We start from the raw sequence: 57671 nt of genomic DNA, 5'->3' as shown, positions 1-57671 counted from the left end.
GCCTGCGACCACTACCACCGCTACCCCGAGGACGTCGCCCTGCTCCGCGAACTCGGCGTCGAAGGCTACCGCTTCTCGATCTCCTGGCCGCGCCTGCTGCCCGACGGTACCGGAGCGGTCAACCCGAAGGGCCTGGACTTCTACGACCGGCTGATCGACGAACTGCTCGCCGCCGGAATCGCGCCCGCCGTCACCCTCTACCACTGGGACCTGCCCCAGGCCCTGGAAGAGCGCGGTGGCTGGCGCGTCCGGGAGACCGCCGAGGCGTTCGCGGACTATGCGGCCCTCGCCGCCGAGCGCTACGGCGACCGGGTGGAGCGCTGGATCACCCTCAACGAGCCGTTCTGCTCCGCCTTCGTCGGCTACGCCGAGGGCCGGCACGCGCCCGGCGCGCGGGAGGGCCGCGGGGCCCTGGCGGCCGCGCACCACCTGCTGGTCGCCCACGGCCTGGCCGTGCGGGAGCTGCGCGCCGCCGGCGCCCGTGAGGTCGGCATCACGCTCAACCTCGACCGGCTGCACGCCGCCTCCGACCGGAGCGAGGACCTCGCCGCCCTGCGCCGGGCCGAGGTGCTTCACAACGAGGTCTGGACGGAGCCGCTGTTCGCCGGGCGCTACCCCGAGCACGAGGCCGAGACCTGGGAGGGTCTGGCCGACGGCCCCTGGCGCCGACCGGGGGACCTGCAACTGATCGGCGCACCAATGGACTTCGTCGGCATCAACTTCTACCGGCCGATCACCGTCGAGGCCGTCCCGCACCGCGAGGACGACCCCGAACCGCGCACCGCCATGGACATCGGCGTCGCCGAGCCGAACCCGTACGGCACCCGACTCACCACCATGGGCTGGCCCGTCGTCCCGTCCGCGCTCACCGGACTCCTCCGCGGACTCCACTCCCGCTACCCGCAGCTCCCGCCGGTCTGGATCACGGAGAACGGCTCGGCGGAGGCCGACACCGTCGCCCCCGACGGCCGGGTGCACGACGAGGAACGGATCGACTACCTGGCCGGTCACCTCGCCGCCGTCGTCGACGCCATCGCGGCCGGCGTCGACGTGCGCGGCTACTACGTCTGGTCCCTGCTGGACAACTTCGAGTGGGCCCGCGGCTACGAGCAGCGCTTCGGCCTGGTCCGCGTCGACTACGACACCCTGACCCGCATCCCCAAGGACAGCTACCACTGGTACCGGGGCCTGATCACCGCGCACCGTGCGCGGACGGAGGAACCTGCCCGATGAAGTTCACCGACGGCTACTGGCTGATGCGCCCGGGCGTCACTGCGCGCTACTCCACCGAGGTCGCCGATGTCCGCACCAGCGAGGACCGGATGACCCTCTGGGCGCCGGTCAAGCACGTGCGCGGCCGCGGTGACACGCTCAACAGCCCGCTGCTGACCGTCGAGTGCTGGTCGCCGGCCGAGGGCGTGATCGGGGTGCGCACCACGCACCACGCCGGCTCGGTCCGCCGAGGGCCGCAGTTCGACCTTCCGGGTGCGGAGCAGGGGGTCGGCAAGGTGCACCGCGAGGGCGAGATGGTGCAGCTCAGCTCCGGTGACCTCACGCTGCGGGTGGACACCTCCCAGCCGTGGCGGCTGGAGTTCACCGCCCAGGGACGGGTGTTGACCTCCGTGGGCGAGCGCGGCACGGGCTTCGTCACCGACGCCGAAGGCCGCCACCACATGCTGGGCCAGCTCTCGCTGGGTGTCGGCGAGTCGGTGTACGGGCTCGGGGAGCGGTTCACACCGTTCGTCCGCAACGGGCAGACGGTGGACATCTGGCAGGCCGACGGCGGCACCAGCAGCGAACAGGCCTACAAGAACGTCCCGTTCCACCTGACCAACCGGGGTTACGGAGTCTTCGTCAACCACCCCGGCAAGGTCAGCTACGAGGTCGGATCGGAGTCGGTCGGGCAGGTGCAGTTCAGCGTCGAGGACCAGTCGCTGGAGTACTTCGTCATCCACGGCCCGACCCCGAAGCAGATCCTGGCCCGCTACACCGCGCTCACCGGCCGCCCCGCACTGCCCCCCGCCTGGGCCCTGGGCCTGTGGCTGACCACCTCGTTCACCACCGACTACGACGAGGCCACGGTCAACCGCTTCGTCGGCGGCATGGCCGAACGCGGCATCCCGCTGAGCGTCTTCCACCTCGACTGCTTCTGGATGCGCGAGTACCAGTGGTGCGACTTCGACTGGGACTCCGACACCTTCCCCGACCCGGCGGGCATGCTGGCCCGACTCAAGCGGCAGGGTCTGCGCATCTCCGCCTGGATCAACCCCTACATCGCCCAGAAGTCCGCGTTGTTCGCCGAGGGCATGCGCGAGGGCTACCTGGTGCGCCGCCCGGACGGCAGCGTCTGGCAGTGGGACCTGTGGCAGCCCGGAATGGCCCTGGTGGACTTCACCGACCCCGCCGCCCGCGACTGGTACACCGGCAAGCTGCGCACCCTGCTGGACGTCGGTGTGGACTGCTTCAAGACCGACTTCGGCGAGCGCATCCCCACAGACGTCGTCTGGCACGACCGCTCCGACCCGGAGCTGATGCACAACTACTACACCCACCTCTACAACCAGGCCGTCTTCGAGCTGCTGCGCGAGGAGCGCGGTGAGGGCGAGGCTCTGCTCTTCGCCCGGTCCGCCACCGCGGGCGGCCAGCAGTACCCGGTGCACTGGGGCGGCGACTGCGCATCGCACTTCAGCGCCATGGCGGAGTCGCTGCGCGGGGGCCTGTCCCTGGGCCTGTCCGGCTTCGGCTTCTGGAGCCACGACATCGGCGGCTTCGAGGGCACCCCTACCCCCACCGTTTTCAAGCGCTGGACGCAGTTCGGCCTGCTCTCCTCACACAGCCGCCTGCACGGCAGCAGGTCCTACCGCGTGCCGTGGGACTACGGTGAGGAGGCCGTCGAGGTCACCCGCGAGTTCACCCTCCTCAAGCACCGCCTCGCGCCCTACCTCCAGTACGCCGCCCAGCAGGCGCACGCCACCGGCGTGCCGGTGATGCGCGCCATGGTGCTGGAGTTCCCCGACGACCCCGCCGCCGCCGCGCTCGACCGGCAGTACCTGCTCGGCGACGACCTGCTCGTCGCCCCGGTCTTCACCGACGACGGCACGGTCGAGTACTACGTCCCCGAGGGCACCTGGACGAACTTCCTGACCGGCGACCAGGTCACCGGCCCGCGCTGGGTACGCGAACGGCACGGCTTCCACACCCTGCCGCTGCTCGCCCGCCCCGACTCCGTCATCCCCCTCGCCGCCGACGACCAGCACCCGGTCTCCGCCTGGGCCGAGGGTGTGGAACTGCGGGTGCACGCCTTCACCGACGGCGCCGAGCGCACCGTGGTGATCCCGAACACCGACGGCCCCGGCCGGACCGCCGTCTTCCACCTGCGCCGCGAGGGCGGCCTGCTGCGGGTGACCACCGACAGCCCGCACCCCTGGCAGCTGCGCATCGGCGGCCCGGACGGCGTCCTGCACGTCAGCCCGCCCCGCACCGCGGAGGCCGAACTGCCCTACCCGGGCTGAGGCCGGTCCCAGGACGCCCGAGGCCCCGCGCCCCCGCAAGGGCGTGCGAGGGCCCCGCCCCCTCCCATCCCGGCACCGGAGGTGTCCGTGCAGAGCCGCACCAAACGTCATCTCACGCCCGCCGCGCTCGACGCCCTGCTGCGCGGCTCCATCGGCCTGGGGTGCCGTCTGGAGCACGAGCTGACCGACGGCTGGTTCAACAGCGCCTACCGCGTGCTGCTGGATGACGGCCGGCCCGCCGTCGTCAAGCTCGCGCCACCGGCCGACGCACCGGTACTGCGGTACGAACGGGGCATCCTCGGGACGGAGACGATGGTCTACCGGCGGCTCGCAGCCCTGCCGGAAGGCACAGTTCCGGTGCCCGAACTGCTCCACGCGGACGAGGAGTTCATCGTCCTGTCGCTCCTGGAGGGAACTCCGTGGGACAAGGCGGGCGAGCAGCTCTCCGCCGACGCGTGGGCTCTGCTCCGCCGGGAACTGGGCGCGATCACCGCCCGACTGCACACCCTGGCCCCGACTGACGGCCTCTTCGGCTACCCGGCCGCTGAGTCCGGTCTGTCCGCCGCAGCCTGGCGCACGGCCTTCAGCGCCATGGTCGAGGCCCTGCTCGACGACGCCGACCGCCGGCGCTCGCCGTCGGCCGTATCGTCATCGGACATCCGCACGCTGGTGTCCGAAGGCGGGTACGCCCTGGACGAGGTCACGGAGCCCCGGTTGGTTCACTTCGACCTCTGGCCGGGCAACATCTTCATCCGGCCGGGTGACGCAGGGCAGGCCGGGATCACCGGGCTCATCGACCACGAGCGGGCCTTCTGGGGCGACCCGGCCGCCGAGCTGGTCTCCCTGGCCTTCGGCGGCGACACCGGCCCGGACAGCGACCTCGCCACCGGTTACACCGCAGCAGGCGGCAACCTCGACTTCAGCCCCGCCCTCCGGCACCGAGTGGCGCTTTACCAGCTCTACCTGGCCCTTCTGCTGGTCGTGGAGTGCGCCCCGCGCGGCTACGGGGAGGACCACCTCGCATTCTGCCGCCGAATGCTCGCCGACTCCGTCGCCCGGCTCCGGGCGCTGGGATAGACAGCCGTGGATCCGGGTCGTTGCTCCTGCTGTGAAGAACGCGGACGGCGTCGGTGATCGGCGACCGGCCGTACTCACCCGCCACTTGAGAAGAACAGGGGAAACACCTTGTCCTACAGCATTGTCGCGGGCGGCCTGGAGCGGCACACCGCCGCAGAGATCCTCCGCATCGAGCCCTGGGGACCGGACGCCGTCCGGGTGCGGGCCTCGTCCGGGACCATCGACCCCGCCGCCCCCGGTGCGCTGGAGAACCCCGCGCCCTGCCCGCACGCCGAACTGTCGGTATCGGACGACGGCTGTGCCCGCCTGGTCAACGGCCTCGTCGCTGTCGAGGCCTCGGCGGACGGCCGGCTGAGGTTCCGCCACGCCGTCTCGGGCCGCGAACTCCTCGCCGAGAGGAGCCCGTACGCGCATCACACCTGCTCTCGCGTCCACACGGCGGGCGGCCGGACAGAACAGTCCTTCGAGGCCTACGACGGTGAACGGCTGCACGGCCTGGGGCAGCATCTGCACGGGCGCCTGGACCAGAAGGGCTGTGTGATCGACCTCGTCCAGGCCAACACCGTGGCGGCCGTCCCCTTTCTGCACTCCTCGCGCGGCTACGGACTGCTGTGGAACAACCCCGCCACGGGCCGTGTCGAACTGGGTGCCGACACCACCCGGTGGACCGCCGACGCCGGCGGGCGCGTCGACTACTGGATCACCGTCGGCGACACCCCGGCCCAGATCCTGGACTCCTACACCCGGGCCACCGGACGCCCGCCCCTCCTGCCCGAGTGGGCGTCCGGATTCTGGCAGTCGAAGCTGCGCTACCGCACCCAGGACGAACTCCTGGCGGTGGCACGGGAGTACAAGCAGCGGGGACTACCGCTGTCCGTCATCGTCTGCGACTTCTTCCACTGGTCCAGGATGGGCGACTGGCGATTCGAGGAGAGCGAGTGGCCCGACCCCGCGGCCATGGTCGACGAGCTGACGGACCTCGGGGTGAAACTCGCCGTCTCGGTGTGGCCCACCGTCGAGCCCGGCAGTGACACGTACGACGAACTGCGCTTCGCCGGACACCTCGTACGGGACACCGACGGCGGCCTGCTCACCTTCCCGTGGCCGTCCCGGTACGGCGGAGACGCGCTGATACGCCCGATGGCGTACTACGACGCCACCCACCCCGGAGCACGCGCCGCGCTGTGGCAGCGGCTGAACGACAACTACCGTTCGCTGGGCGTGGCGTGCTTCTGGCTGGACGCCTGCGAGCCCGACCTGCCGCGCGATCACTCCGACCGTGCCGTCTACGCCGCCGGGCCGGCCGCCGCGGCCGCGAACCTCTACCCTCTGCTGCACGCCCGCGCGGTCGCCGACGGCCTGCGCACGGCGGGCGAGGACCGGCCGCTGTCGCTGATCCGCTCCGCGTGGGCGGGCAGCCAGCGGTACGGGGCCCTGCTGTGGTCCGGCGACATCCCCACCACCTTCGACTCCCTCGCGCGCCAGATCAGGGCCGGGCTGAACGTCGCGATGAGCGGCATCCCCTGGTGGAACACCGACATCGGCGGCTTCTTCGGCGGCAACCCGGACGACCCCGCGTACCGCGAACTGCTGATCCGGTGGTTCCAGTACGGCACCTTCAGCCCCGTTATGCGGCTGCACGGGGACAGGAAGCCCAACCACCCCACCTTCTCCACGGACATGACCGGCGGGCCGAACGAGGTCTGGTCGTACGGGGAGGAGGCGTACGGCATCCTCCGCGACCACCTGTTGCTGCGCGAGCGCCTGCGCCCGTACCTGCGGCGGCTGTCCGAGGACGCCCACCGCACCGGCGCCCCGCCGATGCGCCCGCTGTTCTTCGACTTCCCCGAGGACGAGCACGCCTGGGAGGTGGACGACCAGTTCCTGCTCGGCCCCGACGTGCTGGTGGCACCCGTCTATGAGGCGGGCGCCCGGGCCCGCCGGGTGTATCTGCCGTCCGGCGCCCGCTGGCTCGACCCGGTCACCGGAGACGTCGTGGAGGGCGGAACGACGCTCGACGCACAGGCCCCACTGGAACGCATCCCCGTCTTCGTACGGCAAGGGACCGACGTCGCAGCCCGGCTCGGCTGACCTCCCGCCCGACGTGGTCTACAACGGCGAGCACCTGGTGTGCGCGTCGAACGTGTCGGGGTCGAGGTACGGCTCGATGGCGTTCGCGCCCTTCACGAACTGGTCGGACACGGCGTCGGCCGGCCAGATCGGGATGAGCCGGTCCGCGGTGGCGCCCACGCTGTTCCACTTCGCGCCCAGGAACATCTGGGCGCCGGCGTCCCAGTGGGGCGCCTCGCCCAGACGGCAGGCGGGAGAGGTCCAGTGGGCCGTGATGGTGTCTGCCGGCACCCTCACGGTCCTGGGCCGTCCAGCCCCGCAGGTGCAGCCGCACGTACCTCACGCGGGCTCGCGCCGAGTTCACGGCGGCAGGCCTTGTTGAAGGCCTGGAGATCGGCGATGCCCACGGACGCTGCGATGGCGGTGATGGACAGGGTGGAGGACAACAGGAGGTGGCGGGCGCGCTGAAGGCGGCGATGCCGGATGTACGAAACGACTGTGAGGCCGGTTTCGGCACGGAACACGCGCGTCAGGTGGGTGTGGGAGATTCCGACGGCGCGAGCGACGTGCGGCACGGACAACGGGCCGGCCAGGTGTTCCTCGACGTAGGCCTGGGCGGCTGCCACGAAGGGGTGGCGGCGCCCGGCTCCGTCGGCTCTTGGCAACTCGGCGATGCGCCACAGAGCGGTCCAGACCTCGGCCGAGGCTCGCGGGGGAGAAGTCGGCATGGCCGTCACGGCGTGTCGGAGCAGATCGGCCAGGCGTGTGCTCTCGGCCGCGGCGTCCTGCATCACCGGCACCACCCGCGCGGTTCCGCCGTCGTGCAGCCGCAGATGGACGTAGAAGTGCTCCGACCTGCCCCGGTAGTGAAAGTGCACCTCCGTGTTCGGTGGCACCAGGCTGACGTGGCCGGGGCGTATGGGGTGGACCGACTGCCCGAGGGACAGAGCACCCTCGTAGTTGTAGAGGTGCAGCTGCCACAGGTCGGGCAGCCGGAAGACGTCGTGGGCGGCGGAGACGCCGTGCACCCCGATGCCGGCATCGACCACGGTGGGCGCCTCGTCGAGCCGCAGTGTTGCGTGTTTCACGAGGACGGAAAATTACCAGCACTGGACGATTTCAGCCCACGACCGATCCCGACAGGGCACGTACGTTCGTCGCATGCCAACCAGCAAGCAACTCCTGACATCGGTTCAGGTGGCGCGCTTCGTCGCGCAGGGATTCCTGCGCCTGGACGGGGTGGTGCCGCAGGAGATCAATGAACGGGCCATCGCGGCCTTGACCGAGGGCCTGCCGGAAGTGGCTTACGGCACTCCGCTGGGCGGGGCGTTCGCGCCGGACACCTTCATCGACGCGCTGCTCGCCCTGCCGGTCGTCGCAGGCGCCGTCGAAAGCCTGGTCGGCCCCGGCCCGACCGTTGACCACCATGCGGTGCATGTGCGCGAGCCGCACGAGGGACAGGCGCAGCCGCTCCACGGAGACGCGATCATCGATGTGCGGCCGGATGCGTTCGACATCCAGCTCATGTACTACCCGCACGAGGTGACCGCCGAGATGGGCGGCACCCTCAGCGTGCCCGGAAGCCATCTGCGCAGGATCAACGAGACGGACGTCGGCCGTGTCCAGAACCTCAGAGGGCAGACCCGTCTGACCTGCCCGGCAGGCACGGTCGTTCTCGTGCACCACGGCATCTGGCACAGTGGCCGCCGCAACGACACCGCGGGCCGCCGCTACATGTACAAACTCCGCCTCAACCCGACCGTGCCGCAGGTGCGCCTGTGGGACGTCTGCGACCTGCACGACCCTGCGGTGGCCGCGGAACTCAATACGTACTTCCCCTGGTTCGAGCAGGCCACGGCTCGACTGGAGATCTACAACCGGGTCCTCCTGTGGCGGGCCCTTACCGGTGACGACTCGTTCGATGTCGAGTACTGGGTCACGCGCGTGAGCAATCGGCCGACCTTGAGGAGTCCCGCATGAGGCAGCAGGTTCTGGTCCTCTATCTCGCGACGTCGGCGCTGGACTCCGATGTCGTGGGCTGGTCCCGATACGACGGGACCGGCCGGACCCGTCCGACGACCGGCGACAGCGACGAGCCGCCCTATCCCACAGGGCTTGCCGCGCTGCACGACGGGTGGCGCCTGTTCCAGGCCTCCCAACTGCTGCCGCCTCAGTCCGGTCATGAGTACGACGTCTCCTTCCTCAAACACGAGTTCTTCTTCGAGAAGGTGGAGGACAGCCCTCACTCTTGACCCGGTGCTGGGACTGGTGCTCCTGTCCGGTGGGTGGCGTAGCCGTAGCGGGCGTTGAGGTGGCGGACCCATGTGCTGGGGGCGGATGGAACGCTCGTGCGTCGGGGTGTCTGGCCACCAGGGCGCGGGCCTGTGCCAGGTCGGCGGTGGTGGGGGAAGCGTGGGGAGGGGCAGGCCGGCGGCGGCCTTCGCGTAGACCGCCTTGGCCGCGTGATCCCAGCCGTTCGCCGACAGCACGGTGGTGCCGGGGGCGGCGGCGCCTCGGTAGACGGTGCCCGCCACCTGTGTACGGTCGACGGCCAGGGACAGCGCGCGGCGGATGTCCGATTCCGCGGCGATCGCCGTGCTGTGGAGCGGGGCCACCTGCACGGACTTGAGACTCGGGCCACAGTAGAGCTGGCCGGCGACGCTCCTCATGAGGGTGGGCAGCGCCGCGTTGGGGACAGCAACGGCCGGACGGCTGCCCAGTCTGCGTCCGTCATGCCCGAGGGATGCCGGCGCGCCCGGTCGGCTGCGCTGCCGTACGCATGCGCGAGGCAATCACCGGATGATGCAGCCGAGTTGATGTGGGCGGACTCGGCGGCACATCACAACGACATCAGGGCCTCCCGGCGTTGCTCGGTGGATTCTCATCCCCGAGCTACCGAGAGGCCCTGTCTTCAGGCATGCGCATCGGGATGATCACCCGGCGGGAAGACCGGTTCGATCAGCATGTTCCGTGCAGCTCCTGTTGGAGTGTCAGAGCTGGTAGAAGTCGGTGTAGTGGTTGGGGGAGTACCAGACCGTGCCGGTGTTGGAGTCGACGACGATCCGGACCGCGTCGCGGTGGGCGCCGCAGGCGCGGGGGTAGACGTCGTACTCGTAGAAGGTGTCACCGGAGGGCAGCTGCCCGTCGTTGTTGTAGAACTCGCCGCCCGCGTAGCTGCACTGGCCGTCCGGCCAGTCGACCCAGCCCCGGGTGGTCGGGTAGCCGAGGCTGGACCAGGTCGAGTTGGCTGAGGCTGCGTCGGAGCATCCGGCGATGTTGCAGGAGCTGTAGACCGCTGCGTTCGCGGCGGGGCTGTTGATCGCGGACACGCTGAGCACTGACGCGATGGCGGCGAGCAGCACCGCGAACCGCTTGGCCCAGGACAGCTGGGGACGTCGCAGAGTCATCAAGGAATCCTCCCGTTTGTGGTTCATGGACATGACATTCGGAGAGTTGCGTAGCAACGGGTGTATGGCCGGTTGCGAGGGCGATTCAATTGCCGTGTGGTGCAGGCGCATTGTGCTTCAGCCACGGTGGCGGACCACCAGCCGTCGGCCGCGGCCTGACGGAGTTCGGCACGGTGGCGGTGCAGGCCCTCCGACACCGGCTGGACACCTTCTGCCCCGCTGCCGCCGAAGTGGCCGCCCTGCACAAGGGGGATCCGGGCCCGGCGCCGTCTCTCTGCCGCCGCGCGGACGCTTCGCCGGCCCGTGCTGGTGGGGGTATCAGCAGGTGCGGTCGACGAGGCTGAAGGTCTTGTAGTGGTCGGCGGTGTAATAGTCCTCCTGGGACTGCTCGCCGGTCACGATGCGCCGTGCGCCGCGGGTCGGCGCGCCGGGTGTGACCACGGTGTACTCGTGGTAGTAGTCGGCGGCGCTCTGGGGCGGCAGGACGCCTTCGGTGTTGGTGAAGACGGTCCCGTCCTTGGGGTAGGGGAAGGGGCCGCCCTGGTCGATCAGGCTGAGGGTGTCGTGCGCCTGGGAGGGGAGCTGGGAGTAGCAGATGTTCCCGATATCGCTGACGTGGACGACGTTGGTGTGCGTCGTGGTGGCGTGGGCGCTGGCCGCGACGGCGGGCGCCGCGGCCACGGTGGTCCCGCCGAAGAGCAGGGCCGAGGCGAGGGCGCCCGCGGCACCGATCCTGGTGAGTTGTGGGGGGAAGTTCATGACGCACAGAATGACGCGCGTAGACATGCCCCTGTCAATACCGAGCGGGTGAAGTTTCCCAGGAGTTCACAGAGGCATCTCGAGGGTCGCCCTGATCCTCTCGCTGTCACCGGTCGACCCCTGGGCTCTGCAGCGCAGTTGCAGGGTTGTCGCCCAGCCCGCTTCCGAGCGGCGGGTTCGACGTCAGGGCCTGTCGGCGTCGGCGGTTTCGGCTCCGTCCCGTTCCGCCTCCGGTGTGCAGGGGCGTTCGATGTGGAGGGGATTCAGGGCTGCGTGCCGGACTCGCCAGTCGCCCTCCGGTGTCCGGACCCCGGATCCGGATGGCCGGACAACGGAGTGAATGAAGTGTGTTGTAAGCGTGAACGTCTGTGCGTGTGGCGGGGGTTCGGACTTGTGCGCGAGCGAGGCGGGTGCGAATACTGAGGGCTCTTGGCATGGACGTGACACCCGTTGTTGCGGGTCGACTCATCCGTGCCAGGCATGTCACACCTTCCTCCCGGGCCCCCGTGACTCCCCACAGTCAGGGCCCATCCCCCCACGAGAGGCAGTCAGTTGAAGCATCACCGCATACGTCACCGCCGTACGATGCTGGCCGGCGCGGGCGCACTCGCGCTCGCCGCCACGGCGACCCTCACTCTCGCCAACGCTCAGGCCGCCCCCGCGTCCTCGGCGGCCAGGCTCTCCCCGGCTGCCGCGACCACCCTGGCGTCCCAGCTCAAGAGCGGTACGGCCGGCGCGTTCTACGACGCCAAGGCGCAGAAACTGGTCGTCAACGTGGTGGACGAGACGTCCGCGGCGGCCGTCCGGGCCAAGGGGGCCCAGGCCAGGATCGTCCGGCATTCGATGGCGCAGCTCGACGCGGCCCGGCAGACCCTGAAGGCCAAGGCGACCATCCCCGGCACCGCCTGGGCCATGGACCCCAGGGCCAACAAGGTCGTCGTGACCGCCGACCGCACGGTCACCGGCGCCAAGCTGGAACGGCTCACCAAGGTCGCCAAGAGCCTCGGCGACACCGTCGAAATCCACTACACCAAGAGTGAGTTCAAGCCCTTCATCGCCGGCGGCGACGCGATCTGGGGCAGTAGCGCCCGATGCTCGCTCGGCTTCAACGTGGTCAAGGACGGCCAGCCGTACTTCCTGACCGCCGGCCACTGCGGCAACGACGTCAAGGACTGGTCCGACCAGCAGGGCGGCCAGACGATCGCGACCACCGAGCAGTCCACGTTCCCGGGCAACGACTACGCGATCGCCAAGTACACGGGCAACACCGACCATCCCAGCGAGGTCGACCTCTACAACGGCAGCACCCAGAAGATCACCAAGGCCGCGGACGCCGTCGTCGGCGAGAAGGTGCAGCGCAGCGGCAGCACCACCCAGGTCCACGGCGGCACCGTCACCGCACTGAACGCCAGCGTCAACTACCAGGAAGGCACGGTCAGCGGACTGATCCAGACCGACGTCTGCGCCGAGCCCGGCGACAGCGGCGGCGCCCTCTTCGACGGAGACAGCGCCGTTGGCCTCACCTCCGGCGGCAGCGGCGACTGCACAAACGGCGGCCAGACCTTCTTCCAGCCCGTCCCCGCCGCCCTCCAGGCGTACGGCGCACAGATCGGCTGACACCCGGGCCGAACCGCCCTGCCCAATGCCATGAACCGGCCCCGGATCGTCCGGGGGCCGGCGCGCCGCACCCTCGCAGTCACACAGACCGACCGATCCCGCGTTCGGAGTCTTTCCATGCCTGGCCAGTCGGGCCTTTCGTGGCCGGCAGCGGCACTGCCACGTGGAATCCGATGTGCTTCGCGGTTGCACTGCCGATGTAGCCCCAGGCGTCGGCCGGGAGGTGGGACGTAAGTCTCCGTGTCCGGAGGAGTTCAGGAAGGACGCCGTCGCGCTCTACCGCGCCGCGGACGGGAAGCGGACGTACGCGGCGGTGGCCACAGATCTCGGGATCACCGCGGCGTCGCTGCGGACGTGGGTCCGCAAGGACGACTCACAGGCCGTGCCCGGAGGCCCTGACGAGGGCGGGAGCGAGGCGGAGGAGCCGGCCCGGCTGCGGGCGGAGAATGCCCGACTCCTGAAGGCGGAGAAGGAATGGCAGCTGGAGCGCGAGATCCTGCGCCGGGCAGCCGCCTGTTTCACCCGGGAGGTGAAGTGAGCCCTCGCCGCTAGGACTTCATCTCCGAAAACCGCGCCGGTTTCGGCGTCAAGCTGATCTGCCGTGTGTTCGGAGTCTCCCGCTCGGGCTACTACCGGCACCTGGCCACCGCTCAGGCCCGTACCGAGCGCCAGGCCGGGGAGAAGCGGGCCGTGAGCGAGATCCGCGTCATGCCCCGCACACGAATGAGCGGTATGCATCGTAAAAGCTGCTGGTCGCGGGTCCGGTGTGCGTGGGCTTCAGAGTGCCCGGGCCGGTTGCGGACGCGTAGCGCCCGTCAAGATCGTCGGTCAGCGGGCGACTGCGCGGTTCGTCAGGACCATCAGGGCCCTCACCAGCGTGGTCGCCCGCTTCGGGCCGGTGCGCCCCCATGCTGCCTGCGGACTCAGGCTGTGGTCGTGCGGAGGTTTCCTGCCGTCCGGGGGCCGATGAGGACGCGGGACAGCAGGCGTGGATCGGCGAGTGCCAGGGGTCCCGCGACCATGTGGAAGAGGCCGGAGAAGGCGGTGTAGACCTGCGGGTCGTGGGGGACGGTGTCGATCAGGCGGTTCATGAACCAGTTGCCTGCCTTGACAGGCCATGCGGACCGTTCCCAGGCACGGTCGGGGATGGTCGCCATCAGCCACGAGAAGGTCGTGACCCGGGCCAGCCGCTTCTGGAAGTCCTGCCCGTCCAGGCGAGTACGGGCGGTGCGTTGGCTGCGGAGCAGCTGCTCCAGGAGGCGGGCCTCCAGGGCGGCCACGGTCATGCCCTGACCGTAGGCGGGATTGAAGGTGCACACCGAGTCCCCCAGGGCGATCAGTCCCTCGGGCCAGCGGGGCAAGCGGTGGTAGGCGGTCTTCTGGTTGAGCGTACGGGCGTAGCGGCGCACGTCGGAGACGGGGGTGAGGCAGGCGATGGTGTCGGCGATGGGGCCGCGCAGGGTCTTCGCGAAGGCGACGAAGTCGTCCTCGCTGCGGGGCAGTTGGGTTCCGCCGGCTGCGTGGAGGGTGACGTGGAGTGTGTTGTTCTCGATCTGGATCGCGTAGGAGCCCTTGCGGAAGTCGGGGGCCCGCAGGGGTTCCAGCACGCCCATCCACGGGGGCGCGGAGTGTCCGTCGGGGTAGGAGTAGGTACGCGAGGCGTAGCCGATCTGTGCGTCGACTGTCGTAGTGGAGGGGCTGGGCAGGCCGAGGGCGGCCAGCCATCGCGGGAGGTGGGTGGAACGGCCCGAGGCGTCGACCACGAGGTCCGCGGCGATCTCGTCCTCGCTGTCGCCGTTCTTCACGCGCACCCCGGTGACCTTGCCGGGAGCGGCGGTCCGCAGGCCGGTGACGGTCAGCGTGTCCCGTAGGGTGACGCGCTCCAACGCCGCCACCCGTCGGCGCAGGACGTGTTCCAGGAGAGGCCGGGAGAAGGTCTGGATCGGCATGTGCATCGGAACGGGCGGCGGGGTGCCGTTGGGCAGTACGGCACACAGTCCTTCGCCCCAGTCCCACACCGGCGCGCCGGCCTGTTCCAGCTCGGCCCGCAGCCCGGGGAAGTACCCCTCGAACACCTTGGCGCCCAGGGCCAGAAGACCATGGACATGGTGCCCCTGCGGCACCCCGGCCCTGGGCGCGGACGTGCTGGGAAGCGTGTCGCGTTCGATCACGGTGACGGCCTCGAAGCTGTCGGCCAGAACGCGGGCGGCCGCGAGACCCGCCATGCCCGCCCCGATCACCACCGCGTGCCGGGCGTCAGAACCCACAGACATGCTGCTCCCTCCCTCATGCGGGCAGAACCCGCTCTCCCCAGGCCCTTCCATGCCCCGATCAACCCGGATGCACGCACGAAATCTAACGCAGAGAAACCATTTGATGACAAGTTGTAGTTCTCGCGTGGGTGGAGCGGGAGCATCCGGCGTGCCGGACTGCGTGGTGCAGGTGCGCCAGTGGTGCCGGGGGCTTGTCAGCTTCTGGATGCGCATGCGCAGGCCGTCGACGCGACGGGGAGTGAATGCCTTGGCGACGAGTCGGCGCAGGCGAGTGTGGTCGGGTGGATCCATGTTGAGCAGGTGAGCGTCGAGCTCGCGGGGCATGGAGGATCTGTACTCGGCGTCGGTCTCGGCGTTTGCCTTGTTCAGGGAGACCCGAGGGTCTGCCGGATCCGCGCGGGCCTCGGCGTACCGAGTGATCAGCCACACAGGTTCGCCGTCGGGAGTGGTGGTGTGGTGGACCGGGGCGGTTTCGCGGAGCTGGGCGTAGGCGCCAACGGATGACGCTGCCCGGGGATCCTTCATGCAGCGCGATGACGCCCGGCGGTTCGTCACTGCTCGCCGAGAGTCGTCCGTCGTTCGGGGTGCGAGCACTGGCTGTCACGCTTGGGTAACCATTGGTGCGGCCAGTGGTGATGAGCCCCTCATGCTGAGGCCATGAACACGCTATGAGGCGGTCAAAAATCAAAGGCTAAAGCGATGTAAATCACCCTTTTCGGGATCGAAGAATGACCGAATAGCGACTTGCTGGCGCACTCGGGATGGCGTTTTCAGGCAAGGCTTACCTAAGTAAGGTGGGCCTGCTTTGTTGATGGCGGGCGTGTGTCGTGGGGGCGGCGTCGGCGGCCCGTATGTGTCACTTCGGAGGTCTCATGTCTCGTGTCGTCCTGCGGTCCGCGCGCCGGTGCGCCGTGCTGGCGACGGCGGTGTCACTGTCGGCCCTGGCGCTGGCGGGGTGCAGCGGTTCGAACGACTCCGCGAACACGTCGTCGGACAAGGCGTCGGGTGGTTCGCTGAAGGGGCAGGCGATCACCGTCTACAGCGGTCAGCATGAGCAGACGGTCAGCGCGCTGGTGAAGGACTTCCAGGCACGGACCGGCATCAAGGCCAACGTCCGCTCCGGTGACGAGGCGGAGCTGGCCAACCAGATCCTTACCGAGGGACCGGCCTCCCCGGCGGATGTGTTCTTCGCCGAGAACCCGCCCGCGCTGACCACCCTGGAGAACAAGGGCCTCCTGGCGAAGGTGAACTCCTCCACTCTGGCGGCGGTTCCGTCGACCGACAGCTCGGCCGAGAGCGACTGGGTGGGCGTCTCCGCCCGCGAGGCGGCGTTCGTCTACGACACCGGCAGGCTCAAGGCGGCCCAAGCGCCCGCCGGCGTCAAGGACCTGGCCGGCACGGCATGGAGGGGGAAGCTGGGCATCGCGCCGAGCGAAACGGACTTCACCCCGATCGTCACCAGGATGATCAAGACGGAGGGCCAGGCGGGCGCGAAGAGCTGGCTGGAGGGGCTGAAGGCGAACAGCAAGGTCTACGGCAGCAACGAGGACCTGGTCGCCGCGGTGAACCGGGGCGAGGTCGAGGCGGGTGTCATCGACCACTACTACTGGTACCGGCTGCGCGACGAACAGGGCGCCTCGCACATGCAGAGCGCCCTCGGTTACTTCAAGCAGGGCGACCCCGGCGCGCTGGTGGACGTCTCCGGAGCCGCCGTCCTCTCCCATGGCAGGCACCAGGCGGCCGCCCAGGCGTTCCTCGCCTATCTGACGAGCAAGCCCGCCCAGCAGATCATCGCCACCTCCGAGAGCTATGAGTACCCGCTCGCCGCCGGGGTGAAGAACACGAAGGTGAGCCGGCCGCTGACTGCCTCCGGGCCGGTCGCGCAGGCCGGTGACCTCGGCGACGGCAAGGACGCCCTGCAGCTCCTGCAGTCCGTCGGTCTGCTGTGAGGACACTTCGTACGGCGCCGGGCCCGCTGCCGCTGGTGGCGGGTCTGGTCGCGCTGCTCGTCGCCTCTCCGCTGGTGTTCGTCGGGCTGCAGGCCGCACAGGCGGGCAGCGACACCGCGCACCGTCTGCTGGCCCGCCCCGTGATCGGCACGCTGCTGTGGCACACCGTCGCCCTCACCACGGTCGTCACCGCCGGCACACTCGTGCTCGGCTTCGCCGCCGCCTACCTGGTGGAGCGCACCGACCTGCCCGGACGCCGGGCGTGGACCGTGGCGCTGGCGATGCCGCTCGCGGTGCCGGAGTTCGTCCACGGCTACTCCTGGGTCTCGCTCTTCCCCGAGGTCCAGGGGTACTGGGGCGCGGTCCTGGTGATGACGTCGTCGCTGTATCCGCTGGTGTTCCTGCCGGTGGCCGCCACACTGCGGCACACCGACGCCTCGGCCGAGGAGGTCGCGCGCAGCCTGGGCCGTGGCCGGCTCGCCACCCTGTGGCGGGTCACACTGCCGCTCACCCGCCCCGCCCTCGCGGGCGGCGCACTGCTCGTCTCGCTCTACCTCCTGGGCGAGTACGGGGCGTTCGCGATGCTGCGCTACACCACGTTCGCCACCGCGATCTACAACGAGTTCCAGACCAGCTTCGACATGGCCTCCGCCAGCCTGCTCACCCTCGCCCTGGTCGGCCTCGCCCTGCTCCTCGTGGCTCTCGACGCGCGTGCGGCGCGGCGCGGCCGGGTGGTGCGCGAGGGCACCACCGGGCGGGGCTGCGCCCCGATGTCCCTGGGCCACTGGAAGCCGGTCGCCGCGGGCGCGTTGGCGGCGGTGGTGGGGGTGACGCTCGGGGTGCCGGTCTTCGCACTCGTCCACTGGCTGGTGCGCGGCAGCTCCACCACCCTGCCGTCCGCCTCCATCGTCACCGAGACGGCGACGACCCTGGGGTACGCCCTGTCGTCGGCTGCCGTCGCCACCGCCGCCGCGGTGCCGGTGGCGCTCTACTCCTGGCGCCGCCCCACCCGTCTGGCCCGCACCGTGGAACGCGCCGCCTACCTGACCAGGGCGCTGCCCGGTATCGCCGTCGCGCTGTCGGTGGTGTTCTTCGCGATCCGTTACGCCCAGCCCCTCTACCAGCAGCCGTCGCTGCTGGTGGCCGGGTATGTGGTGCTGTTCTTCCCGCTCGCCCTGACCTCCGTGCGCGCCTCGCTGGCCCATGTCCCGCACGGCGTCGAGGACGTGGCGCGCTCGCTGGGCGTCCGCAGGATCTTCGTCCTGGGCCGGGTCACCCTGCCGCTGATCCTGCCCGGACTCGGCGCGGCGTTCGCGATGGTCACTCTCACCGCGAGCACCGAACTCACTGCCACGCTGCTGCTGCGCCCGACCGGCACCGAGACCCTCGCCACCCAGTTCTGGATCTACACCACCGGCCTCGCCTACGGGGCAGCGGCACCGTACGCCGCCGTGATGGTCGCCCTGTCCGTGCCCGCCGTCCTGATGCTCACCCGCCGCACCTTCGGCACTCGCACCACCGCCCCGAGGGAGAACTGAGATGACCGGCCAGCCGGGCCTGTTGATCGAACAATTGGAGGCGGCACACGGCCGCAGCCCGGTACTCACCGGACTCGACCTCACCGTCGATGACGGGGCGCTCGCCTGTGTCCTGGGTCCCTCCGGTTGCGGCAAGAGCACCCTGCTCCGCATCGTCGCCGGCTTCCACCACGCTGCCCGGGGACGGGTCACCCTGCATGGCCGTCTCCTCGACGACGGCCGCACCAGGGTTCCTGCCGAGCGCCGGCGAATCGGCTATGTACCGCAGGACGGGGCGCTCTTCCCGCACCTGACCGTCGCCGCCAACATCGGCTTCGGCCTGCCCCGCGCCGACCGCCGTGAGCGGGTGGGTGAGATGCTCGACCTCGTGGGGCTCGAGGGTCTCGCCGACCGCCACCCGCACCAGCTCTCCGGCGGCCAGCAGCAACGCGTGGCCCTCGCCCGTGCCCTGGCACCCCGTCCCCAGCTACTCCTGCTGGACGAGCCGTTCGCCGCCCTCGATGCCGCGCTGCGCACCGAACTGCGCACGGAGGTCGCCGCCACCCTGCGCCGGGCGGGTGCCACCGCGATCCTGGTCACCCACGACGTGGACGAGGCACTCACCTTCGCCGACACCATCGCCGTGATGCGGGACGGCCGCATCGTGCAGGCCGACAGCCCCAACACCCTCTACCATCGGCCCGCCGACGCGGGCATCGCCAGAGCCCTGGGCGAAGCCAACCTGCTGCGGTCCAAGCCCGCCGACAGGCACGCCATCACCGCATTCGGACCCCTGCCCCTCACCACCGGTACCGAGCAGGACGGTGTCGTCATGCTCCGTCCCCACCAGCTCCGGATGACCGACGAGCCGAGCCCGCACTGCGTCCGGGCCCGCGTCACCGCCTGCCTCTTCCGGGGCCATGACCACCGCGTCGAATGCGCCCCGGAAGAGGTTGGCCCGGACCTGCCCGAGCGCCTGGTCTTCTACACGCCCGTCCCGCCACCGCCGGTCGGCAGCCAGATCCACCTCCGCGCCGAGGGCCCCGCTCACCCCCTCCATACCGAGATCGCGTCGGCGGAGGCAGAGGCCGTCGGGTCGTAGGTTCGACGGCGGAGCAATCGCGGCGAACGTCATTCCCGTAGGTATTCACAGGAGGTAAAACCTTCTCCGCGGCAAGATCACCGAGAAATTCTGTAAATATTTATGGTCGATATGCCGAATGCGTGGAAACGCACGAGGAGACCGCAGTACTCGCCCCGCGGCCCGGTTCATGCTGTGTCGAACTGCGCGGGAACGGCACGACGGGCGGCAGGCCGGAGTGGGGTGGCGCCTGCGAGCGGTGAGCCATGCTGGGCTGGGGCGACTGAGTGTCAGCAGAGGCGATCGCAGCCCATGACAGCGAAGAGCGGATCCGGGTGCTCGATCCCTCAGGCACCCGGATTCGTATGACAAGCCTCGTCCTGTGCGTGCGCCGAACAGGGAGATAAGATAAACCTGAATCTGCGGAAACGTGGACCTTTGACAGTCGTAAGCGAGATCGAGAACGTCCGTTCCGACGTGTCGACGCTGCTGCGGGGACTCGTGGGTCGGGCGGACTGATCACGGCGCATCAAAGCCGTGCGCAAGGCGGATGCGCAGGGCGCGGTCGCCCCGGGCCCGAGATCTGGTATTCCACCCCCGAAAGGGGGAATCGTCATGCGCGCAAGCACTGTCAGGCGCGTGGCTGCCGCTGTCTGCACCGCCCCCCTCATCGCCATAGCGGCGGGCGCGGGAGCCATCAGTGCGGCTGCGGCCAGCCATCACGCACCGAACAGCACCGTCGCGGTGTCCCCCAAGCCCTGTCCTCCCAAGCAGACCTGCCCACCAGGCTGGGGTCCCGGATGGGGCTGACGGCCCACGAACTGTAGGACCGCAACGCGGTCCTACAGTTGGTTTCCCGCCTCACGACCCGAGTGCTGGAGGGTAGTGCTCCTCGTCGTCGGCACAAGAGGCATCTGATGCAACTGGCCTGCGAGGGCGGGTTGACTGCGGTCCTGTGGAACCTGGGCGGTGCGGGCGGTCCCCGGGGCGGTGGGCGGTGCCCTGGCCGCCACCCGCCTGCAGGAGCAGGCCAGCGAGCGGATGGCCCGGCGCTGCTTCGCCGGCCTGTTCCTGCTGATCGGCATCACGTCCCTGCTCGGGTCCACCGTCTTCGCCGGGCCTTCGGACACCAGCGGCGGATCGATGCCACGGCGAACGCGGCGGTGTCGTGATCGGTGCCCACGTCGACCCAGCCGGTGTTCGCCGCGAGATCGTAGATTCCGTACGGGACGGCCTTGCCCAGCTGGGGGTCTTCGGTGACGAACACCGCGGTCAGGGCCGGTCCGATTCCGCCGATCTTCTGGATCGCGTGGTAGCCCACGTCGTCTGTGAGGCGGGGGACCATCTCCCTGTTGAGCAGGGTCAGTTGCTGGTCGAGGGTGTCCGTCACGGCCCGCAGTGCCCGCACCCGGGCTGCATGGTCGGCGGGCAGTGGTAGCCCGTCGAGTAACGCGGCACCACCGGCGCCGAACAGGTCGCTCATCGGGACGACGACGCCCTGCTCGGCCATCACGCCGTGAGCCTGGTTGCGGCAGCTGGTGCGCAGGTTCACCTGCTTGTGTCTGCCCCGTACCGGTTCCCGGAGCTCCCGTGTCCGAGGCGATGCCAGCCAGGCTTCCGGCAGTCGACCCATCCGCAGCAGGTCGGCCAGATCGGCGGCGTCTGGCTCATCGTTCTTGACCCGGCGGCAAGCAAACGCCTTCACCCCCAAGGGCTGGGCCAGGTGAGCCTCGGCCCCGGCCTCGGTGAGGACGTCAGCGGCCCAGTACCAGCCAAGAGTTGCCTCCAGCACCACCTTCGCGTGCGGACCGGCCTTGACGGTCTCCCGCTTGAGCCGGGCTGGCTCGTTGTCGAAGCGGTCCGTCCTCCCCAGCTGCCGCCCGTCCGCCCCATGCGAACCAAGCCTGAGCGCCGCCGGTGCAGGTCCAGTCCCACCCACTGCACGCCGTCGTACGGTGAAGTCATTGAGGGCCTCCTTGAGTTCGGACTTCTGCCCGAGCCGGGCATCCTGCGCACCCGGCAGGAGCGGGAGGCCCCGCTCCTTTCATCGCATCAGAGAAGAACCATCGTCTGCCGTTACCTGGCTGACCTGAGGGTTTCCCGAGAGCTCCCAGGTGTTGACGCATCGGATGTGCAGGACGTGGGGCCCGCTCCGGTCACCGTCCAGTGACCGGAGCGGGCCCGCGCCCACAGGGTGAGCATGCGGACCGTCATCATCAGGGCCGTCGACAGCCACACCCCGGTCAGCCCGCCGCCCCATACGCGAACCAGCAGGGCCACCGGCGCGAAGACGGCGAGAGTCGCGAGCATGGCCCAGGCCAGGTACCGTCCGTCGCCCGCTCCCATCAGAACGCCGTCCAGGACGAAGACGACTCCGCAGACGGGCTGGCAGAGGGCTATCACCAGGAGAACGGGCACGAAGACGTGCCGTACGGCGGGGTCCGAGGTGAACAGCGGGGCCAGGAGCGGTCGGGCAGCCGTCACCAGCGCCCCGAGAGCCACTCCGGAGGCGATGCCCCACCGCACCATGCGGCGGCACGCCTCACGGGCGCCCTGCACGTCTCCGGCTCCCAGGTGCCGGCCGGTGATCGCCTGGCCCGCAATGGCGATCGCGTCGAGTGCGAAGGCCAGCAGGCTCCACAACGACAGCAGGAGCTGGTGCGCGGCGAGGTCCACGTCCCCGAGGCGCGCCGCGACGGCGGTTGCGATGACGGAGATCGCGCGCAACGACAGCGTCCTGATCAGGAGCGGGACTCCGGCCCGGGCGCAGGCCCGGATGCCCGCGGCGTCGGGACGCAGGCAGGCCCCGTGCCTGCGCGCACCTCGTACGACAACTCCGAGACAGACCGCGGCCATACCCCACTGCGCGACGACGGTGCCCCAGGCGGAGCCCGCGATGCCGAGGCCCGCGCCGTAGACCAGTACTGCATGGAGACCCGCGTTGGCTGAGAACCCGGCGACGGCGACGACGAGGGGGGTCCTGGTGTCCTGCAGTCCGCGCAGGACCCCGGTGGCGGCCATCACCACGAGCATCGCGGGCACCCCGAGGACGGCGGTGCGCAGATACGCCGTCGCGAAGGGTGCGGCGGTGTCCGAGGCGGTGAAGACGCCGACGAGCGCGGGTGCCGTCGGCATCACCGCGGTGACCACCGCGCTGCCGAGCAGCAGTGCCAGCCAGATGCCGTCCATTCCGTGACGGATGGCCGTCTGCGGATCGCCGGCGCCGACCTGGCGGGCGACGGCCGCCGTTGTCGCATACGCGAGAAAGACGAAGACGCTGACGCCGGTCATCAGGAGCGCGGAGGCCACGCCGAGGCCCGCGAGCTGAGCGGTGCCGAGATGACCGACGATGGCGCTGTCCGTCATGACGAACAGCGGCTCCGCCAGGAGAGCCCCGAAGGCCGGGACGGCCAGCGCCAGGATGTCCCTGTCGTGCCGCCGACGGGATGGGACAGCCGTGGGCGCCTTGGTCATGGTGTCGGCACGGTTTCCTGACGCGGGCTCAGAAGTACGTGTCGCAGCAGCGGGTGGAGCGCTGCGGCGACGACGAGGAGAACGCCGCACAGGACGAGCCAGCCGCGGCAGCCGGGCATCGTGATGACGCTCGTGAGCAGCAGCGGGCCGAGGAGGTTGCGGGAGGCGGTGCGGCCGAGGCCGAAGGCCGAGAGGTACTGGCTGCGCAGTGCGTCCGGCGCGATGGCGTAGGAGATCGTCCAGGAAGCGCCCACTTGCAGGACCTCAGCGACGGAGGTGGCGGCCAGGGCCAGGACGAGGAGCGCGAGCGTCGCCCAGCCTCCGGTCGAACCGGCCGCCCCGAAGAGCCCGCAGGACAGGACCAGGAGAACCGCGCACGTGACGTACGAGCGGGCCGCGGACCGCGTCGTGCTGCTGGCCTTCCCTGCGGGGACCTGGAGGAGGATGCAGAACACCGTGTTGACGGCGAAGAGGACGCCGACCATGAACTTCGGCGCGTCGGTGTGGTCGACGACCCACAGCGGCATGGCAATGGCGAGCAGCGGCTGCCACAGCGCCAGGAGGCAGTCGGCGACGGTGAGGACGAGCAGCCTGCCGTCCCGGAAGGTCTTCGCGCTGAGGCTGGACGCCGCACGCTTCGCAGGGCGGTCGGACGGGATGTGCCACAGGACGGCCGCGGTGGCGAGGAAGAGCACTGCGTTGCAGACGAGTAGCGTGGCGAAGGCCCGGAACGTGCCGACACCGATGGCGAGGCCTGCGAGCGACGTACTGACGGTGAGGGCGACATTGGCGACGACCCGGTACAGGGACATCAGCCGTACACGTGTCGAGCCCTCGGCGATCTCGGCCGCGAGGGACTGCACCAGAGGCCCGGTCGCCTGGTCGCCGAGGATGCGGAACGTCGCGACGACGACCAGGCCCCACCACTGGCCCACGAAGAGGTAGCCGACGGTGGCCGCGGAGCGCATCAGGTAGACGGCGATGAGGACCCGCTTCGTGCCGAAGCGGTCGGCGAGCGCACCGACCGGGACCGCGGCGAACATCACCACGACGCCCGCAAGCGCCAGGCCGGTTCCGACGCTCCTGGTGGACAGCCCCACGATCTTGGTGAAGTAGACGGCGGAGGCCGCGAGCATGAGCCCGGTTCCCAGCCAGTCCACCCCGCCCACCACGAGCAGTCTGCGCATGGGCCCCGTCAGCCAGGCGAGCCAGGGCGTGCGCGGGGATTCCGCTTCGAACGGTCGGTTCTTCAGGAGCATGTCCGTTTCTCTCCGTGCTTGGTTTCGCTCCGCGTCTCTCTGGCGCGCGCGTGTGTTCCGCTGATCAGCCGATTTCTTCCTGCGGGCCTTCGACGAACCGGATCTCGTCGCCCGGCTTGAGGTCGATGTCGCCCGCGGTCCAGAGACGGTCGGAGTCGATCAGGACGTTGTAGTGGTTCGGGTAGTGGCACTCGTCGAATCCGGCGAGCGTGCCGATCCTGCGGTCAGGCCTGCCGGCCTGGCGGACCCAGACCTCGTCTCCCCGGCAGAGCATCGCGGGGTCCTGGAACTCGACGAATCCGACAAAGCCCGCCCGGTTCACCTTGTCGCCCTCGGCTCGCGGCCGGTCGGTGGTGGTGACCAGTTCGTGGATCTCGCCCACGGACACGGCGCGCGATCCCCACGGGGACAGGGTCATGCCACGGTCCTCGGTGATGTGGAAGAGGAGCCGGACGACCTTGGTGGACACCGGGTTCTTGGACGGCATGCGCAGCCGGGTGTGCTTCGTGCGGCCGATCCGGTAGGCCTCCTCGACCAGGGCGACGAGGTCGGGGCCGGGGTCGCGGTAGGAGGCGCCCGTTTCGACGGCCCTGCGGAAGTCGGCCAGGATGCCGTCGTACTCGTGACTCAACGACGCTTTGAAGCCCTCGTAGCTGGCGAGCATGTCGGCGTGCAGGGTCTCGCCGTTCCTGAGCCGCACGGTGACGTCCTTGACCTCACCGGTCGGCAGGGCCCAGTCCAGCTCTACACGTACGGGGACGCCGTCCGCGCTGTTCAGGTCCAACTCGGCGCAGAACTCCGCGCCCGAGCGGATGTCGCCGATGCTTGCGTCGGTCAGGGTGAGGTCGCCGAGCAGGAAGCGTGCCTCGTCGAGTGCGTTCGGGCCGTTGTCGATGACGCAGCCGCCGCCGCACTGATCGGGGTTGAGGTACCAGTGCTCGCCCCCCATGTGCTCGGTGATGTTCTCGTGGTACCGGACCCGTACGTGTTCGATCTGCCCTGGATCGGCGGGGAGCTGCTGCTGCAGCGCCACCAGGTTGGTGTTGTAGCGGCGGTGGAACGCGGTGAAGAGGACGCCGTCGTTGCGCTGCGCGGCCTCGGTCATGCGGGCCGCGTCCGCGGTGGTGACGGCGAGCGGCTTCTCGCAGCAGACGGAGAGCCCGGCGTCCAGGGCGGCTTCGGCCACCTCGGCGTGCAGGTTGTTGGGCAGCGTGATGACGACGGCGTCACAGAGTCCGGCGTCCAGCAGGTCCTGGTAGCGGGTGAAGGCCGGGACTCCCCGACCGGCGAACGGCTCCGTCTTGGCCTCCGCCGTGTCGCAGACCGCGGCCAGCGTGAAGGAGGCGGATCGTTCGACAGCCTCCACAAAATAGGGGGATATCGCGCCGAGGCCAATGATTCCGAGCTTCATCGAGCCGGTGTTTCCTTCCGTGAGCAGTGGTCGTCCGTCCGCGGCAGCCGCGCCTTCGCGCCGAAGCGCAGGACGAGGTCGCGGCAGCGGGTGGCGTAGGTCTCCAGGTCGTCCAGGCGGACGTGTTCCGTCGGAGTGTGCGCGCCGTTGCCATCCAGCGTTCCGGGTCCGCAGGTGACCACGTATCGGCCGGGGCCTGCGGCCCAGATGGCGTCGCAGGTGAAGGCGGAGCCGTCCGCGACCCCGTCGTGCCGGGGCAGTCCGCAGGAGGCCAGCAGTGCCTCCATCTCGGGATCCCGGTTGGCCAGAGGCGGCAGGCTGCGCTTGAGCCAGTCCAGTCGTACGACCTTCGTCCAGTCCTCGGCGAGACGCCGGGCGACGGGGTTGTCCGGGTAGCGCTCCAGCAGCTCGGCCCTGGCGGCGGGCAGGGACTCCTCCACCGCGCGGGCCAGTTCGGCAGCCGCCGCGGTGTCGTAGTAGGCGATGTTCAGGCGCAGCCGGCCGGATCCGTAGACGCGGTTGTGCGACATGCCGGTGTGCAGGCCCGCGACGCAGACCTTCGCGCCGAGACGTTCGGCGATCGGTGCCAGCCTGTCGGTGAGGGAGCAGGCGAGCAGGGACAGCGCCAAGGTGGCGTTGTGCCCGTCATAGGGGTGGTCGTCGGTGCTGTCGTCCCCGGTGACCGATACTTGGGGCGTCATCGCGGCGCTGCAGGCGTCGAGGGACCGGCCGCCGGTGGGCTCGGCGAAGACCATGAGCCGCCCCACGACCCCGGATTCGACGAGCCACCGGGTTCCGTACACGCCCATGGCACCGCCCTCCTCTCCGGGCACGCTCGCGATCTGCACCTCGATCTCGTGGGCGAGTCCGGGGTCCTCGGCGAAGGCTGCGGCGATGCCGAGGAGCGCGGCCACGCCCGGCCCCTTGTCGTCGACGGCCCCTCTGCCGTGTACGGTGCGGCCGTCCAGGCGGGGCGGCACGTGGGGTCCCACGGTGTCCATGTGGAAGTTGAACACCAGCCTCCGGTCGGCGGGTTGAGGGTCCCCCATGCCGACCACCACCGAGGGCTGGGCGCCGAGGAAGCCCTCCGGGTCGCCCTGCACCGCCTGGTGCACCTGCTCGGGCACACCCGGCTGGCTCAGGAAATCGGCAGGCGGGCAGGTGCGCTGCTTCAGTGCAAGACCTCGGCGGACGGCCCCGGCGGCGAAGAGCTCCTGGGCGCGGGCGATGCCCGACGGGTCCCCGCCTTCGAAGGGCGACACGGTGTTCTCGGCCATCAGGTCCAGCAGCCACCGTACGTCCTCGGCGCGGAACCGCACCGGCCCGTTGGATCCTGCGGGAGCTTCGGGCCCGGTCGCCGTGTCCGCGCCGCAGGCGGAAGCCAGCTCGGTGAAACGGCGGCCGTAGTCGCGGTACGCGGACTCCAGCCGGCCCGGGTCGCCCACCACTCCCAGGTGCGGAATGAGCGCTATGTGCGGCTCGATGCTGTACCAGCCCCGATAGCCCGCCTCCTCCAACGCACGCACGCATCCGGCCACGTCCGCGGCGCCCGTGCCGGGCATGCCGAAGACCGCGTTGCCGTCATCGTCCCGGTCACCGTCCTTGATGTGCACGTGCTCCACCCAGGGGAGGACGTCCCGCAGGAACGGCAGCGCCTCGTATCCGTACGCCAGGCCGTTGCCCGTGTCGAACACAAGCCGCAGCGCGGGACTGTCGATCTCCGTGATCAGCTCCACTGTGTGCCGCGCGCTCCGGCTCGCCCAGCCATGGCAGTTCTCGTGCAGCAGCACGACGCCGGAGTCGGCGGCCCTGCGCGTCAGTTCCCGCATGCGTCGCAGCGACTCGGCCCGCCACCGGTCCTCGGGAAGACCGTCGTTGGGGTACGACATCACGCGCAACCGCGTACACCCCAGCAGCCGTGCACGCTTCAACGTGCGCTCCAGCAAGGAGAGTTCGTCGTCGAAGTCGCACGAGACGGTCACCGCCCAGCTGCCCAGCGGCGTGTCGATCACCGGGACTTCCAGGCCGGCGGCGCCGATGCGCTCGGCGGCATCACGGACCGTGTCCTCGGGCAGGTCGTGGATGCCCACGCCGTCGACGGTGCGCAGCTCAAGGCCGGCGAAACCCAGTTCGCTGTGAACGCGTATCTGGCTCTCCAGGCCGGGCGCCGCCTCGTCGCCGATACCGCACAGCCGGCTCCCCGGCACACCGGCGCTCACCGCGCGCTCCCGAACCCGGCAGCCGCGGCGGCAACCCGGTCTACGACGCCGGCCGGCAGCCCCGGATACAGCGGCAGCACGAGCGATTCGGCAGCGAACAGCTGTGCGACGGGGAACTCCCCTGCAGGGTCGAGCTGTTCGTGCGCGAGGCCCTGCCGGTGAAGCGCGAGAGGCCGAGGGAGCGCCGTTTCGATTCCCTGGGCTGCCAAATGTTCCCGCAGTTGGTCCCGCCGTGCCGTGCGGACCAGGTATCCGTCGGCGAACGCCGTCACGCCGCCGTGGACGGCGCGCACGTCCTCAGCGCGACGCAGGCCTTGCGCGTACCGCCCCGCCAGCAGGTGCTGCTCCTCGAGCAGGGAAGCGAGCTCGGCCAGTCGGCGCAGCAGGAACGCGGCGCCGATCTCGTCCATACGGCAGTTGTAACCGATGTGGTGGTACAGGAAGCGGGTGTTGAGGTCCTGGCCGTGGTTTCGCAGCATGCGGCACAGCGCGCCGGCATCCGTGTCATCGGTGAGGATCACGGCCGCGTCACCGACGGCGCCGAGGAGCCCTTCGGGTCGGAAGGAGAGGATCTGCACGACGCCTTCACCCGCCGCCGTGTCCGTGGCGGGCCGGGTGCCGATCAGCTCGACCACGGGCAGCCCGTGGCGCCCGGCCATGTCCCGCACGGGACCGCTCGCGCCGACGGTCACCACTGCCCGCGTCGCGGGGCTCAGGGCGGCCTCGGCGAGCCAGGCGTCCAGGACGCCGTCGGCCTCCCGGACGTCGGTCAGGACCGGGCGCGCTCCCGCCGACACCACCGCACTCAGCGCCGGCCACTCCGCGTACGCGGGCAGCACGACCTCGTCTCCGCTCCGGACGCCGAGGGACTTGAGGGCCAGGAGCAGTCCGCCGGTGGTACTCGCGCACGCCACGGCGTGTGCCCTGCCGAGGCGGCCGGCCACCTCGGTTTCGAGGGCCGCGACCCGGGACTTGAGGATGAACTCGTCGCTGCGGGCGATCTCCTCGACCAGGCCGACGATGTCGTCCGCGAGCGGCGCGTACCGCTGAGCGGTGCCGTACGCCGTAACGCGCACCCCGGTTTCCTCGCCGGGTGCTGTCGTGGGGCTCTTGGTCATCGTGCTTCTCCGTGGAACTCGTGCAGCAGGTCGCAGACGCGGTCGACCTGCGCCTCGGTGAGGTCGGGGTAGAGGGGCAGCGCGATGGCCCTCCGAGCGGCGGCGTCGGCCACCGGGACGGGGAGCCGCGCCCCCGGAAGAGAGCGGAAGCAGGGCTGTTCGGCCAGGGTCCGCGGGTAGTAGATCTCGGTCCCGACGCCGTTGTCCGCGAGGAATCGGGCCAGTTCGTCCCTGCGCTCGGTCTCGATCAGGTAGACGTACCAGACCAGGTTCGACGGCTCGTGCGCGTGCGCTCGCACGGGCGTCGTGACCAGCGGCGCGAGCGGGGCGAGCCGAGCGGTGTAGCGCTCGGCGAGTTCCGCGCGCCGGGCGATGTCCGTGTCCAGGGTCCGCAGCCGGGTGAGGAGCACAGCGGCCTGGAGCTCGTCGCAGCCGCTGTCCAGGCAGGCCACCGCGGACGGCTCTGCCGCGTCGAGGGGGACGTCCTGGCGCAGCCGGAGCGCCTGTCGGGCCAGCTGCTCGTCGTCGGTGATGAGCATTCCGCCGTCGCCGAGTGCTCCCAAGGTCTTGGTGGGGAAGAAGGAGAGCACCCCGGCGCGCCCCCACAGTCCGGCGTGCCGGCCACCGGCGCGCATGCCGATCGCCTCGGCGCTGTCCTCGAAGAAGTCGAGGCCGTGCTCGTCCGCGAGCGTGCGCAGCGCGTGCAGATCAGCGGTCTGGTGGAAGAGGTGCACCGCCACGATGGCTTTGGTGCGGGGGCCTATGGCGTTCCGTACCGACTCCGGATCCAGGGCGTACGAATCGGGGAGAACGTCGGCGAAGACCGGCTCGGCTCCCGCGTGGACGACACTGGAAGCGGTGGCGAAGAAGGTGTACGCCGGGACGATCACCTCGTCACCCGGACCGATTCCGGCCGCTGTCAGCATCAGGATCAGCGCGTCGGACGCGCTGTTGCAGGCGACGGCGTGGCGCGCACCGGTGTACGCCATGACGGCCTGTTCCAGTTCGGCGACCGTCGCTGCGTTCACGAAGCGCCCCGAAGTCGCGATGTCCCGTACCAGGGAGGCCAGGATGTCCCGGTCCCTGTGCAGCGAGACGGCACCCGAAAAGAAGGGCACGGTTCGGTCGGTCAGCATGATGCAGCCTTTCTCGGCCCGCTCAGGGCGGGGGCTTCCATTTCGCCGTGCGGTGCTGTGCTCGCGGCGGCCGCCGCGTCCAGCACCTCCATCGCGGCCAGGTGCAGGGCGGGCTCCGTACCGGGCGGCCGTGGGCGGTTGCCCAGGTAGAACTGGTAGGCGTCCTCGATCAACGCCGTCAGCGGGGCGTCGGGGACTATCCGCGGCCTCTCCTGCCCGGTGATCCAGATCTGCCCGAAGGGATCGTCGCCGCTGATCGGGTAGTGCGCCGTGATCTCGCCCGCGGTTCCGGTGAGCGTGAGCCGGCGTACGCGTACCGGCGATGTCAGGTCGCTCACCAGCGTGCTGGTGACCCGCTCGCCCATGGGACCGGTGTGTTCCAGTCCGACGCGGGCCCCGCCGAGGTGGGGCAGCGTGGCTCCGGGCAGCACCATCGGCCACGTGGCGCAGCCGGTCAGGTGGGCTGTGCCGCACAGGTGGAGGGCGAGCAGGACCTGGTGCGGCATTTCGATCTGGAGAGCGCTGCCGTGTGCGTCGTTGGAAAGACTCCGCCGGAAGCGGGGCTTGTGCTGCTCCATCTGCAGTGCCTTCAGCCGGCCTATGCGGCCGTCGTCCAGCAGTCCGATGGCTTCGCGGGTGACCGCACTCGACGGCCACACGCCCACGGGTACGAGGTGCCCTCCGGCCTCCTCGATCAGTGCCAGCAACGCACGTGCCTGTGCGGCCGTAGGGGCCAGTGGCTTCTCCACGATGAACCGGCGGGCGCCGGCGGACAGCAACTCCCTTACGGCCTTGAGGTGTTGACTGGCAGGAGTGGTCACGTGGAACACGCCCCGCCCCGGGTCGCCCAACACGGCGGCGGCCGCTGCCGGACTCGCGCACCACCGGGCGTCCGCGGGCAGTCCGTCCCGGCAGGCCGGGTCGACGACCAGTGCCTCGCCCGTGGGTACTGCCCTTTTCGCGGCGAGGGATCTCAGGCTGCGGTGGTGCAGGTCGCGGCCCGCGCGGCCGTAGCCCACGATCACCGGCATCAGCGCCGGTCTCCCCGACGTCACAGGTGGAACACCCCGTCGCCCACCACGGAGCTGTTCCAGGCGTCGAGGACCAGCGGCGCCGCGTACCACAGCGGCCGCTCGGTGAACTCCTCGTGGAGCGTGGTGAGCACCAGGCAGTCCTGCTCCATGACGGTCGAGCGCTCCCACGTGGCCCGGTGCACGGCGCCGTCGCCCACGGTCAGCTCGGGCACGTACGGGTCCACGTAGCTGACCTCGGCGCCACGGCGCCGGAGCTCCTCGATGATGTCGCGGGCCGGCGAGTTGCGCGTGTCGGAGACCTCCGGCTTGTAGGCCACGCCGACGATCAGGATCTTGCTGCCGCGCAGCTTCCTGCCCGTGTCGTCCAGCAGCTGCTCGGCGCGGTCGGCGACTTGCAGCGGGCGGGCCAGCATGCGCCGGTACGCGGTGTCGATCAGCGGGAGTTCCCGGTCGGACTTCGCGGCCACCGACTTGAGGAACAGCGGGTCCACCGCGATGCACTCGCCGCCGACTCCCGGCCCCGGGTGATGGGCCATGAAGCCGTACGGCTTCGTCGCCGCGGCCTCGATGACGTCGCGCACGGGAATGCCGAGACTCTTGCACAGGTCGGCCAGCTCGTAGGTGAGCGTGATGTTCACCAGCCGGAAGGTGTTCTCGAAGACCTTGGCGGTCTCGGCGATCTCCAGGTTCTTGACCGGAACGATGGTCTGGCACACCGATTCGAGCAGCTGCTGCGCCCGGCGGGTGCTGTCCTCGTTCATCCCGCCGACCAGCTTGGGGGTGTTGGCGAGCGTCCAGCCGTCACGGTTGGCCGGGTTGATGCGCTCGGGCGCGTTGGCGACGAAGAAGTCCACCCCGGCGCGCAGCCCCGAACGCTCGCCGAGGAACTCGGCGGCCGCGGCCGTGGTGCCCGGCGGGACCGTGGACTGCAGGATGACCAGCATCTCCGGCCGCACGAGAGGGGCCAGGGTGTCCAGTGCGCTCTGCAGGATGTCCAGGTCCGGTTCACCGGCCGGCGTCACCGGCGTGGGCACGCAGATGATGACTGCGTCCGTCTCGGCCAGGTCCGCGCTGTCGCCGGTGACCGTGAGGTTCTCGGACGCCGCGGCGATCTGCTCACCCGAGATGTCGGTGAGGTACGACGTGTGCGCCCGGAGCGCTGCGATCTTCCGTGCGTCGATGTCGTACCCGGTGACGGGATGCCCCGCCTCGGCGAATCCGAGCGCCAGCGGCAGGCCGGTGTAGCCGAGCCCCATGATGCCGACGCGCTTGCGCCTGTTGTGGGCCATGTTCTCCCCTGATGAAAACGATGCGGGATGGGTGCGTAACGTGGTGAGGGCGAAGGTGCGCGGGTCAGGACGGCTCGGCGCCGCTGGTGAGCGCCTGGAAGCGCTCGCGGTTGGCGACGTCCAGGCGGGAGAAGACGTCCGACAGGTCACGGTGCACGCGCTTGTCCAAGAAGCGGGCATAGACAATGCCGTCCTCGTGCCGGCAGCCGCGCAGGGTCTTGACCCGGTGGGCCGACTTGCCCCAGTGGACGCGTCCGCAACCGAGTTCGATGGCCCGCTTGATGGGCTCGACGTAACCCACGTTGATGTAGATGCGGGAGTCGTCCTGGACTTCGTCGTTGCGGCCGTAGCGCAGGACGTGCATCGTGCCGTGTCCGTACAAGCTCATGGAATAGCCGATCAGGTCGTCGCCGGAGCGCACGCCGATGAAGCGACGGTCGGCCACCAGCCGCTCGAAACGCTCGAAGGACTCCTGCGTGAACTCGACAGCCGGCCGGTTGTAACGCTCCATCAGCGCGCGGTGCTGATCGGCGAGCACGGTGGCGTCCGGGCCCAGTTCAGCGATGTCGCACACGGTGAGGCCGCTGCTGAGAAAGTGGTTGATGTCGTTCTTGAACCGCTTGCGCGGCCCCCGCGCCAGGGCGGAGGTGAGGAACTCCTCGATGTCGCCGCCGGATACGTCCAGGTAGAAGTCGCCTTCGTAGAAGGCCGAGGCGAAACCGGCCGCGGCCAGGCCCGCGCGCAAGGCTGCGTCCGAGCCCAGGACGAACGGCAGCACGACCGCGGCGAGGCCTGTCTGCCCGGCCCACTCCGTGATCTGTTCGAGGAAGTCGCGAGTCGCCGTCGGATCCTGGGTGAAGACGCGCGAGCGCAGCCTCACGGGGACCCCGAGAGCCAGGTGGGAGGCCCAGCGGCCGAAGGGGCCCGCATCTCCGCCTCCGGCGAAGTCACCGAGGCGGAAGGTGAGCGGGATGGGTTCGCGGTAGACGTATGCGGGAGCGAACGCCGTCAGTCTGTTTCCGTCCGCGCAGTCGCGCTCGTAGAAGTAGAGCACCCGCGCACGTGAGCCGTGCTCCTCCTCCACGAAGGAGAGGTACTGCTTTCCGAAGAGGCAGTCGGCGGTCAGTTCGTCCAGCTCTTCAGGGGAGAAGTCCGCGATCGACTCGGTAACACGCATTCTCAGTCAACTCTCTGCTGCACGACACCCCCGCGGCAACGTTCCCTGCGTGCTGCGCACTCGGGGCCGGTGACGCGACGGTAGGACTCCGCGGAGGTGTGACTTGCGGGACGGCCGGGCAGGCCGGCCACCGTGGCCCAACTCGACCGGCGGGGCGGGGACTCGGCCACGATCGTCCCCGCCCCGTTGCCGCCGGCTGTTCAGAGACTGGTGAACCGCGGCGTCGCGCCCGTCCATTCGGGGTCCACGGCCCGCATCGGGGTCACGTCGTCACGGGTGCGGACGCCGCACTTCACCCACTGCTCGTGCAACCGCGCGACCGCGTCCTCGTCCAGTTCCACGCCGAGACCGGCACCGTCGGGCACCCGGACCGCGCCCTGGTCGAAGCCCAGCGTGCCGGGCACGATGATGTCCTCGGTCTGCCACGGCGTGTGCGTGTCACACGAGTAGGCGAGGCTGCGGGAGACGGCGCCGAAGTGCGTCATCGCGGCCAGGCTGATCCCCAAGTGGGTGTTGGAGTGCATCGAAAGCGACAGGCCGAAGGTCTCGCAGATCCCGTCGAGCACCTGCGACTGGCGCATGCCGCCCCAGAAGTGGTGATCCGAGAGGATCACCTGCGGCGCCCCCTCGCGCACGGCCTCCGGGATGTCCTCGAAGGCGGTCACGCACATGTTGGTCGCCAGGGGCATGGAGACCCTGCGGGCGACCTCGGCCATGGCGGGGGTGCCGCCGACCGGGTCCTCCAGGTATTCCACGACGCCTTCGAGCTTCTGACCGACCTGGACCGCCACGTCGACGGTCCAGGCGGCGTTCGGGTCGATACGGATCGGATGGTCGGGGAACGCGTCACGCAACGCCAGGACCGTGTCGATCTCCTGGCCGGGCCGCAGCACGCCGCCCTTCAGCTTCAGGGAGGTGAAACCGTACGCGTCGACCATGCGCCGCGCCTGCGCCACCATCGCGTCGGGCGTGAGGGCCTCCCCCCAGCTGTCGGGCGCGTAGGGAGCGTTCGGGTGCTCGGCCCACTTGTAGAAGAGGTACGCACTGTACGGGACGGAGTCGCGGACCTTTCCGCCGAGCAGCTCGTGCAGCGGGCGTCCGAGGGCCTTTCCCTGAATGTCGAGGCAAGCCACCTCGAAGGCCGAGAAGACGGCCGCCTTGGTCTTGCTCGACGCGGCGCCGGCCATCGGATACCCGGCGCCCACGGGGACCTCGTTGCTGCTGTCACCGGCCAGTGCGTCCATGGCCTCGGCGACGGTCGCCCGCAGGACGTTGGTCGCGAACGGGTCGGTGCCCGGCAGCTTCTGGGCCACTGCACGCAGCCAGACCAGCATCTGGTCGTCTCCGTAGGTCTCACCGAGACCGGTCAGCCCCTCGTCCGTGTGCAGCCGGATGACCGATCGCAGTGCGTGCGTCTGATGAACTCCCTCCGAGTTCAGCAGAGGTGGGTCCTGCACGGCGATGGGCGTGATCTCCACGGACTTGATCAGCATTTATTGCTGGCCTTTCGATAGTACTTGGCGGGCCGTCCCTGAAACACGCACACATGTTCCGTGAAATCTGCTGTTTCGCGGAATGCGGGACGCAGGAGTGCGCCGCTCATGCCGGATCGGGAAAGTCAGGGCGTCCATGACCGGGACCCTTGTCACCTCGACGTCTGCCTGCGGGACAACTCAGCTTCTTTGCCGATGCGGCTCGCCGTCGCTCCCACAGGTCGTGAGTGACTGAATGGCAAGACGCTATACACAAGTCGGGTCGGTGATCAACCTGCGTCCGATCATCGTGGGGCCCGGATCCGGATCGTGGCACTCGGCCACCACGCCGAGCGAGGCCCGCTCCGTGAAGAAGCGCGACCGCCGAACCTTCACATCCATGGCTTCTTCCGCGAGACACCTAAGAAACCACGATCGAGTCTGGCGGCCGGCAGGTCGAACCATCGGCAAATTATTGCCGGTTGACACTCGGACCGCATCGGAAAGATCCTTTCCACCGGCGGAATCTTCCGTGCGTCCGAAACCCGTGAGGCCGTGGTCCTCCCGGTTGCATATTTCGACAGCGAGGAGCTCACGAGGCTCTCTCGCTGTTTCTGTGTGAGGCTACTTTGAGAAAACTGAACTCCGGTGGTGCCATCGACTCCGCCGAAGAGCCCGAGCCGCGGACCCGGCCCGGCGAAGAACAGAGCGAATACCGGCGAAGGCTCGGCACGCGACAGACCCAGATGATCGCCATCGGCGGAACCATCGGAACGGGACTCTTCCTGGGCGCCGGAACGGCCATCGCCGAGGCAGGCCCGAGCCTCCTCATCTGGTATGCCTTGGCGGGCGCCGTGGTGTTCCTGGTCGTCCGCGCCCTGGGCGAGCTGCTCATGTACCGCCCGGCATCCGGGAGTTTCGCCGACTATGCACGGGAGTTCCTCGGGCCGTTCTGGGGCTACGCCACCACCTGGACATATTGGATCATGTGGGTGACCACCGGCATGGCGGAGATCACCGCGGCCGGCCAGTTCGTCCGCTACTGGTATCCCGGCTTCGACCAGTGGAAAACGGCCCTGATCGCGCTGGTGGTGCTCACCTGCGCCAACCTCATCTCGGTCAAGATCTTCGGTGAGCTGGAGTTCTGGTTCGCCATGGTCAAGGTGACTGCCATCCTCGGCGTGATCCTTGTCGGCCTCGGTGTCCTCGTCCTGGGCTTCGGCGACGCCGGTCGGACCGCGTCCGTGACCCACCTGTGGGCTGACGGCGGCCTCGCACCGCACGGCGTGTGGAACTCCCTCATGACTCTGCAGATCGTGCTCTTCGCCTATCTCGGCGTGGAACTGGTGGGCGTCACGGCGGGAGAGACCAAGGATCCGGAGAAGAACATCCCGCGCGCGATCAACACCCTGCCCCTGCGCTTCGGACTGTTCTACATCGGCGCTCTCGTCGTCATCCTGTCCGTCGTCAGCTGGAGTGAATTCCACCCCGGTACGAGCCCGTTCGTCGCTGCCTTCACGAAGATCGGCATCCCCGCGGCGGCCGGCATCGTCAACTTCGTCGTCCTCACCTCCGCGCTGTCCTCCTGCAACGCGGGCGGCCTCTACGCGACGGCCCGCATGCTGCGGACCGCGGGCCTCAACGGAGACGGCCCCACGTCGTTGGCCCGGCTCACGGACAAGGGCGTGCCGAGGACCGCCCTGTTCGTGTCGGCACTGGTCATGGCCGGTGGAGTCGCGATCAACGCGATCGACCCGGAACACGCCTTCACGTACATCACCAGCGTCTCCACGGGTGGCGCCATCCTGGTCTGGAGCATCATCCTCGTGACGCACCTGCGCTACCGCGAGGCAGTGCGCGAGGGACGTGCCGCGGCGTCGCCGTACCGCATGCCCGGCGCACCGTACTCCAACTGGCTGGCCCTCGCGGGCTTCGCCTTCGTCACCGTCCTGATCGCGTGGCACGCGGATACCCGGGTGTCCCTGTATGTGATCGGGGTGTGGATCATCCTGCTGGTGGCGGGGTATGCAGCGCGACGCACGCGCACCCCGGCAACCACTGCCGCCACCGCCGAGGACGTCTGACCCCGTCCTGTGACCGCCTGTGGCGTGCCGCTCCCGTCGGTACGCCGCAGGCGGTTGCGTGCTTTGCTGCCGCACTCGCGATACCTGCGGCGCCGACGAGACGTGGCCGCGGCGCCCAGGGCACGGTGCAACTCGGCAGATCAAGCCACAGAAATGCCCCAACAGCCATTTTCTGCACACTTCAGGCTGTGACCGCTCTCGGAGGTGACAACAATCACCCGATTCCGGCCATGAAACGAACAAACCAGCCAGACGCCGAAGGGAAAATGATCAGTGCAGGGAGTCTGTGAGGTGACGAGTTCGCTTCGCTGCTGAGAACGCTGGAGGAGAAGCTTTCCGTGCAACTGGTCGGTCTTGAGAGTGAGATGGACCCGCGTTCGGTCCCCATGACGCTTCAGGTCTTTCTGCGGGCGTGGCGAGCCTCGGCCGGCGCCAAGCTGGGGCGCGGCAAGCCGATCTCCCAGAGGGAGGTCGCCAGGCGCATGCGGGTGAGCGAGCGCTGGTACCGCAATCTGGAGAACGGCGATCCCGTACCGCTGCCCGGGGAGCGGCTCGGCCAGCTCGCCACCGCACTCGTGCTCGGGCCCGATGAGCAGATGGCGCTGTACGCCCACGCGCTGGGCGGCGAGCCGGAGCCGCAGGCGGACACAGGCGAAGCGCTGGACGCGGCCAAACGGCTGGTGGAGAACGCCGAGCCGTTCCCCATGTACCTGGCCGACCGCGCGTGGAACGTCATCGCTCACAACGCGATGGCGGGCGAGTGGTTCCCGTGGTTCCGCGCACCCTCGCCCAACGTCCTGCGCTGGGCCCTGACCACCGCCGAAGCCCGTGAGCAGCTGGTGGACTGGCGTCACAACGCCCAGATGTACCTGGCCCAGCTGCGCTTCACCGTGCTGAGCCGGTACGACGACGCGGAAGTGCGGCGCCTGCTCGACGAGATCCTCGCCGTTCCGGAGTGCCGCCGGCTGTGGGACCAGGAGACGCAGGTCGTCGCCTACCGCCAAGGGCACCGGTTCAGTCTGCGGCTCCCGTGGATCTCGGATCAGTGCGTCACCGTCACCGCACAGGTCCTGCTGCCCGCCTACGTGTCCGGTATCCGCACCGTGGCCCTCATACCGGACACAGGAGCCGTACTGACGGCGCAGACGGGATCGCCTCGGAAGTGATTCCGCGAGCAAGGTGATGTCTCGCGTGGTGATGCGGTGAGCTCCGGCATCCTTGCCGCCTGCCGGTGTCGATCCCGCCCCACGGCCGGCTCCTGATGATCTGTGGGCTCTGGTCGCTGCATTGCTGCCGTCGTACAACTCCCGTCCACGGCCGCAGGACTGCCCCATGTGACGAGCGGACCGTGTGCACAGCGTTCGTGTATGTGCTGACCAGCGGGTGCTGCGGGCTGCATCTGCCCAAGACGTTCGGTGTCCGGGCCGAGAGGGGGCGCGCCGACCGGGGCCGAACCCGGACGATCGCGGCGAGACGGGCAGCAAGCACATGTTCCGTCCGAGGTCCACGGCATCCCTCCGAGAGTCGCTGTCTGCGCCGCGAACACGCACGCCGGCGTGGCCCTCAAGCCGCTGATCCGCGGAGTACCGGTCGTCCACTCCCGCCGTGTGCCGCGGGGGCGCCGCCCCGTCAGACTCCGCGCGGACAAGCGTAATTCTTCGCCGAGCATCTGGCCTGGTGACGACGACCAGGGCTCGTCCCGCGAATCTCTCGTGCGGGGATCGAGTCGAGGGAGTGGCTCGTCCGGCACCGCTGGAAGAACGAGCGGTCGTCCGCCTGGCCGCTCGGTTGCCGCCGCCTCACCATCCGATACGAGCGGAAGGGCAGCCGCTTCCTCGCCTTCCTCGGCCTCGCCGCCGCACCGACCTGCTGCAGGAAACGCGCCAGACCGACCACATGAGACATCCTCAAGCCTCCGGGGTCTGCTGATTCTTGCATACGGTGCTGCGGCACTCTTCTTCCGCAGCTATCTCCCCAGTGCCGGGATGCGGCATTTTTTTGCCGGTTGACCGAGGCGTTCACGGACGGCTCATGCGGCATTATTTTGCCTCTTGACGATCGATGCGGATGGCGGCAGCATTCTCCGAGGTCAATGGCCGCCCTCCCACAGATTGGGCGGCAGTTCTTCAGCCGGGGAGATACCCACGAGGATCCCCAGGCCCCGTCAGAGGAATGCAGTGAAATTCGCTATAATCGGCGGCGGCGCCACCGGCGTGAGCCTTGTCGACGCACTTGCCCGCCGCGGTCTGACGCAGGAAATCGACCTGACCGTCTACGAACCGGCAAAAGAGATCGGTCGGGGAAACGCCTATCGCACGGACGCCCGATCGGCGCTCCTGAACCGGCAGGCGGAATTCATGTCGATCCGGTGGAGCGAGCCGAGGCATTTTCTTGGCTGGCTGGGAAATCACCAGGACCCGGAAGTCCGCGCGTACGCACGCCTCGGGTCTTTCCCGCCCCGGCAGCTCTTCGGTGACTACACCTCCGAATGCTTCGAACGCCTCAAGGATTCCTGGACCGATCACGGCCGGTCCATCGACGTGGTCCACGAGACCGCCGTGTCGATGACGCGCGGACATGCAGGGCAGGGGCTCGTCATCGCCACCGCGTCCGGCGCCTCGCGGATGTACGACGGCGCCGCTCTGTGCGTGGGAACCGCCGCGCCGGTCGATTGCTACGGGCTCGCGGGGCATCCCCGGTACGTGAACGACCCGTACCCCTTGTGGATCACGGTGGAGACGGTCGGCAGGGACGACCACGTCACCGTGCTCGGGACCAGCCTGACGGCAGTGGACATCGTCACCGCGCTGCTCGATCGGGGGCACCGCGGGCCGATCACCATGGTGTCGCGCCGCGGACTGCTGCCCGGCGTGCGCCAGCGGCACCGCGACACAACCGCCGAGGCCCTCACCGAGGCGGCCGTGCGCAGGATGGCCGACGGCCCGCGGGGACTGACGCTCGCGGCGGTACTGGATCTGATGCGCGCCGAACTCGCCGCACACGCCATCGATCCCGGCATCCTCGACAAGGAGGCCGACCCGCGCGAGGACCCGGCCGGCCGCCTCGCGCGGCACCTGGAGCTGGCCGAGCGCGAGGTGCTGTGGCAGCCGCTGCTCATCACTGCGGCGAACGACCTGATCGAACTCGTCTGGTCACTGTGGTCCGACGCCGAGCGCAACACCTACCTGCGCGACTACCACCACATCTTCCAGAGCCTGTGCAACCCGATGCCCATGCCCACCGCTCACAAGCTGCTCAGCGCGGTCGAGGCCGGGCAACTCCGCCTGCGTCGCGGCATCCAGGACGTACGGGCCCACGGCGAGGCATTCACCGTCGTCTGCCGGGACGAGACGTTCCGGACGGACGCGGTCATCAACTCCGCCAAGCGCGAGAAGGCCCCGTCGCCGAGCGCGGCGACCGCACTGTGCGCGTCCGTCGTCAACGCCGGCCTGGGACGGTACAACCCCTTCGGCGGCCTGACCGTCGACAGCGCGGACAACCGGCTCGTACCGGCAGACGGTTCCGCGTCCTCACCCGTGTTCGCGCTGGGACAGCTCGCGGCCGGATCCCTCTACTACACCAGCTCACTCGCGATGATCGCCCGCCGGGTCGAGCTGGTCGCCGACCGAGTCACCGAAGCGGTCGCCGTCGCGAAACCGCAGTAACCCCCCACAGTCCCCCTCACCCCCGTACAGAAGTGCACGAAACAATGAACCTTCCTGTCGTCATCGTCGTCGACCCCACCTCCACCGGCATCAGCTTCAGCGCCGCCTGTCAGGAGTACGGCGCCCACGTCGTCCACCTCTGGCAGAGCGGCCTGCGCAACGCGTACAGCACCGACCCTCACCCGCACAAGCTGCTGTGCACCGGCGAAGAGGACGCCCTGGCCGCCCTGGCCGGCCTGACGCCGATCGCCGTGTGCCCGGGCAGCGAGTACGGCGTGACCTTCGCCAACCAGCTCTCCGCCGCCCTCGGCCTGCCCCACAACGACCTCGGCCTCGCCGGCGCCCGCCGGGACAAGAACGAGATGCTCCGCGCTGTCTCCGCCGCCGGCCTGCCGACCGGATGGAGCCGGGAGCTGCACAGCGGCGACGAGGTGGAGGAGTTCCTCACCGGATTCGACGCCTTCCCCGTCGTCGTCAAGCCCGCCAACAGCGCCGGCAGCGACGGGTGCGCGGTCTGCTACGACGCCGGCGAACTCCGCGCCGCGTACTCGGCGATCGCCGGGCAGGAGAACTACCTGGGAGAGACCAACTCCCGAGTGCTCGTGCAGGAGTTCATCGACGGACCGCAGTACATCGTCGACACCATCAGCACCGGCGGGCGTCACCTCCTCTCGGACGTGTTCCTCTACCGCATCGACGAGGTCGCGGGAAAGCCCCTCATCCGCGACGCCGTTTTGCTCAAGGAGCTGAACGAGGCGGAGCAGGACGCCGTGCGCTATGTGATGTCCTGCCTGGACGCGCTCGGTCTCAAGGAGGGCGCGGCCCACACCGAGGTCCGGCTCACCGCCCGGGGACCCCGCCTCATCGAGGTCAACGCCCGCCTGATGGGCCCGATCCAGCCCGCGGACGTGTACACCGCTGCGCTGGGCCACAGCCACGCCACGCTCCTCGCGGAGAGCCTTCTGGACCGTACGCGCTTCGAGCAGCGCTTCGAGCAGGAGTACCGTCCCCAACAGGCGCTGGCCATGGTCCTGCTGCGGATCTACCGCGAAGGCCGCATCACTGCCATGCCCGGCCTGGCCCAGGTCCGGCGGCTTCCCGGCTTCCACAGCTTCCTCAAGCTCCCGGCCCTCGGCACCGCCGTCTCCCCGGCGAACCCGCTCACCGTCGGCACGACCGGCCTGGCCTTCTTCGCGCACACGGAAGCCGATGTGGTCGACAAGGCGCTGGCCGAACTTCACGCCATGGAAGACGCCGACGCCGTCTTCACCGTCGGCTGAGCGCGAGGGTTCGCCGTGCACAAGCCGCCCGCGTCAACGGGCCCGTACGGGTTGGTCTGTGTCGTCGTCGCTGTCGTCCTGCAGGCCGTCGGGAACGGTCTTTTCGACGGCCGGATCAGTTCGACCGACAGCTTCCTGATCTCGTTCCTCGCGTTCTTCTCCGCAGCGGTCATCTTCAACGCCGTGGGAGCCCTGCAGCGGCGCGGCGCCACCGCCGCGCACGTGGCGCTCGGCCACCGCGGGCGCCGCCTGCTGGTGCAGCTGAACGTGGCCACAGCAGTGACGTTCCTGTGCTTCTACCTGTCCCTCAGCCTCATGCCCTCCGGCGCGGCCAGCTTCCTGGAGGCCGGAGTCGGCCCTCTCGTGATCTTCGCGCTCCTCGCGATACCACGGCACACGAACCCCGCGTGGCGCGATCTGCCGGCGGCCGCGCTGGTCTTCGGGCTGGCCTGCGTCAGCGCCTGGCGCTTCTACCAGGACAGCGCGCCGGGACACACCAGCGCGCTGCTGGCCGGCTCGGTCCTCGCGCTCGTCGCGGGTACCAGCGCCGGATGCATCGGGCTGATCTCGCGCCGCCTCGGCGAGGCGCAGGTGGCCCCCGTGACCGTCAGCGCGCACCGGTTCCACCTCACGTACATCATCGCGCTGTGCGTTCTCGCGACCCGCACGGACCAGCTCGGCTCGCCCGGCCACATCGGGCAGCTGTGGCTGATCTCGCTGCTCACCGTTACCATCCCGCTGTTCGTGCTGCAGATCGGACTGCAGCGGTCCGACACCTTCCGTGCCGGAATGGTCATGTCCTGCCTGCCCGCCTGCACCTACCTCAGCGCGTCGGCCCTGGGCGGCGAGTTCGACGTGCCCACCATGACCCTCATGGTCGCCGCGGTCGCAGTACCCGCGCTCTTCACCATGTGCACGCGCCGCAGCCGGCCCGCCGCCTGACGGACCGGCACCCCGCCGCACCGCGTGGCGACGGGGTTCGCCGCCTACAAGATCGACATCGTCAAGCCGGGCGCCCCGACCACGGGCTCCACGGCAGCGGAGCTTCGCCGCCGAGGGGGCTCGCATCCGGACACGGGTGCGGGCCCCTCCGCGCGGTTGGGGAGACCAGCCCGAGCAGGACTCCGGCGCCGTCGCAGGGCGTGCTCCTTGGTGTCCGATGCTCGACATGGGCCCTGACCGTGTCGGTACCGTCGGCCAGGTGATGCCGCCGCAGACGGTGCTCGTCCTGTATTCCGGCGCGGCGGGCCGACCAGCGCCGGCGACGCCAGCAGTGAGCTGACGGAGCTCTTCGGGGTTGGGCAGGTCGATGAGCAGGATGAGAACGGGGTCCGAGGCCGGCCCGCGATCCCGTCGCCGTCGGCACCTCCCGTCAGGGGGTGACGAACTGATAACCGGCGTCGAGCAGGCGGGGAAGCACCAGGCGCAGGGCGGCCACTGTCTGGGAGCGGTCCCCTCCGCCGTCGTGCTCGAGGATGATCGATCCGGGATGGGCGTGAGCCATGATCCGCTCGACGATGAGCGAGGTGCCTGGTCGTGACCAGTCGTGGGGGTCGACGGACCAGTCCAGGAGCCGCATGCCCATCTCGCCGCAGGTGGCCAGGGTTGGCTCCGACCAGACTCCGTAGGGGGCGCGGAAGATCGTGGGGCGATGGCCGGTGACCTTCTCGATCGTGTCGCTGGTGCGCTCCAGCTGGGAGCGGACGGTCGCCGCGGATGCCCGGGCCAGGTCGGCGTGGGTCCAGGTGTGGTTGGCGATCAGATGGCCTTCGGCGGCCACCGCCCGCACCACGCTGGGGTGCGCGCTCACACGGGCACCGACCTGGCAGAACGTGGCGGTTACGGCGTAGCGGCGCAGGATGTCCAGCACCTGCGGAGTCCATTCGGGGTTCGGACCGTCGTCGATGGTCAGCGCGATCGCTCGCGGGCCCTGGTGAACGTAGAACTCCGGCCTGCCCGGCAGCTCGACGTAGGCCGGCTCGCTGGCGTGAGAGTCGCCCGGATGAGTGGGCTTCACGCTGTCGGGCGCGGACGTCTCTGCGTGTTCAGGCGTACCGCCAGGGGCTGTGCAGGCGCTGAGAAACATCAGTCCGCCGACAGACAGCAGGGCCCGGCGCGTGACATGTGTACTGCCCGTGTTCTCCATGCCTTGGGTAACTGTGACACCCCCGAGGGTGGTTGCGCTGTTTGGAGACAGAACACGGACATGACCCACTCGATGGAACCGCCCCCCGGCCTGCAACAGGTGGTGCTTGCGGTCAGGGTCGTTCGTTCGTCGCGTGCCGACGGCGCGGTTACGCCTGTGCCGACGGGGCCGCCACCCGCCGTGCCCGACGTCTTCTCAACGTCTTCTCAACGTCGTCGGCCACGTCCTCGTGCAGGCCGGTCGAGGCCAGTGCCTGCTTCACTTCCGTCGCTCCTGCACCACCGGACCACGGTCTTACGTGGAGGGGCGAACACGGCGGGTTTGTCGAATGTTCAGATTCCGGCTGCTGCCGCGACAGAACCGGCGGCTAGTCATGTCCCGCATCGCCGCCCGCGTCATCAGTAGCAACTGGAGTTGGTTGTGAACCGCCGATCCATACGACTGGCCGCCGCCCTCGGTGTCGCCACGACCCTCGCCGGAGGCTCGCTCGCCGCCGCGTCGGAGCTCACCGGTTCCTCCGCCGCGCCGCAGAAGCCGGCGGCCGCCAAGCACGTCCTCCTGCTGTCCGTCGACGGTCTGCACCAGTCGGATCTGGCCTGGTACATCACCCGCCACCCCGGCTCCGCACTGGCCCGGCTGGTGAACGGCGGCGTGCACTACACCCACGCGCACACCACCACCCCCTCGGACTCCTTCCCCGGCATGACCGCCCAGGTCACCGGCGGCGGCCCGGGTACCACCGGCATCTACTACGACGACGTGTACAACCACGCCCTGCTCCCGGCCGGCACCACCCACTGCAAGGGCGTCAAGCCCGGCGTCGAGGTGGACATGACCGAGGACATGGACAAGAACAAGGCCTCCCTCGATGCCGGCCAGGGCCTGAAGAACCTGCCCGGCAGCATCCTGCAGATGACCGGCCGGCCGCGGAGCCTGCTCGACCCGAGCAAGCTGCCCGTCGACCCCACGACCTGCAAGCCGGTCTACCCGCACTCCTACCTGCAGGTGAACACCGTCTTCAACGTGGCCCGCAAGGCCGGCCTGCGCACCGCCTGGTCGGACAAGCACATCGCCTACGACATCCTCAACGGCCCTTCGGGCACGGGCATCCAGGACCAGTTCTCGCCGGAGATCAACAGCGACGCAGGCGGCTACCCGGCCGGGAACGACTGGACCACCGACAACAAGGCGACCGAGCAGTACGACAGCTACAAGGTCAAGGCCGTTCTCAACGAGATCGACGGCTACGACCACAGCGGCAGTCACAAGGTCGGCGCCCCGGCGGTGTTCGGCATGAACTTCCAGTCGGTGTCCACCGCGGAGAAGCTGCCCTCCTCCGAAGGCCTCAAGGGCGGCTATACCTCCAAGGGCGTCCCCGGCCCGCTGCTGCGGAAGAACCTCGACTACGTCAACACCGAGATCGGCGCGATGGTCAAGGAGATCCGGGCCAAGGGCCTGGCCTCCAGCACGGACATCATCCTGTCCGCCAAGCACGGCCAGTCGCCCACCGACCCCACGGCCCTGACCCGTGTCGACGACGGCCCGCTGCTCGACGGGCTCAACGCCGCCTGGAAGAAGAAGCACCCGGGTGCCGGCGACCTCGTCGCGCACTCCGTGGACGACGACGGCATGCTGCTGTGGCTCAACGACCGCTCCGCCGGGGCCACCTCGTTCGCCAAGCAGTACCTGCTCGCGCAGAGCGGCAAGGGCACCGACATCAACGGCAAGCCCACCAAGTCCTTCACCAACAGCGGGCTCAGCAGGGTCTACGCGGGCAGGGAGGCGGCCGCGTACTTCGGCGTCAAGCCCGGAGACGCCCGGGTCCCGGACCTGTTCGGCATCGCCAGGTACGGCGTGGTCTACACGGGCGGCACCAAGAAGATCGCCGAACACGGCGGCGCCCACGCCGACGACCTGGACGTCCCGCTCGTCGTCTCCGGCGCAGGCACCCCCGCGGGCGTGACCAGGTCCGCTCCGGTCGAGACCACCCAGATCGCCCCGACGATCCTGTCCCTCCTGGGCCTGAATCCCCACAACCTGCAGGCCGTCCAGAAGGACCACACCCCGGTCCTGCCGGTCCGTTGACCCTCGGCGACCTGTGACCCCGGCACGGGTGGGCGCACGCAGAACGGCGTGCGCCCACCCGTGCTCATTCACGCCGTCAAGTGCTGGATGTGCCACGGCCTGCCGTGGTGGGGTGGTCGTACTGCCCCTCAGAGGGCATCGACGCCACTCACCTTCCAGCCGTCGGAGGTGCGCGTGAGCGTCAGTCGGACCCGGTTCAGGTCCAGCCGGGGCTCGGGGGCCTGGGTGCTCTGGGTGACCTGGTTGACGAAGAGCAGGACGACGGCCTTGTCCGGGGTGGCCGACACGACGGATGCGGCGGGGGTGCCGCCGTCGGAGGGTGTGGCCACGGTCGCCTTCACCACGCCGTGGTACGTCGTCGCGGTCGGCGCGACCACCGTCTTCGTCGTCCTGCCGTACTGGTCGCGGAAGTGCCCGGTCAGCAGGGCGCGGGCCCGGGCGAAGTCCCGGTCCAGGTGCCGGTAGTCGTACGACAGCACGACCGGCGCCGCCTCCCGCGCGGCCGCGAGGGCCTCACCCCGGGCCTGCTCCGCCTGTCGCCCCTGCCGGTACTGCCACCCGAGGACGGCTGCCACGACCAGGGCCGCCACGAGGACCAGGGCCGCCACGAGGGCGAGGACCGGCACCGCGGTGAGCAGGCGCCGTCCGGCCCTGCGCGAGGGCGCGCTCTCCTCCGGCCCGTCCGCGAAGGGCTCGGGCTCCGGCGCGGGCTCCGGCGGGTCCTCCCAGCCGTCCGCCGGGGGCTCGACGAGCAGGGTGCGCCCGGGGGCGGCTTCCTCTTCCCGGCGGGCGGTGCCCTCGGGGCGCGCCGGCCTTCCTGCGCGCTTGGCCGCCGCGCGGGCGGCCGCGGTCATGGTGCGGCGGCCCGGGGAGCCGGTGCCGCGGGTGCGGGAGGTCGGGTTCGCCACGGTGTCTCTCCTCATGGACGGCCTCACAGTCGGGTCATTTCAGTCAGTTCAGTCGGGTCAGCCCACGAACGTGACGTCGGAGGTCAGCCAGCGGCCGGCCACGCGCACGAGGTCGAGCTGGAGCCGGTAGGTGCGCGCCTGGCCCTCGGGCGCCGCGGTGTTGGTCACCTTGCTGTCGGCCACGACCAGGACCCGGGCCGAGCGCGCGTCGGACCGCACGATGCCCGCTTCCAGGACCTGCCCCTCGGACACCGACCTGTTCTGGGCGACGAGCTTCGTCAGCTGCGCGGTCTGCGCGGCGAACTGCTTCTTGAAGTCGCCGGTGGCGCCCTCCAGCACGGTGCGGCTGTCCCGGTCGTAGTGCCGGTAGTCGAGCGAGGTGAAGTTCAGCGCCGACTGGCGGGCCGCCGTCAGGATGTCCTGACGGCGCTGCTCCGCCGCGCGCTGGTCGGCCAGCTTCAGGCCCAGCCAGACACACAGCGCGGTTGTCAGCACGGTCGCGGCGACGAGCCCCGCCGACAGCAGCCTCGCCCGGCCTCCTGTCACGCCATCGGTCCCACGAGCAGCCATTGCCAGGACTCCTTTCCGAACACGGTCTGTTCGCCGCCTGTCGAGCCGATCTCGACGGGCGTGCCGTCCGGGCCGGTCACGGTGCCGGTCTCCGGGTCGTACGGGGCCACGAAGGCGGCCTGGCCGGCGCTGTACCGGCCGCCGGCCGGGCCGGGCGCGTTCTGGGCACCGCGCACCGACGTCCTGCCGCCGCGCGGTGCCGTGCAACGCGCGCCGGTGTTCGCCGGGCGGGTGCCGGTGTCGGCGGGGTCGCGCCGCTGGGTGCCGTAGCCCTGGGTGCACGCGGGCGGGTCGTCGGCGTTCACGGTCAGCCCGAAGTGGGTGGTGCCGTCGCCGGGGATGACCGTGTAGCTGCCCGCGACCGTGAGCGGAAGCGTGACCAGGGCCTGTTCGACGCCGGGCAGCCGGGCCAGGGTGATCTGGCCGCCGCTGATCAGGTTGGCCAGCAGGACCGGTATGTGCGGCCGGGCGGACTTCAGCAGGGAGTCCAACTGCTCGGTGGCGGGCGCGGTGTTGCCGATCAGCCCGCGCAGATCGCCGTCGCTCGACTTCAGCTGCTCGGTGAGCGTGGCCAGGTCGCGGGAGAACGACGTGATGGCCGAGCCCTCGTCGGCCTGTGTCTTGAGTACCTTCCGCGAGTCCTCGATCAGCGAGACCGTCTGGGGGAGCGACGCGGATGCCGATTCCACCAGCGCGTTGCCGGAGTCCACCAGCCGGCTCAGGTTCGGTCCGGTGCCGGCGAAGGCCTTGCCCAACTCGTCCACGGTGACCCGCAGATCGTCCTTGCCGACCGAGTTGACCAGCCGGTCGAGGCTGAGAACCAGGTCGGTGACCGGCAGCGGGGTCCGGGTGCGGCTGCGCGGGATCGGGCTGCCGTCCATGAGGTACGGCCCGCCCGGCCGCCGCGGCTGGAGGTCGACGTACTGCTCGCCCACCGCCGAACGGTCGGCGACCACCGCGAGCGTGTCGGCCGGGATCCTCGGGGCGCCGTCCTCGATCTTCAGCGCCACCGAGACCCCGGACCCGGTCAGCCGCAGATCGCCCACGCGGCCCACCGGCACGCCCCGGTAGGTGACCTCGGCGCCGGGGAAGACGCCCCCGGACTCGGCGAAGTCGGCGCGCACGGTGTAGCCGCGGTGCAGGACGTCGTCCACGAGGCCCGTGTACCGGGCGCCGACGTACGACACCCCGAGGGCGGTGACGGTCGCGAAGGCGAGCAGCTGGGCCCTGACCGTACGTGTGATCACGGCATGATCCCCTTCAGCATCAGCTCGGCGAGGCCGAGATCGATCCCGGGCGGGAGACGACGCGAGCCGCCCCCGGTGCCGTAGGCCGCGGTGCACACGGGCGGGCACAGCGGCGTGCTCCCGTCGGAGGGCGTCGACGGCGTCGAGGGCACGGCGGGTGCGGAGGGCACGGGAGGCACGGGTGGCACGGACGGAGTGCCCGGCAGGGACGGGACGGACGGGAGAGGGGCGGGAGTGGGCAGGCCGGGGAGCTTCGGGGTCCCGGGGGCCGGGGACTTCCCGCCCTTGCCCGGCTTGCCGGTGACGTTGCCGTAGAGGCCCGCCAGGTCGAGGTCGGCGGTGATCCTCAGGTTCACGTAGTCGCCCTTGATGGCGTCCGTCGCGTTGCGCGGGAACGGGTAAGTGGTGAGGATCTCAAGGGAGTTGGGCAGATCGTCGCCCGCCTTGTTCAGCTCCCGCAGGATGGGCTGGAGCTGCTTCAGGTCGGCGACGGTGTCGTCGTGGGAGGCGTTCACCACCCTGGTGCCGGTCTTGCCGAGTGTGGACAGGGAGGTGAGCATCTTCGTCAGGTCCTTGCGCTGGTCGGCGAGGGCCTTCAGCGCGGGTGGCATGGTGTCGACGGCCAGGGCGATCGTCTTCTTCTCGTTCTCCAGCCGTTTCGCCAGCCGGTCGACGCCCTTCAGCGCGCGCACGATCTCCGCCCGCTGGCCGTCGAGGCCGCCGAGGAACGTGTCGAGCTGCTTCAGCAGGGACCTGACCCGGTCCTCGCGGCCGCCGAGGGCCTTGTTCAGCTCGACGGTGATCGTCTTCAGTTGGGCCACCCCGCCGCCGTTGAGCAGTGCGGACAGGGCCGACAGCACCTCCTCGACCTCCGGGTTGCGGCCGCTGCGGGACAGCGGGATGACGTCGCCGTCGTGGAGCCGTCCGACGGGCGCGGTGCCGGCCGGCGCGGACAGGGCGACGTACTTCTCGCCGAGCATGCTGGTCTGCCTCAGGTCGGCGACCGCGTTGCCGGGCAGCTTCACCGAGTCGGCGATGCGCAGCCGTACCCGCGCGTGCCAGCCGTCCAGTCGCACCTTCTCGACCGTGCCCACGGTGACGTCGTCGACCTTGACCGCCGACTGCGGCACCAGGTCCAGGACGTCCCGGAACTCGACGGTGACGTGGTAGGCGTGGCCGTCCGAGGCGGCGCCGCCGGGGAGCGGGACGTCGTACCAGCCGTTGAACTCGCAGCCGGTCAGCAGCAGCGAGCCGATCGCCGTCCAGGCGGCCATCCGCCCCGAGCGCCTGACGCTCATGCCGGTGCCCCCAGGATTCCGCCGAGGGTCCTGTCGACCGTGCCCGTCGACGCCGGGGCCGACGGCACCTCGGGCAGGGAGCCGAAGAGCTTCTTCAGTCCGGCGCAGTTGTCGTGGTCGTCGCCGGTCGTCCTCAGGATCGAGCAGAGCAGCGATGCCGGATCCTGCGGGGTTTGCGCGTTGTTGCGGGTGTCGAGGGTGCCGGCGGCGGGGTTGTAGGCGTTCTGCAGGTCCGACAGGCCCGTGGGGGCGACGGTCAACAGCTCCTCCAGTGCGGCCCGTTGGGTGACGAGGATCTCGGTGACCTTGGCCAGGCCCTGGACGTCCGAGGTCAGCGCCTTCTTGTTGCCCTTCACGAAGCCGGCCACGTCACCGAGTGCGGTGGCCAGGTACTTCAGCGCGGCGGCGAGATCCTTGCGCTCCCCGGCCAGTTGCCCGGCCACGTCGGCGAGGTCGGTGTCGAACGACCGCACACTGCTGTCGTCCGCGGCCAGCGCGGCTGTGAACACCTGAAGGTTCCGTACGGTTCCGAACAGGTCGCCCCGCCCGTCGGACAGCGTGGTGACCGCCTGGGACAGGTCGTCCACCGTCTGGTTGAGGTTCTGGCCCTGTCCCCGGAGGTTGTCCGCGCTCACCCCGAGCAGCCGGGACAGCGAGCCCTGCTTGTTGGCGCCGTTCGGGCCGAGCGCCTCGGCGGTGGTGTGCAGGCTGTCGAAGATCCGGTCCAGCTCGACGGGGACGGCCGTACGGGACTCGGGGATGACGTCTCCGTCCCGCAGGACCGCGCCCTTGCGGTACACCGGCAGCAACTGCACGTAACGGTCACTGACCACGGAGGAGTTGACGATCGCGGCCTGTGCGCCGGCGGGGACCCTGCGCCCCCGGTCGTACTCCAGCTCGACCCGGACCCGGTCGCCCTCCGGCGTGATCTTCCGGACCTCGCCGATGCGGACGCCGAGGACGCGGACGTCGGAGCCGGGGTAGATGCCGACGGTGCGCGGGAAGTACGCCGTGACGCGGACGGGGCCGGGGCCCGGCCAGAGGACGACGGCGAGGCCGGCGAGAACCGCGAGCGCGGTGAACAGGGCCAGGAGTCTGCGGGTCATCGGGTGCCTCCCGTCCGCGGTGTGACCGGAGCGGCGACCAGGTTCTGCACATAGGAGTCGAACCAGCGGCCGTTTCCGAGGGTGTTGGTGAAGAGCCGCACGTAGGGGGCGAGGAGCCGGACGCTGCGGTCGAGGCTCGCCTGGTTGCGTTCGAGCATCTTCAGGAAGGTGTCGAGGTTCTTCAGCGCGGGCCCGATCTCCTTGCCGTCGTCGTCGACCAGACCGGACAGCTCGATGCCCAGCAGCGCCGAACTCTTGAGCAGCGTGTGGATCGCCGCGCGCCGGTCGTCGATCTCCTTGAACAGCGCGTCACCGTCCTTCACCAGCGCGGAGAAGTCCTTCGTATGACCGGCCAGCACCTTGGTGACCCCGTTCGCATGGTCGAGGAGCCCGCGCAGGGCATGGTCGCGGGAGGCGACGGTCCGGGAGATCCGTGACAGTCCCTTGATCGACGCCCGTACCTCTTCGGGGGAGTCCTGGAAGGTGAGGGAGAGGGTGTCCAGTGCCTTCGCGAGCCGGCCCGTGTCGACCGCCTCGGTCGTGGTCGTCAGGTCGCTGAAGGCCTGGACGACGTCGTACGCCGACACGGTCCGACCGAGCGGGATCTCGCTGCCCGGCTGCAACTGGCCGGGCCCCTTCGGGTACAGGGCCAGGTACTTCGCGCCGAGGATCGTCTTGACGCGGATCGCCGCGCCCGTGTCGGTGCCGAACCCGGGGTGGCCCTTCACCTTGAAGGTGACCTTGACGTGGTCGCCGTCCAGGTCGACGCCTTCGACCTTGCCGACCTTGACCCCGGCGATCCGTACCTCGTCGCCGGGCCTCAGCCCGCCGGCCTCGGAGAAGGCCGCGCTGTACGTGTCCCCGCCGCCGATCAGCGGGAGGCTGTCGGCGTTGAAGGCGGCGAACGTGAGCAGCGCGAGGACGGTGAGGCCGACGGCGCCCACGACGACGGGGTTGCTCCCCCAGCTACCGCTGGGAGGTGCCCCCACGCGGAAGGGCTTCAGGCGCGGCCGCTTCAGCCGGATCGTGGGCAGCTTCGGCGGCAGGACCCGTACCTTCACCAGCGGCTGGGGGCGGGGTGTGCGCTTCGGCAGCGGCCGGGGGAGCCTCGGCAGCTTCGGTGGCAGGACCCGTACCTTCACCAGCGGCTGGGGGCGGGGTGTGCGCTTCGGCAGCGGCCGGGGGAGCCTCGGCAGCTTCGGTGGCAGGACCCGTACCTTCACCAGCGGCTCGGGACGGCGCCTCCGCCGTGGGACACGCAGTCTCATCCGCCACACCTCGCCCGCGCCACATGCAGGTCCGGGGTGATCACCTGCTTGGTCTTCGGCAGCACGATCCGGCCGTCGAAGTCGCAGAGGTAGAAGTTGAACCAGGATCCGTAGGACGCCGTCCCGGTCAGCGCGTTGAGCTTGTTCGGCAGCCGTTGCAGGACGCCCTCCACGGTGTGCTCGTTCTTGTCCAGTGTTCCGGTGAGCTCGCCGAGCCCGGCGATGTCGTCCTTCAGCGGCGGACGCGCGTCCTTCAGCAGCCCCGACGTGACGTCGGTGAGGTCGCCGATGCTCACCAGCGACTGCCCGATGGGCTTGCGGTCGGCCGACAGGCCCGAGATCACCCGCCGCAACTGCGTGAGCAGGTCCGAGAAGCGGGAGCCGCGCTTGTCGAGCGTGTCCAGGACGGTGTTGAGGTTGTCGACCACCGAGCCGATCAGTTGATCGCGGTCGGCGAGGGTGGTGGTGAGCGAGGCGGTGTGCGCGAGAAGGCTGTTGACCGTGCCGCCCTCGCCCTGGAGGGTCTGGACGATCTCGGTGGCGAGCTGGTTGACGTCGCCCGGGCTGAGCGCGGCGAACAGCGGCTTGAAGCCGTTCAGCAGGGCGTTGAGGTCCAGCGCCGGCTGGGTTCGGGACAGCGGGATGGTACCGCCCGGGCGCAGCCGGGCGGTGACGTCGCCGGGGCCCTCGGTGAGCGCGATGTACCGCTGCCCGACCAGGTTGCGGTAGCGCACGACCGCGTGTGTCCCTGCGAGCAGCGGCCGGTCCGCGCCGACGGTGAACGTGACCTCGGCCAGGGTCCGGTCCTTGATCCGGATGCCCTCGACCTCTCCCACCCGCACTCCGGCCACGCGGATGTCGTCGCCGGTCTCCAGCCCGGTGACGTCGGTGAACACGGCGTGGTAGGTGTCCTTCGGGGTGAAGGAGATGTTGCTGATGGTGGCGGCGAGCAGTGCCGTCGCCGCGATCGTGACCAGCGCGAACAGGCTGAACTTGACCAGCGGGGCGGCGGTCTGCCGGGCTCCTGACCTGCTCATGCGACGCTCACCGCCGTTCCGCGCGCGAGCGGACCGAACAGCAGGGTCGCGACGGGCGGCACCTGGTCGGCGGGGACACCCATGACGGGGGCCACGAGCGAGCCGACGGCCCGCTGCTCGGCCCGGGTGGCGGACACGTTGACACCTCCGGGGAGTGCGCCGGAGGAACCTCCGGCCGACGTACCGTCGTCGAGATGGGGTTTCGGGCCGGGAACCTGGGGATGCGGCAGGCCACGGCAGTCGGGGCCGGACCGCTCGCCGTACACCGGCTCCTCACCGGGCCGGTACGCCCCCTGCGGCCGGACGACTTCGAGGGTGATCCGCATCTCGCCGCCCCGGAACGCGTCCTCCGAGGCCTTCTCCTGCCGGACCAGGCCCGTCAGCAGGCACGGGTACTCGGGGGAGTAGCGGGCGAAGAGCTCCAGCGTGGGGCGGGAGACCCGGCCCAGGGTGATCAGCCGGTCGCCGTTCTCGGACAGGAAGCCGTTCGCCGTGTCCGCCACGGCGGCGGTCGAGCGGAGCGCGGCGGCCAGCTGGTCCTTCTTGTCGACGATCGTGCGGCTGGTGGTGACCGTGTTGCGCAGGATCCGCATCAGGTCGGGCGCGGCGTCGCCGTACACCTCGGCGACGTCCGCGAACCGCGAGATGTCCTCCTCGAGGGAGGGCAGGTGCGGGTTGAGCCGGCGCAGATACCCCTCGACGCGGGTGAGGTTGTCACCGATCCGGTCGCCGCGGCCCTCCAGCGCCGTGGCGAACGCCGAGAGCGTGGCGTTGAGCTCACCCGGCTGGACCGTGCGCAGCAGCGGCAGCAGGTCGTTCATCAGCTGCTGCACCTCGATGCCGACCTTCGTGCGGTCCTGGGTGATGACGTCTCCGGCGCGGATGGGCCGAGCCGACGACCGCGCCGAGTGCGGGGGCGGGACCAGGTCGACGTACTTCTCGCCGAACAGCGTCTTGGGCAGCAGGCGGGCGTGCACGTTCGAGGGGATGTACGGGACGTACCGGGGATCGAGCGCGATGTCGAGCGTGGCCTTCGTGCCGTCCGCGTGCACCTCGCGCACCTCGCCGACCAGCAGCCCGCGCAGCTTGACGTCGGCGCGTGGATCGAGCTGGTTGCCGAGGGTGCCGGCCTGAAGGGTGACCGGCACGACGGACGTGAACCTCTGCTGGTAGACGGCCACCGCGAGCGACAGCAGCAGCGCGAGCACGGCGAGGAAGGCGATGCCGTACAGCCTGAGTCTCATGCTGTGCGTGCGCACCGCTCTCACCCCGCTATCCGTACGGTCGTGGTGGCGCCCCAGATCGCGAGGCTCAGGAAGAAGTCCAGGACGTTGACGGCGACGATCGAGGTCCGCACCGCACGGCCCACCGCGACGCCCACGCCCGCCGGGCCGCCGCTCGCGTGGTAGCCGTAGTAGCAGTGCACCAGGATGATCAGCACGGCGAAGACGATCACCTTGCCGAAGGACCAGAACACGTCGACGGGCGGCAGGTACTGGTGGAAGTAGTGGTCGTACGTGCCCGTCGACTGCCCGTAGTAGCCGGTGGTGATGGTGCGGGCGGCCAGGTACGAGGACAGCAGCCCGACCACGTACAGCGGGATCACCGCGACGAAGCCGGCGATCATCCTCGTCGTCACCAGGAACGGCAGCGACGGGACGCCCATCACCTCCAGCGCGTCGGTCTCCTCGCTGATCCGCATCGCACCGAGCTGCGCGGTGAACCCGGCGCCGACCGTCGCGGACAGGGCGAGCCCGGCCACCAGCGGGGCGATCTCCCGGGTGTTGAAGTACGCCGACAGGAACGCCACGAAGTTGGAGGTGCCGAGCTGGTTGAGAGCCGCGTAGCCCTGGAGGCCGACCTCGGTGCCGGTGAAGAAGGACAGGAACGCGATCACGCCGACCGTGCCGCCGACGACGGCGAGCGCGCCGCGCCCGAAGCTCACCTCGGCGAGCAGCCGCAGTACCTCCTTCTTGTAGCGGCGCAGGGTGCGGCCGGTCCAGGCCAAGGAGCGTCCGTAGAAGGACAGTTGGGCGCCCAGCTCCTCGAGTGAGCGCAAGGGGCGATCGAGGACTTTCTGAGGTCTCATCGGCTAACCCCTCTGCGGGACGACCTGGAAGTACACCGCGGTCATCACGAAGTTGGTCACGAACAGCAACATGAAGGTGATCACCACGGACTGGTTGACGGCATCGCCCACGCCCTTGGGACCGCCCTGCGCGGTCAGCCCCTTGTACGAGGCGACGATCGCCGCGATGGCCCCGAACACGAGCGCCTTGACCTCTGCCGCCCACAGGTCGGACAGCTGGGCGAGGGTGGTGAAGGACGCCAGGTAGGCGCCGGGTGTGCCGTGCTGGAGGACGACGTTGAAGAAGTAGCCGCCCGCCACGCCGACCACCGAGACCAGGCCGTTGAGGAGCACCGCCACGACCATCGACGCCAGCACGCGCGGTACGACGAGCCGGTGGATCGGGTCGATGCCGAGCACCTGCATCGCGTCGATCTCGTCCCGGATCCTGCGCGCCCCGAGGTCCGCACAGATCGCCGTGCCGCCCGCGCCCGCGATGAGCAGCGCGGTGACGATCGGCGAGGCCTCGCGCAGCACCGCGAGCACGGACGCGGCACCGGAGAAGGACTGCGCGCCGAGCTGCCGGGTCAGGCTGCCGATCTGCAGCGCGATGACCGCCCCGAAGGGGATCGAGACCAGCGCCGTCGGCAGGATCGTGACGCTTGCGACGAACCACGCCTGCTGGATGAACTCCCGTGCCTGGAAGGGCCGTCGGGGCAGGGTCCGGACGACGTCCAGGGCCATCGCGAAGAGGTTGCCCGAGTGCCGGAGCGCACCTGTCGGGGAGAGTCTCATGCGCTGCTCACCCCCGTCCCGTGCAGCTCCGCCTCCCGTCTCGCGATCGCCTCCCAGCGGGGCGGGCGGGTGATGCCGGGGCCGGGCAGCAGGCGGGGAGTCAGGTCCCGCACCCGCGGACCCTCGTCGATCCGGGCCAGCTCCTGCTCGACCTGGGCCGCGTCCTTCTCCTCCGCCATGCCGATCGGCCCCTGCATCCGGCCGTTCAGGAACTGCCGTACGACGGGCTCGTCACTGGTCAGCAGCTCCTCGCGGGGCCCGAACAGCACAAGCTCGCGCCGGAACAGCAGCCCGATGTTGTCCGGGACCTGGCGGGCCGAGGCGATGTCGTGGGTGACGATCAGGAAGGTCGCGTCGATCTGTGCGTTGAGGTCGACGATGAGCTGGTTGAGGTAGGCCACGCGGACCGGGTCCAGGCCCGAGTCCGGCTCGTCGAACAGGATGATCTCCGGGTCGAGGACCAGGGCGCGGGCGAGCCCGGCACGCTTGCGCATACCGCCGGAGATCTCGCCGGGCAGCTTCTCCTCGGCGCCGATCAGCCCGACCATGTCCATCTTCTCCAGCACGACGCGCCGGATCTCGCTCTCGGACCTGCGGGTGTGCTCGCGCAGCGGGAAGGCGATGTTGTCGTACAGGTTCATCGAGCCGAACAGCGCGCCGTCCTGGAACAGCACCCCGAACAGCTTCCGCACCTCGTACAGGTCGTGCTCACGGAGCCTGGTGATGTCCCGGCCCTGGATCGTGATGGAGCCGCGCTCCGGCTTCAGCAGCCCCACGAGCGTCTTGAGGAACACCGACTTGCCCGTCCCCGAGGGGCCGAGCATCACCGACACCTCCCCGGCGGGCAGCGTCAGCGAGACGTCCTGCCAGATGACCTGGTGACCGAAGGACTTGGTCAGCCCTTCCACACAGATCTCGACACCCATCCGGTCCCACCCTTCGCCCGTGGAGCAGCTCCGACATCTGCTCTACGGGGAGGCGCGGGACGTCCGTCGCGGCGACCGGGAATTTTTTTCGGGCGTGTTTACGGCGTGCTACGGCAGCTTCGGCGACGGCGCGCTCGAAGACGTCCTCGGGGCGGGGACCGGGGCGGGAACGGGGGAGGAGAACGGAGTGGCCGGTACTGGCGGAGCCGGGGGCAGCGACGGGAGCGACGCGGCGGCCGACTTCGTCGGCAGGTCCGGCACCTCGGGTACACCGGGCAGCCGCGGGACCTGCGGCGCCGACAGCCCCGGGAGCGCGGACGAGGACACGTCCGGCAGG

43 protein-coding genes and 4 pseudogenes (2 of these 47 cut by a window edge) are annotated in these 57671 nt (G+C 69.9%); 18 read left to right on the top strand and 29 right to left on the bottom strand.

Features of this window, described 5'->3' with window-relative positions; all coding sequences use genetic code 11:
- The 5 genes from BIV23_RS02150 to BIV23_RS53795 all read left to right on the top strand — a co-directional run.
- Positions 1 to 1233, top strand: partial view of a GH1 family beta-glucosidase gene (locus BIV23_RS02150; protein ID WP_071378975.1) — the 3' portion only. Its footprint begins 168 nt before the window's first position; only the last 1233 of its 1401 coding nucleotides appear in the window; its start codon lies beyond the left edge, outside the window; the stop codon is at positions 1231 to 1233.
- Positions 1230 to 3512, top strand: a complete 2283-nt coding sequence (gene yicI / locus BIV23_RS02145) for an alpha-xylosidase (protein ID WP_071378974.1) — start codon at positions 1230 to 1232, stop codon at positions 3510 to 3512. Before BIV23_RS02150 ends, yicI begins: the two co-directional genes overlap by 4 nt.
- 87 nt (positions 3513 to 3599) lie before the next feature.
- Positions 3600 to 4589, top strand: a complete 990-nt coding sequence (locus tag BIV23_RS02140; protein ID WP_071378973.1) for a phosphotransferase family protein — start codon at positions 3600 to 3602, stop codon at positions 4587 to 4589.
- Positions 4590 to 4697: 108 nt separating this feature from the next.
- The gene (locus BIV23_RS02135; RefSeq protein WP_071378972.1) at positions 4698 to 6680 is read left to right on the top strand and encodes a glycoside hydrolase family 31 protein; all 1983 of its coding nucleotides are present in this window, start codon (positions 4698 to 4700) and stop codon (positions 6678 to 6680) included.
- Positions 6681 to 6693: 13 nt separating this feature from the next.
- On the top strand, positions 6694 to 7041 hold the full coding sequence (locus BIV23_RS53795) for a non-reducing end alpha-L-arabinofuranosidase family hydrolase (protein ID WP_425443453.1): 348 nt from the start codon (positions 6694 to 6696) through the stop codon (positions 7039 to 7041).
- Here the strand turns inward: BIV23_RS53795 and BIV23_RS02125 are convergent.
- A complete protein-coding gene (locus tag BIV23_RS02125; protein WP_071378970.1) occupies positions 6953 to 7747 on the bottom strand; it encodes an AraC family transcriptional regulator in 795 nt (264 codons plus the stop codon). The two genes, BIV23_RS53795 and BIV23_RS02125, sit on opposite strands and share 89 nt — an antisense overlap.
- 73 nt (positions 7748 to 7820) lie before the next feature.
- On the opposite strand from BIV23_RS02125, the gene BIV23_RS02120 reads away from it, so the two are divergent.
- On the top strand, positions 7821 to 8639 hold the full coding sequence (locus tag BIV23_RS02120; protein WP_177239670.1) for a phytanoyl-CoA dioxygenase family protein: 819 nt from the start codon (positions 7821 to 7823) through the stop codon (positions 8637 to 8639).
- Entirely contained in the window at positions 8636 to 8911 is a 276-nt protein-coding gene (locus BIV23_RS02115) for a hypothetical protein (protein ID WP_071378968.1), read from the top strand. The genes BIV23_RS02120 and BIV23_RS02115 overlap by 4 nt, the downstream gene beginning before the upstream one ends.
- Positions 8912 to 9649: 738 nt before the next feature.
- Here BIV23_RS02115 and BIV23_RS02110 read toward each other — a convergent pair.
- The gene (locus tag BIV23_RS02110) at positions 9650 to 10066 is read right to left on the bottom strand and encodes a ribonuclease domain-containing protein (protein WP_079172879.1); all 417 of its coding nucleotides are present in this window, start codon (positions 10064 to 10066) and stop codon (positions 9650 to 9652) included.
- 318 nt (positions 10067 to 10384) lie between these two features.
- Entirely contained in the window at positions 10385 to 10825 is a 441-nt protein-coding gene (locus BIV23_RS02105) for a guanyl-specific ribonuclease (protein WP_071378966.1), read from the bottom strand.
- Positions 10826 to 11377: 552 nt separating this feature from the next.
- Here BIV23_RS02105 and BIV23_RS02100 point away from each other — a divergent pair.
- On the top strand, positions 11378 to 12442 hold the full coding sequence (locus BIV23_RS02100; RefSeq protein ID WP_483883309.1) for a S1 family peptidase: 1065 nt from the start codon (positions 11378 to 11380) through the stop codon (positions 12440 to 12442).
- Positions 12443 to 12665: 223 nt separating this feature from the next.
- A pseudogene (locus BIV23_RS51435) lies at positions 12666 to 13153 on the top strand (transposase); the annotation flags it as partial.
- A gap of 212 nt (positions 13154 to 13365) precedes the next feature.
- Here the strand turns inward: BIV23_RS51435 and BIV23_RS02090 are convergent.
- The gene (locus BIV23_RS02090; RefSeq protein ID WP_177239656.1) at positions 13366 to 14715 is read right to left on the bottom strand and encodes an NAD(P)/FAD-dependent oxidoreductase; all 1350 of its coding nucleotides are present in this window, start codon (positions 14713 to 14715) and stop codon (positions 13366 to 13368) included.
- Between the two features lie 872 nt (positions 14716 to 15587).
- Here BIV23_RS02090 and BIV23_RS02085 point away from each other — a divergent pair.
- Genes BIV23_RS02085 through BIV23_RS02075 form a run of 3 tightly spaced genes read left to right on the top strand, consistent with a single transcriptional unit; the run spans position 15588 to position 19283 of the window.
- Positions 15588 to 16664 carry an extracellular solute-binding protein gene (locus BIV23_RS02085; RefSeq protein ID WP_071378962.1) on the top strand — a complete coding sequence of 359 codons (1077 nt, stop codon included), beginning with the start codon at positions 15588 to 15590 and terminating at the stop codon, positions 16662 to 16664.
- Positions 16661 to 18202 carry an ABC transporter permease gene (locus BIV23_RS02080; RefSeq protein WP_071378961.1) on the top strand — a complete coding sequence of 514 codons (1542 nt, stop codon included), beginning with the start codon at positions 16661 to 16663 and terminating at the stop codon, positions 18200 to 18202. Before BIV23_RS02085 ends, BIV23_RS02080 begins: the two co-directional genes overlap by 4 nt.
- A gap of 1 nt (position 18203) precedes the next feature.
- Positions 18204 to 19283, top strand: a complete 1080-nt coding sequence (locus tag BIV23_RS02075; protein ID WP_071378960.1) for an ABC transporter ATP-binding protein — start codon at positions 18204 to 18206, stop codon at positions 19281 to 19283.
- A 1090-nt stretch (positions 19284 to 20373) separates the two neighbouring features.
- Here BIV23_RS02075 and BIV23_RS51430 read toward each other — a convergent pair.
- From BIV23_RS51430 to BIV23_RS02020, 12 genes and pseudogenes are all read right to left on the bottom strand, one after another.
- Positions 20374 to 20514: pseudogene (locus BIV23_RS51430) on the bottom strand (ISAzo13-like element transposase-related protein); the annotation flags it as partial.
- A gap of 264 nt (positions 20515 to 20778) precedes the next feature.
- A pseudogene (locus BIV23_RS51425) lies at positions 20779 to 21201 on the bottom strand (IS110 family transposase); the annotation flags it as partial.
- A 209-nt stretch (positions 21202 to 21410) separates the two neighbouring features.
- Positions 21411 to 22736, bottom strand: a pseudogene (locus BIV23_RS02065) (MATE family efflux transporter); the annotation flags it as partial.
- Entirely contained in the window at positions 22733 to 23995 is a 1263-nt protein-coding gene (locus BIV23_RS02060; protein ID WP_071378958.1) for an MFS transporter, read from the bottom strand. The pseudogene BIV23_RS02065 and the gene BIV23_RS02060, both read right to left, overlap by 4 nt.
- Before the next feature lie 64 nt (positions 23996 to 24059).
- The gene (locus tag BIV23_RS02055; RefSeq protein ID WP_071378957.1) at positions 24060 to 25406 is read right to left on the bottom strand and encodes a Gfo/Idh/MocA family protein; all 1347 of its coding nucleotides are present in this window, start codon (positions 25404 to 25406) and stop codon (positions 24060 to 24062) included.
- On the bottom strand, positions 25403 to 27625 hold the full coding sequence (locus BIV23_RS51075; RefSeq protein ID WP_218161849.1) for a M20/M25/M40 family metallo-hydrolase: 2223 nt from the start codon (positions 27623 to 27625) through the stop codon (positions 25403 to 25405). Before BIV23_RS51075 ends, BIV23_RS02055 begins: the two co-directional genes overlap by 4 nt.
- A complete protein-coding gene (locus BIV23_RS02045) occupies positions 27622 to 28743 on the bottom strand; it encodes a DegT/DnrJ/EryC1/StrS family aminotransferase (RefSeq protein WP_079172875.1) in 1122 nt (373 codons plus the stop codon). The genes BIV23_RS51075 and BIV23_RS02045 overlap by 4 nt, the downstream gene beginning before the upstream one ends.
- On the bottom strand, positions 28740 to 29879 hold the full coding sequence (locus BIV23_RS02040; RefSeq protein WP_071378955.1) for a DegT/DnrJ/EryC1/StrS family aminotransferase: 1140 nt from the start codon (positions 29877 to 29879) through the stop codon (positions 28740 to 28742). Before BIV23_RS02040 ends, BIV23_RS02045 begins: the two co-directional genes overlap by 4 nt.
- A complete protein-coding gene (locus BIV23_RS02035; protein ID WP_071378954.1) occupies positions 29873 to 30910 on the bottom strand; it encodes a Gfo/Idh/MocA family oxidoreductase in 1038 nt (345 codons plus the stop codon). The genes BIV23_RS02040 and BIV23_RS02035 overlap by 7 nt, the downstream gene beginning before the upstream one ends.
- A 20-nt stretch (positions 30911 to 30930) precedes the next feature.
- Entirely contained in the window at positions 30931 to 32202 is a 1272-nt protein-coding gene (locus BIV23_RS02030; RefSeq protein WP_071378953.1) for a nucleotide sugar dehydrogenase, read from the bottom strand.
- A gap of 64 nt (positions 32203 to 32266) precedes the next feature.
- A complete protein-coding gene (locus tag BIV23_RS49490) occupies positions 32267 to 33379 on the bottom strand; it encodes a GNAT family N-acetyltransferase (protein WP_071378952.1) in 1113 nt (370 codons plus the stop codon).
- A 200-nt stretch (positions 33380 to 33579) separates the two neighbouring features.
- A complete protein-coding gene (locus tag BIV23_RS02020) occupies positions 33580 to 34872 on the bottom strand; it encodes a glucarate dehydratase family protein (RefSeq protein WP_071378951.1) in 1293 nt (430 codons plus the stop codon).
- A 635-nt stretch (positions 34873 to 35507) separates the two neighbouring features.
- On the opposite strand from BIV23_RS02020, the gene BIV23_RS02015 reads away from it, so the two are divergent.
- The 5 genes from BIV23_RS02015 (at position 35508) to BIV23_RS01995 (ending at position 42822) form a co-directional block, all read left to right on the top strand.
- Positions 35508 to 36935 (top strand): amino acid permease, encoded by a 1428-nt coding sequence (locus tag BIV23_RS02015; RefSeq protein ID WP_281250084.1) that lies wholly within the window; start codon positions 35508 to 35510, stop codon positions 36933 to 36935.
- 386 nt (positions 36936 to 37321) lie between these two features.
- Positions 37322 to 38101 carry a helix-turn-helix domain-containing protein gene (locus BIV23_RS02010; RefSeq protein WP_177239654.1) on the top strand — a complete coding sequence of 260 codons (780 nt, stop codon included), beginning with the start codon at positions 37322 to 37324 and terminating at the stop codon, positions 38099 to 38101.
- Positions 38102 to 39112: 1011 nt separating this feature from the next.
- Complete coding sequence (locus BIV23_RS02005) at positions 39113 to 40600, top strand: FAD/NAD(P)-binding protein (protein ID WP_177239653.1); 1488 nt, start codon at positions 39113 to 39115, stop codon at positions 40598 to 40600.
- 44 nt (positions 40601 to 40644) lie between these two features.
- On the top strand, positions 40645 to 41880 hold the full coding sequence (locus tag BIV23_RS02000; RefSeq protein WP_071378947.1) for an ATP-grasp domain-containing protein: 1236 nt from the start codon (positions 40645 to 40647) through the stop codon (positions 41878 to 41880).
- A gap of 15 nt (positions 41881 to 41895) precedes the next feature.
- A complete protein-coding gene (locus tag BIV23_RS01995; protein ID WP_143079032.1) occupies positions 41896 to 42822 on the top strand; it encodes an EamA family transporter in 927 nt (308 codons plus the stop codon).
- Positions 42823 to 43252: 430 nt separating this feature from the next.
- Here BIV23_RS01995 and BIV23_RS01990 read toward each other — a convergent pair whose 3' ends face one another.
- Positions 43253 to 43897: a polysaccharide deacetylase family protein gene (locus tag BIV23_RS01990; RefSeq protein WP_177239652.1), complete on the bottom strand. Its 645-nt coding sequence runs from the start codon at positions 43895 to 43897 to the stop codon at positions 43253 to 43255.
- Between the two features lie 549 nt (positions 43898 to 44446).
- Here BIV23_RS01990 and BIV23_RS01985 point away from each other — a divergent pair.
- Complete coding sequence (locus BIV23_RS01985) at positions 44447 to 46111, top strand: alkaline phosphatase family protein (protein WP_079172870.1); 1665 nt, start codon at positions 44447 to 44449, stop codon at positions 46109 to 46111.
- Positions 46112 to 46239: 128 nt separating this feature from the next.
- On the opposite strand, the gene BIV23_RS01980 is transcribed toward BIV23_RS01985, so the two are convergent.
- The 12 genes from BIV23_RS01980 to BIV23_RS01925 all read right to left on the bottom strand — a co-directional run.
- Positions 46240 to 47019: a hypothetical protein gene (locus BIV23_RS01980; RefSeq protein WP_245790290.1), complete on the bottom strand. Its 780-nt coding sequence runs from the start codon at positions 47017 to 47019 to the stop codon at positions 46240 to 46242.
- 57 nt (positions 47020 to 47076) lie between these two features.
- Positions 47077 to 47589: a hypothetical protein gene (locus BIV23_RS01975; RefSeq protein ID WP_071378943.1), complete on the bottom strand. Its 513-nt coding sequence runs from the start codon at positions 47587 to 47589 to the stop codon at positions 47077 to 47079.
- Entirely contained in the window at positions 47562 to 48836 is a 1275-nt protein-coding gene (locus BIV23_RS01970; protein ID WP_071378942.1) for an MCE family protein, read from the bottom strand. Before BIV23_RS01970 ends, BIV23_RS01975 begins: the two co-directional genes overlap by 28 nt.
- Positions 48833 to 50134, bottom strand: a complete 1302-nt coding sequence (locus BIV23_RS01965) for an MCE family protein (RefSeq protein ID WP_071378941.1) — start codon at positions 50132 to 50134, stop codon at positions 48833 to 48835. Before BIV23_RS01965 ends, BIV23_RS01970 begins: the two co-directional genes overlap by 4 nt.
- A complete protein-coding gene (locus BIV23_RS01960; protein ID WP_177239651.1) occupies positions 50131 to 51240 on the bottom strand; it encodes an MCE family protein in 1110 nt (369 codons plus the stop codon). The genes BIV23_RS01965 and BIV23_RS01960 overlap by 4 nt, the downstream gene beginning before the upstream one ends.
- Positions 51237 to 52229 carry an MCE family protein gene (locus tag BIV23_RS01955; RefSeq protein ID WP_071379081.1) on the bottom strand — a complete coding sequence of 331 codons (993 nt, stop codon included), beginning with the start codon at positions 52227 to 52229 and terminating at the stop codon, positions 51237 to 51239. The genes BIV23_RS01960 and BIV23_RS01955 overlap by 4 nt, the downstream gene beginning before the upstream one ends.
- Before the next feature lie 275 nt (positions 52230 to 52504).
- Positions 52505 to 53545 (bottom strand): MCE family protein, encoded by a 1041-nt coding sequence (locus tag BIV23_RS01950; protein WP_071378940.1) that lies wholly within the window; start codon positions 53543 to 53545, stop codon positions 52505 to 52507.
- Complete coding sequence (locus BIV23_RS01945) at positions 53542 to 54789, bottom strand: MCE family protein (protein WP_071379080.1); 1248 nt, start codon at positions 54787 to 54789, stop codon at positions 53542 to 53544. Before BIV23_RS01945 ends, BIV23_RS01950 begins: the two co-directional genes overlap by 4 nt.
- Before the next feature lie 20 nt (positions 54790 to 54809).
- Positions 54810 to 55634: an MlaE family ABC transporter permease gene (locus tag BIV23_RS01940; protein WP_071378939.1), complete on the bottom strand. Its 825-nt coding sequence runs from the start codon at positions 55632 to 55634 to the stop codon at positions 54810 to 54812.
- A gap of 3 nt (positions 55635 to 55637) precedes the next feature.
- Positions 55638 to 56408 (bottom strand): MlaE family ABC transporter permease, encoded by a 771-nt coding sequence (locus BIV23_RS01935; RefSeq protein WP_071378938.1) that lies wholly within the window; start codon positions 56406 to 56408, stop codon positions 55638 to 55640.
- Entirely contained in the window at positions 56405 to 57334 is a 930-nt protein-coding gene (locus BIV23_RS01930) for an ABC transporter ATP-binding protein (protein WP_071378937.1), read from the bottom strand. Before BIV23_RS01930 ends, BIV23_RS01935 begins: the two co-directional genes overlap by 4 nt.
- Positions 57335 to 57442: 108 nt before the next feature.
- Positions 57443 to 57671, bottom strand: the 3' end of a protein-coding gene (locus tag BIV23_RS01925) for an RNA polymerase sigma factor (RefSeq protein ID WP_071378936.1). Its footprint extends 839 nt past the window's final position; 229 of the gene's 1068 nt are visible here — the last part of the coding sequence; the start codon falls outside the window, past its right edge; its stop codon occupies positions 57443 to 57445.

The organism is Streptomyces monashensis, assembly GCF_001866665.1.
GTDB lineage: Bacteria > Actinomycetota > Actinomycetes > Streptomycetales > Streptomycetaceae > Streptomyces > Streptomyces monashensis.
This window is presented reverse-complemented; position numbering and strand designations above follow the sequence as displayed.

Excerpts from the sequence above, each read along its gene's own strand:
- yicI (WP_071378974.1), top strand. The coding sequence starts at position 1,230 with ATGAAGTTCACCGACGGCTACTGGCTGATGCGCCCGGGCGTCACTGCG.
- BIV23_RS02120 (WP_177239670.1), top strand. The coding sequence starts at position 7,821 with ATGCCAACCAGCAAGCAACTCCTGACATCGGTTCAGGTGGCGCGCTTC.
- BIV23_RS02115 (WP_071378968.1), top strand. The coding sequence starts at position 8,636 with ATGAGGCAGCAGGTTCTGGTCCTCTATCTCGCGACGTCGGCGCTGGAC.
- BIV23_RS02110 (WP_079172879.1), bottom strand. The coding sequence starts at position 10,066 with ATGACTCTGCGACGTCCCCAGCTGTCCTGGGCCAAGCGGTTCGCGGTG.
- BIV23_RS02105 (WP_071378966.1), bottom strand. The coding sequence starts at position 10,825 with ATGAACTTCCCCCCACAACTCACCAGGATCGGTGCCGCGGGCGCCCTC.
- BIV23_RS02090 (WP_177239656.1), bottom strand. The coding sequence starts at position 14,715 with ATGTCTGTGGGTTCTGACGCCCGGCACGCGGTGGTGATCGGGGCGGGC.
- BIV23_RS02085 (WP_071378962.1), top strand. The coding sequence starts at position 15,588 with ATGTCTCGTGTCGTCCTGCGGTCCGCGCGCCGGTGCGCCGTGCTGGCG.
- BIV23_RS02075 (WP_071378960.1), top strand. The coding sequence starts at position 18,204 with ATGACCGGCCAGCCGGGCCTGTTGATCGAACAATTGGAGGCGGCACAC.
- BIV23_RS02060 (WP_071378958.1), bottom strand. The coding sequence starts at position 23,995 with ATGCTCCTGAAGAACCGACCGTTCGAAGCGGAATCCCCGCGCACGCCC.
- BIV23_RS02055 (WP_071378957.1), bottom strand. The coding sequence starts at position 25,406 with ATGAAGCTCGGAATCATTGGCCTCGGCGCGATATCCCCCTATTTTGTG.
- BIV23_RS02045 (WP_079172875.1), bottom strand. The coding sequence starts at position 28,743 with ATGACCAAGAGCCCCACGACAGCACCCGGCGAGGAAACCGGGGTGCGC.
- BIV23_RS02040 (WP_071378955.1), bottom strand. The coding sequence starts at position 29,879 with ATGCTGACCGACCGAACCGTGCCCTTCTTTTCGGGTGCCGTCTCGCTG.
- BIV23_RS02035 (WP_071378954.1), bottom strand. The coding sequence starts at position 30,910 with ATGCCGGTGATCGTGGGCTACGGCCGCGCGGGCCGCGACCTGCACCAC.
- BIV23_RS02030 (WP_071378953.1), bottom strand. The coding sequence starts at position 32,202 with ATGGCCCACAACAGGCGCAAGCGCGTCGGCATCATGGGGCTCGGCTAC.
- BIV23_RS49490 (WP_071378952.1), bottom strand. The coding sequence starts at position 33,379 with ATGCGTGTTACCGAGTCGATCGCGGACTTCTCCCCTGAAGAGCTGGAC.
- BIV23_RS02020 (WP_071378951.1), bottom strand. The coding sequence starts at position 34,872 with ATGCTGATCAAGTCCGTGGAGATCACGCCCATCGCCGTGCAGGACCCA.
- BIV23_RS02010 (WP_177239654.1), top strand. The coding sequence starts at position 37,322 with ATGACGCTTCAGGTCTTTCTGCGGGCGTGGCGAGCCTCGGCCGGCGCC.
- BIV23_RS02000 (WP_071378947.1), top strand. The coding sequence starts at position 40,645 with ATGAACCTTCCTGTCGTCATCGTCGTCGACCCCACCTCCACCGGCATC.
- BIV23_RS01975 (WP_071378943.1), bottom strand. The coding sequence starts at position 47,589 with ATGGCTGCTCGTGGGACCGATGGCGTGACAGGAGGCCGGGCGAGGCTG.
- BIV23_RS01965 (WP_071378941.1), bottom strand. The coding sequence starts at position 50,134 with ATGAGCGTCAGGCGCTCGGGGCGGATGGCCGCCTGGACGGCGATCGGC.
- BIV23_RS01960 (WP_177239651.1), bottom strand. The coding sequence starts at position 51,240 with ATGACCCGCAGACTCCTGGCCCTGTTCACCGCGCTCGCGGTTCTCGCC.
- BIV23_RS01950 (WP_071378940.1), bottom strand. The coding sequence starts at position 53,545 with ATGAGCAGGTCAGGAGCCCGGCAGACCGCCGCCCCGCTGGTCAAGTTC.
- BIV23_RS01945 (WP_071379080.1), bottom strand. The coding sequence starts at position 54,789 with ATGAGACTCAGGCTGTACGGCATCGCCTTCCTCGCCGTGCTCGCGCTG.
- BIV23_RS01940 (WP_071378939.1), bottom strand. The coding sequence starts at position 55,634 with ATGAGACCTCAGAAAGTCCTCGATCGCCCCTTGCGCTCACTCGAGGAG.
- BIV23_RS01935 (WP_071378938.1), bottom strand. The coding sequence starts at position 56,408 with ATGAGACTCTCCCCGACAGGTGCGCTCCGGCACTCGGGCAACCTCTTC.
- BIV23_RS01930 (WP_071378937.1), bottom strand. The coding sequence starts at position 57,334 with ATGGGTGTCGAGATCTGTGTGGAAGGGCTGACCAAGTCCTTCGGTCAC.